The organism is Aestuariibaculum sp. YM273 (assembly GCF_030908365.1).
Lineage (GTDB): Bacteria > Bacteroidota > Bacteroidia > Flavobacteriales > Flavobacteriaceae > Aestuariibaculum > Aestuariibaculum marinum.
Genome location: NZ_CP133090.1, coordinates 1913015 through 1970685, shown reverse-complemented (window position 1 = coordinate 1970685; position 57671 = coordinate 1913015). Strand labels below are relative to the sequence as shown.

At 34.0% G+C, this 57671-nt stretch carries 51 protein-coding genes and 1 tRNA gene (1 of these 52 cut by a window edge); 22 read left to right on the top strand and 30 right to left on the bottom strand.

Annotation, left to right across the window (positions count from 1 at the left end; genetic code table 11):
* The first annotated feature begins 232 nt into the window (after positions 1–232).
* Entirely contained in the window at positions 233–865 is a 633-nt protein-coding gene (locus RBH94_RS08425) for a ribonuclease H family protein (RefSeq protein WP_307880504.1), read from the top strand.
* A gap of 60 nt (positions 866–925) precedes the next feature.
* Here the strand turns inward: RBH94_RS08425 and RBH94_RS08420 are convergent, their stop codons facing one another.
* The 6 genes from RBH94_RS08420 to RBH94_RS08395 form a co-directional block, all read right to left on the bottom strand.
* Positions 926–5746 (bottom strand): RecQ family ATP-dependent DNA helicase, encoded by a 4821-nt coding sequence (locus tag RBH94_RS08420; protein ID WP_307880503.1) that lies wholly within the window; start codon positions 5744–5746, stop codon positions 926–928.
* A gap of 215 nt (positions 5747–5961) precedes the next feature.
* Positions 5962–6789, bottom strand: coding sequence for a hypothetical protein (locus tag RBH94_RS08415; RefSeq protein WP_307880502.1), 828 nt, complete (start codon positions 6787–6789; stop codon positions 5962–5964).
* Complete coding sequence (locus RBH94_RS08410; protein WP_307880501.1) at positions 6789–7124, bottom strand: hypothetical protein; 336 nt, start codon at positions 7122–7124, stop codon at positions 6789–6791. The genes RBH94_RS08415 and RBH94_RS08410 overlap by 1 nt, the downstream gene beginning before the upstream one ends.
* A 24-nt stretch (positions 7125–7148) precedes the next feature.
* On the bottom strand, positions 7149–11114 hold the full coding sequence (locus tag RBH94_RS08405; RefSeq protein WP_307880500.1) for an N-6 DNA methylase: 3966 nt from the start codon (positions 11112–11114) through the stop codon (positions 7149–7151).
* Positions 11115–11119: 5 nt separating this feature from the next.
* Positions 11120–11416: a helix-turn-helix domain-containing protein gene (locus RBH94_RS08400; RefSeq protein ID WP_307880499.1), complete on the bottom strand. Its 297-nt coding sequence runs from the start codon at positions 11414–11416 to the stop codon at positions 11120–11122.
* Positions 11417–11635: 219 nt separating this feature from the next.
* Positions 11636–11791 carry a hypothetical protein gene (locus tag RBH94_RS08395; protein ID WP_307880498.1) on the bottom strand — a complete coding sequence of 52 codons (156 nt, stop codon included), beginning with the start codon at positions 11789–11791 and terminating at the stop codon, positions 11636–11638.
* 141 nt (positions 11792–11932) lie between these two features.
* Between RBH94_RS08395 and RBH94_RS08390 the strand changes: the two genes are divergently transcribed.
* Positions 11933–13531, top strand: a complete 1599-nt coding sequence (locus RBH94_RS08390) for a reverse transcriptase domain-containing protein (RefSeq protein ID WP_307880497.1) — start codon at positions 11933–11935, stop codon at positions 13529–13531.
* 283 nt (positions 13532–13814) lie between these two features.
* Here RBH94_RS08390 and RBH94_RS08385 read toward each other — a convergent pair whose 3' ends face one another.
* From RBH94_RS08385 to RBH94_RS08340, 10 genes are all read right to left on the bottom strand, one after another.
* Positions 13815–14687, bottom strand: a complete 873-nt coding sequence (locus tag RBH94_RS08385; protein WP_307880496.1) for a DUF6371 domain-containing protein — start codon at positions 14685–14687, stop codon at positions 13815–13817.
* 67 nt (positions 14688–14754) lie between these two features.
* Entirely contained in the window at positions 14755–14952 is a 198-nt protein-coding gene (locus RBH94_RS08380; RefSeq protein ID WP_307880495.1) for a hypothetical protein, read from the bottom strand.
* A gap of 2 nt (positions 14953–14954) precedes the next feature.
* On the bottom strand, positions 14955–15995 hold the full coding sequence (locus RBH94_RS08375; protein ID WP_307880494.1) for an AAA family ATPase: 1041 nt from the start codon (positions 15993–15995) through the stop codon (positions 14955–14957).
* Positions 15996–16000: 5 nt separating this feature from the next.
* Complete coding sequence (locus RBH94_RS08370; protein ID WP_307880493.1) at positions 16001–16501, bottom strand: hypothetical protein; 501 nt, start codon at positions 16499–16501, stop codon at positions 16001–16003.
* A 430-nt stretch (positions 16502–16931) separates the two neighbouring features.
* Positions 16932–17894, bottom strand: a complete 963-nt coding sequence (locus tag RBH94_RS08365; RefSeq protein WP_307880492.1) for a hypothetical protein — start codon at positions 17892–17894, stop codon at positions 16932–16934.
* Positions 17895–19181 (bottom strand): site-specific integrase, encoded by a 1287-nt coding sequence (locus tag RBH94_RS08360; RefSeq protein ID WP_307880491.1) that lies wholly within the window; start codon positions 19179–19181, stop codon positions 17895–17897.
* Between the two features lie 111 nt (positions 19182–19292).
* A tRNA-Met gene (locus RBH94_RS08355) sits at positions 19293–19365 on the bottom strand.
* Positions 19366–19430: 65 nt separating this feature from the next.
* A complete protein-coding gene (locus tag RBH94_RS08350; protein WP_374047738.1) occupies positions 19431–19559 on the bottom strand; it encodes a CPXCG motif-containing cysteine-rich protein in 129 nt (42 codons plus the stop codon).
* 122 nt (positions 19560–19681) lie between these two features.
* Positions 19682–20506 carry a Two component regulator three Y domain protein gene (locus tag RBH94_RS08345; RefSeq protein WP_307880489.1) on the bottom strand — a complete coding sequence of 275 codons (825 nt, stop codon included), beginning with the start codon at positions 20504–20506 and terminating at the stop codon, positions 19682–19684.
* 99 nt (positions 20507–20605) lie between these two features.
* Positions 20606–22513: an ABC-F family ATP-binding cassette domain-containing protein gene (locus RBH94_RS08340; RefSeq protein ID WP_307880488.1), complete on the bottom strand. Its 1908-nt coding sequence runs from the start codon at positions 22511–22513 to the stop codon at positions 20606–20608.
* 88 nt (positions 22514–22601) lie between these two features.
* Here RBH94_RS08340 and RBH94_RS08335 point away from each other — a divergent pair, with 88 nt between their 5' ends.
* Positions 22602–22991, top strand: coding sequence for a DUF983 domain-containing protein (locus RBH94_RS08335; protein WP_307880487.1), 390 nt, complete (start codon positions 22602–22604; stop codon positions 22989–22991).
* On the opposite strand, the gene RBH94_RS08330 is transcribed toward RBH94_RS08335, so the two are convergent.
* The 8 genes from RBH94_RS08330 to RBH94_RS08295 form a co-directional block, all read right to left on the bottom strand.
* Positions 22992–24035: an FAD-binding oxidoreductase gene (locus RBH94_RS08330; protein ID WP_307880486.1), complete on the bottom strand. Its 1044-nt coding sequence runs from the start codon at positions 24033–24035 to the stop codon at positions 22992–22994.
* A gap of 70 nt (positions 24036–24105) precedes the next feature.
* Positions 24106–24996, bottom strand: a complete 891-nt coding sequence (gene gldN, locus RBH94_RS08325) for a gliding motility protein GldN (RefSeq protein WP_307880485.1) — start codon at positions 24994–24996, stop codon at positions 24106–24108.
* Positions 24997–25100: 104 nt separating this feature from the next.
* A complete protein-coding gene (gldM, locus tag RBH94_RS08320) occupies positions 25101–26663 on the bottom strand; it encodes a gliding motility protein GldM (protein WP_307880484.1) in 1563 nt (520 codons plus the stop codon).
* Positions 26664–26701: 38 nt separating this feature from the next.
* Positions 26702–27343 (bottom strand): gliding motility protein GldL, encoded by a 642-nt coding sequence (gldL, locus tag RBH94_RS08315; protein WP_188224013.1) that lies wholly within the window; start codon positions 27341–27343, stop codon positions 26702–26704.
* Between the two features lie 104 nt (positions 27344–27447).
* Positions 27448–28800: a gliding motility lipoprotein GldK gene (gldK, locus tag RBH94_RS08310; protein ID WP_188224012.1), complete on the bottom strand. Its 1353-nt coding sequence runs from the start codon at positions 28798–28800 to the stop codon at positions 27448–27450.
* Between the two features lie 162 nt (positions 28801–28962).
* Entirely contained in the window at positions 28963–30129 is a 1167-nt protein-coding gene (locus RBH94_RS08305) for a formimidoylglutamase (protein WP_307880483.1), read from the bottom strand.
* Between the two features lie 162 nt (positions 30130–30291).
* On the bottom strand, positions 30292–32793 hold the full coding sequence (gene topA, locus RBH94_RS08300; protein WP_307880482.1) for a type I DNA topoisomerase: 2502 nt from the start codon (positions 32791–32793) through the stop codon (positions 30292–30294).
* 137 nt (positions 32794–32930) lie between these two features.
* Entirely contained in the window at positions 32931–33713 is a 783-nt protein-coding gene (locus RBH94_RS08295) for a hypothetical protein (protein WP_307880481.1), read from the bottom strand.
* Between the two features lie 153 nt (positions 33714–33866).
* On the opposite strand from RBH94_RS08295, the gene miaB reads away from it, so the two are divergent.
* The 8 genes from miaB (at position 33867) to RBH94_RS08255 (ending at position 41909) form a co-directional block, all read left to right on the top strand.
* Positions 33867–35315 carry a tRNA (N6-isopentenyl adenosine(37)-C2)-methylthiotransferase MiaB gene (gene miaB, locus RBH94_RS08290; protein ID WP_307880480.1) on the top strand — a complete coding sequence of 483 codons (1449 nt, stop codon included), beginning with the start codon at positions 33867–33869 and terminating at the stop codon, positions 35313–35315.
* 9 nt (positions 35316–35324) lie between these two features.
* Entirely contained in the window at positions 35325–36599 is a 1275-nt protein-coding gene (locus tag RBH94_RS08285) for a sigma-54-dependent Fis family transcriptional regulator (protein WP_307880479.1), read from the top strand.
* A gap of 68 nt (positions 36600–36667) precedes the next feature.
* On the top strand, positions 36668–37177 hold the full coding sequence (locus RBH94_RS08280; protein ID WP_188224006.1) for an LptE family protein: 510 nt from the start codon (positions 36668–36670) through the stop codon (positions 37175–37177).
* Positions 37178–37216: 39 nt separating this feature from the next.
* Positions 37217–38194: a hypothetical protein gene (locus RBH94_RS08275; RefSeq protein WP_307880478.1), complete on the top strand. Its 978-nt coding sequence runs from the start codon at positions 37217–37219 to the stop codon at positions 38192–38194.
* Positions 38194–38547, top strand: coding sequence for a preprotein translocase subunit SecG (gene secG, locus RBH94_RS08270; RefSeq protein ID WP_307880477.1), 354 nt, complete (start codon positions 38194–38196; stop codon positions 38545–38547). The genes RBH94_RS08275 and secG overlap by 1 nt, the downstream gene beginning before the upstream one ends.
* 149 nt (positions 38548–38696) lie before the next feature.
* Positions 38697–38972 (top strand): co-chaperone GroES, encoded by a 276-nt coding sequence (gene groES, locus RBH94_RS08265; RefSeq protein WP_188216614.1) that lies wholly within the window; start codon positions 38697–38699, stop codon positions 38970–38972.
* A gap of 30 nt (positions 38973–39002) precedes the next feature.
* Entirely contained in the window at positions 39003–40631 is a 1629-nt protein-coding gene (gene groL / locus RBH94_RS08260) for a chaperonin GroEL (RefSeq protein WP_307880476.1), read from the top strand.
* 150 nt (positions 40632–40781) lie between these two features.
* Complete coding sequence (locus RBH94_RS08255; RefSeq protein WP_307880475.1) at positions 40782–41909, top strand: hypothetical protein; 1128 nt, start codon at positions 40782–40784, stop codon at positions 41907–41909.
* Positions 41910–41948: 39 nt separating this feature from the next.
* Here RBH94_RS08255 and RBH94_RS08250 read toward each other — a convergent pair whose 3' ends face one another.
* Together RBH94_RS08250 and xrtF are read right to left on the bottom strand one after the other, a co-directional pair.
* Entirely contained in the window at positions 41949–42377 is a 429-nt protein-coding gene (locus tag RBH94_RS08250) for an exosortase F system-associated protein (RefSeq protein WP_307880474.1), read from the bottom strand.
* Entirely contained in the window at positions 42370–42921 is a 552-nt protein-coding gene (xrtF, locus tag RBH94_RS08245) for an exosortase family protein XrtF (RefSeq protein WP_307880473.1), read from the bottom strand. Before xrtF ends, RBH94_RS08250 begins: the two co-directional genes overlap by 8 nt.
* Positions 42922–42998: 77 nt before the next feature.
* Between xrtF and RBH94_RS08240 the strand changes: the two genes are divergently transcribed.
* The 8 genes from RBH94_RS08240 to def all read left to right on the top strand — a co-directional run bounded on the left by RBH94_RS08240 (position 42999) and on the right by def (position 51646).
* On the top strand, positions 42999–43454 hold the full coding sequence (locus RBH94_RS08240) for a GAF domain-containing protein (protein WP_307880472.1): 456 nt from the start codon (positions 42999–43001) through the stop codon (positions 43452–43454).
* A gap of 156 nt (positions 43455–43610) precedes the next feature.
* Positions 43611–45143, top strand: coding sequence for a bifunctional phosphoribosylaminoimidazolecarboxamide formyltransferase/IMP cyclohydrolase (purH, locus tag RBH94_RS08235; protein WP_307880471.1), 1533 nt, complete (start codon positions 43611–43613; stop codon positions 45141–45143).
* 169 nt (positions 45144–45312) lie between these two features.
* Positions 45313–46341 carry a rod shape-determining protein gene (locus tag RBH94_RS08230; RefSeq protein ID WP_188223998.1) on the top strand — a complete coding sequence of 343 codons (1029 nt, stop codon included), beginning with the start codon at positions 45313–45315 and terminating at the stop codon, positions 46339–46341.
* 11 nt (positions 46342–46352) lie between these two features.
* Positions 46353–47177 carry a rod shape-determining protein MreC gene (gene mreC, locus RBH94_RS08225; RefSeq protein WP_307880470.1) on the top strand — a complete coding sequence of 275 codons (825 nt, stop codon included), beginning with the start codon at positions 46353–46355 and terminating at the stop codon, positions 47175–47177.
* A complete protein-coding gene (locus tag RBH94_RS08220) occupies positions 47170–47673 on the top strand; it encodes a rod shape-determining protein MreD (protein ID WP_307880469.1) in 504 nt (167 codons plus the stop codon). The genes mreC and RBH94_RS08220 overlap by 8 nt, the downstream gene beginning before the upstream one ends.
* Positions 47674–49617 carry a penicillin-binding protein 2 gene (gene mrdA, locus RBH94_RS08215; protein ID WP_307880468.1) on the top strand — a complete coding sequence of 648 codons (1944 nt, stop codon included), beginning with the start codon at positions 47674–47676 and terminating at the stop codon, positions 49615–49617.
* Complete coding sequence (gene rodA / locus RBH94_RS08210; RefSeq protein WP_307880467.1) at positions 49610–50887, top strand: rod shape-determining protein RodA; 1278 nt, start codon at positions 49610–49612, stop codon at positions 50885–50887. The genes mrdA and rodA overlap by 8 nt, the downstream gene beginning before the upstream one ends.
* Positions 50888–51016: 129 nt before the next feature.
* Complete coding sequence (def, locus tag RBH94_RS08205; protein ID WP_307880466.1) at positions 51017–51646, top strand: peptide deformylase; 630 nt, start codon at positions 51017–51019, stop codon at positions 51644–51646.
* Positions 51647–51649: 3 nt separating this feature from the next.
* Here def and gldC read toward each other — a convergent pair whose 3' ends face one another.
* Positions 51650–51988, bottom strand: coding sequence for a gliding motility protein GldC (gene gldC / locus RBH94_RS08200; protein ID WP_188223992.1), 339 nt, complete (start codon positions 51986–51988; stop codon positions 51650–51652).
* Positions 51989–52951, bottom strand: a complete 963-nt coding sequence (gene gldB, locus RBH94_RS08195) for a gliding motility lipoprotein GldB (RefSeq protein WP_307880465.1) — start codon at positions 52949–52951, stop codon at positions 51989–51991.
* A 92-nt stretch (positions 52952–53043) separates the two neighbouring features.
* Between gldB and nadE the strand changes: the two genes are divergently transcribed.
* Together nadE and RBH94_RS08185 are read left to right on the top strand one after the other, a co-directional pair.
* The gene (gene nadE / locus RBH94_RS08190; RefSeq protein WP_307880464.1) at positions 53044–53832 is read left to right on the top strand and encodes an NAD(+) synthase; all 789 of its coding nucleotides are present in this window, start codon (positions 53044–53046) and stop codon (positions 53830–53832) included.
* Between the two features lie 97 nt (positions 53833–53929).
* Positions 53930–54562, top strand: a complete 633-nt coding sequence (locus RBH94_RS08185) for a response regulator transcription factor (protein ID WP_307880463.1) — start codon at positions 53930–53932, stop codon at positions 54560–54562.
* Here the strand turns inward: RBH94_RS08185 and dnaG are convergent.
* Positions 54557–56521 carry a DNA primase gene (gene dnaG / locus RBH94_RS08180; protein WP_307880462.1) on the bottom strand — a complete coding sequence of 655 codons (1965 nt, stop codon included), beginning with the start codon at positions 56519–56521 and terminating at the stop codon, positions 54557–54559. The two genes, RBH94_RS08185 and dnaG, sit on opposite strands and share 6 nt — an antisense overlap.
* 207 nt (positions 56522–56728) lie before the next feature.
* Between dnaG and RBH94_RS08175 the strand changes: the two genes are divergently transcribed.
* Positions 56729–57349 carry a DUF4386 domain-containing protein gene (locus tag RBH94_RS08175; protein ID WP_307880461.1) on the top strand — a complete coding sequence of 207 codons (621 nt, stop codon included), beginning with the start codon at positions 56729–56731 and terminating at the stop codon, positions 57347–57349.
* 36 nt (positions 57350–57385) lie between these two features.
* Here RBH94_RS08175 and RBH94_RS08170 read toward each other — a convergent pair whose 3' ends face one another.
* Positions 57386–57671: the final stretch of a hypothetical protein gene (locus RBH94_RS08170; RefSeq protein WP_307880460.1), read on the bottom strand. The gene runs 797 nt beyond the window's last position; the window shows 286 of its 1083 coding nt (coding positions 798–1083); its start codon lies off the right edge, out of view; the stop codon is at positions 57386–57388.

Genomic DNA, 57671 nt, shown 5'->3' with positions numbered 1-57671 from the left:
AGTATTCCTAAATCCACAAAATTATAGATTAATACAACTTTGAGCTATAAAAGACAATTTTATAGCTCAATTTTAATCTATTTCTGGGCTATAAAAACTACTGTTTATTATTAGCTTTATGTTTTAAGAAAATTTAATTCTTACAAAACCACACTCAATTGTAAGATTTTGTTTATGTTTGAAACACAATAACTCAAACAAACCATTAATTTTTTAAGATTGAATAAAACTTATGGCTAAACAAAAATATTATGTTGTCTGGGAAGGAAGAAAAAAGGGAGTTTTAGAAAGTTGGTCAGAATGTACAGAAAGTATTCACGGCTACAAGGGATCCAAATACAAATCATTTAAAACAAAAGAATTAGCTGAAAAAGCATATTCAGAAAGTTATGAAGATTATAAGGGTAAAACCATATTTGAAACAGAATTATCTGATGATGAATTAAAAAAAATTGGAAAACCTAATTTGAATAGTATCTCTGTTGATGCAGCCTGCAATATGCAAAATGGACTAATGGAATATCAAGGGGTTGACACCAAAACTAAAAAATTAATCTTCAAACAAGGACCTCACAAAGGAGCCACTAACAACATAGGCGAATTCCTTGCTCTTGTTCATGCAGTAGCATTAATGAAAAAAAAAGGTGATAAACGACCTATTTATAGTGACAGCACTACTGCAATTGGTTGGGTAAAACATAAAGAATGTGGCACTTACGCAGACAAGACCAAAGACAACAAAGAAGTTTTTGATTTAATAAAGAGAGCTGAAACATGGTTGAATAATAATGAAATAGAAAACAATATTTTAAAATGGGAAACGAAAGCTTGGGGTGAAATCCCAGCTGATTACGGAAGAAAGTAAAGAATCTATATAGTCCAATCCTCCAAAAATTTTAGGACTTAAAATTGGAAAATATTAATATTATCGATTAACAGAAAAGTTATTTTTCTCAAATGTTAATTTCGGCAAAACAATCTTATACTCCTTATTATCATCCTTATTGAACCAATATACAATATATTCTACCGAAGATTTCTTTATCTCGTACCCCTTATAAAGCATTAAATTATATTGCTCTGTAACAAATTTCCTAGAAAACAATAGTAAGTTACCCTGTGAGTTTTTTCTCAAACCTGGTGCCTTGTTATCACCAAAAACCATAACATCATTTTCTAAAGAATCTCCTGTTTTAATTCTTTTCAATATCTCTATGGACCTTGGGTATTTTTGGGAGCTTAAACTTACGTCTCTATGAGATAAAATCATTTCATACTTTAAGGGCTCTTCTAATTTACCCTGATAAGTCGTTTTAGTGACATTTTTCGAGGCTATTTGATCATAGAACGAAATATTTGTATGAATGTGTAGAGTTTTTTTTGCTCTTGTACTAGCAACATATAGTAGCCTTCTTGATTCATCCGAACCATAATCATACTCATCTAACAACATAAATACATGATCATACTCCTTCCCTTTAGCCTTATGCATAGTTGAAACGATAACAATATCAGAATCGGCTTTTACAGCATCTTCCATATTAATCTCTCTACTAAACTCTCTCCAATCCATCAAAAGTTTCTTATCTGGAAAAGTGTAGTCGAATTTCCTAATTAACTCTATACAGGTCTCAAAGTGAATTGAATCTTTATATTTTTGTTTGAACCAAAAAAAAGCCGATTCCCAATTGGCTTCAAGTATAATTCCTGACTCACCTGTTTCTAATCTTAGTTTTTCATCAAACTCTCTAATTTCAAATAAATCACACACACGAAACCCTTCAAAGCCGGCCACCAGGCGTGCTTTATACCCAAATTCTTTTAACATACTACTAATATGCAATGCCTGAATATTAGTTCTAGTTAATACAGCCTTGCTTCCCGTCAACCGAACCTTATTCAAATACTGAACTAATGGTTTTTCTATATATTTCCCTTTATATTTTATTACATCAATACTTCCTTCTCCTCTACTTCTATTAGGAATCAACCTTTGAGTTTTCAGTCTATTTTTCAAATAACTAAGAACGTGATTGTTAAATTCTACTATCGCCGGATAACTTCTATAATTCTTTGGAAGGGTATACAATGTAGCGGAATAATCACTTCTAAATTTACTCATAAAAGCATTTGAAGATCCTCTAAAACTATAAATATTCTGATCATCATCACCAACAGCAATTACCCTAGGTTTCTCTGCTTTCTCAATGATCAACTCTATTAAATCCCATTCTTCTTGATTGATATCTTGAAATTCATCAAACATCAGTATACTTTTGTTCTCCAATGAAGTAATATCAATTTCTCCTGATTTTATTGCTTTAATACAATCTTGAATTACATTTTGGGATTTATTAAGATCTCCCAATTGACCTAGTAACTGAAAACAAAAACCATGGAAAGTAGTTATTTTAATTAAGCCTGAATATTCGGGGATTAAGTTCCGAACCCGTTGTTTAAACTCTAAAGCTGCAGCTTTTGAAAAAGTAAGCATTATAAATTGCTCTGGCTTAATATCTTCAATTAACAGTAGACTTGCTATTTTATGAACCAATACCTTAGTTTTTCCACTACCAGGTCCGGCATAAACCAAAATATTATCAGATTTATTATCCTCAATAACCTTGGTTTGATCAGTATCCAAATCTCCAATAATCTCCATAAAACGCTTTGGGGTAATAGACCTTTGTATTTCTCTTTTCTTTCGAGGAAAATATTGTGCTAAAAAATCCTCATAATCTAGAGTAAAATAATCATTAACATACGCCAAAGCAGATTCATAGTTTTGAACACATTTTTTTGCATACTCTCCTACTATGTGAATTTGTTCAGTTCTATGAAGATAAAACTCTTTTATTTTACTATAATTTTCAACTGTAAAAACCCTTCTACTTTGGTCTACTTCAGAGATATTTAATTTATTGTATGATACCATAAACCCACCTTCCAAAGTTATAGCCTTAATATCATTTAAATACAACAAACAGATTTCATATTTTTTAGTATTTTCTTCTACTATACTCCCCATAAACTGGTTAGATGCTTTCAATTCTAGCAATGAAAAGGAAACAGGCACCTCTTCTTTTCTTCCTTTATACTCCTTTTTATGAATGGCAAGATTTTCAAGAAACTGGAATGTTGACAAAGCTAATTCATGTCGCCATTTAATATCTTCAATGAGTTCCTTCCGTTTAAGAAATTCTATTTCATATATATCCTTTTCTTTATCTATTCTTCGCTTTTTAACAAACCGCCTTTTATCCCAATAGGATAAAAGGCTTCTTATATTAGACACACTTGATTCGACAATCCCAGAATCAAACAACCTCTGATTCAATTCCCTTAAGGGAATTTTAGCCTTATTTAATTTTACTACCTCCAGTATACTTTTTTCAACCTTCAAAAAAGCTTCCAATATCTTTCTTGAGCCATTTTTTGACTGAAGCAAACTCAAAAAAGCGGTTAAATCTTTAGCATCTCCCAAAATTTTATGATCCCTAAGCATCCGAATAACATCCTGAACTCTTCTCGCACTTAATTCCGTAATATCTGCAAGATAATCTACCCTCGTTTCTCCATCTGTGATTATACGTTTTAAAACAATAGCACAATCTTTCTTGTCTTCTTCTGTTATTTTTTTACTGTTCCTAAGGATCTCCTGTCCACTACCAAAACTTTTAACCAATAAACTATCGGCAAAAACCCTAGGCGAATTTAAAGACCTTACTAAAAAACCTTGGTCTTCTAAAGCTGAAATAGCTGTTTTAACTTTTGTTTCTAAGTCCAGCATTTCTGCATCCCAACCAGACTTTTTTGCAATCTCTAAAGCCGACTGACTAATTTTACCCCTAAACTTAGCCTGCCCCTTAATCGCTCTCCAAATATCCTTTATCTCCTTATGATTCAATTTAGTTTGCTGTAGTAAACTAAAATGTTTGTTTAAATCTTCCTCGCTGTATAAAATATAGCACTTGGCATTAATTTTTTCATTCCTCCCAGCCCTACCTGCTTCTTGAACATAATTTTCAAGTGAATCTGAAATATTATAATGAACAACAGTTTTAACATTATCCTTGTCAACCCCCATCCCAAAAGCTGAAGTAGCTACAATGATGTCATTGTCCTCATTCATAAAGGCATCCATGTTAATTTTTTTAGAATCCTTGTCCAATTTTCCATGAAAAAAAGTAGAACTAAATCCAGCTTCATTTATCAAATTGCAAACATTTTCTACCTGCTTAGTTCGGGAGGCATAAACAATTGCAGGCTTTTCACAATCTTCCAGCACACGTAATAAATAGTTCATTTTATGCTCGGATTCTTCAACATTAATCACTTCATAAGATAGGTTAGTTCTTCCTTTATTGGTAATATATTCATCCAATTCTAACCCTAAACGGTCTTCGAAATAAAATTTTATATCCTTAATGACTTGTAGCTTTGCCGTAGCCGTAAAACAAGATACAGGTATCTTCGATATATTCTTCTCGCTTTCTATTTTTTTGATAAAATCCGCAATAAATAAATAATCAACCCTAAAATCCTGCCCCCAACTTGAAAAACAATGAGCTTCATCAATGACTATTCTACCTACTGAACGGGTTAATATCAATCTAAAAATAGAAGGTGACCTTAATGATTCGGGTGATAAATATAATAAGTCTGCTCTTCCATCGGATACCATTTCAAATGCCTCCTGACGTTCAAGAGGTGACAGAAGCCCATTTATAGCCACCGCTTTTGTTATCCCAAAACGATCTCTTAAATTATCAACCTGGTCTTTCATAAGAGAAATTAAAGGTGAAATCACAACGGTTAAATGTCTTGTTGAAGCCCCTCTCATTAATGCCGGTAATTGAAATGTTAATGATTTCCCTCCTCCTGTAGGAAAAACAGCAACAAAAGATTTCCTTTGCAATCCTGCCTTTACAGCTTCTTCCTGCAAACTAATTATTCGATGTTCTTCAAATTTTCTAAAATCGCTATAATTAAAGTATTCGAAAAGTGCTTTTTTAGGATTCAACTTATTAGAACAGTATTTACAATTTACATCATTACAAGTTTCGAAACGTATTTCATTGAGTATTTTCTCCGCTTCTGGATATTCATGTCGAACCCACGAAGGTAATACCGAATCTTCATCTCCTAATTTTAGTAATGTAAAAACGTAAGCTAAACCAACAGGACTTTGCTCAGAATACAAATTCAAATCTACTCCTGAACAAATTGCCTCACCAATTAATTGACAAATGTCCACTTTAACCATTTTGGAAACGTTAAATCTGGCTATTTGAAAAAAGGTATTAAAATTAGGATTATTGTGAAGAAGATAATAATATACACTTTGTTCCTCAATTCTTAGCTCATTAAATCTATTTAGCTCCTTAATTAAATAATCTTGGGTTAATTTACAATCTGAAAGCGGATTATTTACCTCTGATGCATTTACTATACGGTACCCCTTTGTTAGTTTATGGTTTGGCCTTTTTACAAAAAGTATTGGAGACCACAATAGCGTATCTATAAACTTTTTCCCAACGAAAATATTCTCCCCTAACCTTTTCTTTAACTCCTGAATATCATGTTTAATTATATTGTGTCCGCATATGTAATCCGCTTCACTTATCCACTGCTCTAGTCTAGCACTATTTCTTTCATGTAACTCCTGTCCTTTAAAGGTTGCTCCATAATCAACGCTTTTCGTAGTAGGATTGATTTCAATATCTAAAAATAGGATGTTGTGCATTTTTATATGCTTCTGATGTGGCTAAGTCTCAAAAAAGTTAATTAATGTTAGGAAATTTAATAATTTTTTAAAGAAAATATACATAACCACAAAATTAAAATTCTAACTTTTACTTATGAAATAGACTTAAAGCTTTACTTGTTCCTTAAATAAAGGCGAAAGCTCTAAAAGGACACACTTGACATAATTGTATCTGGTAAAGTCTTTTTAAATAATTACCTAACAATAGAACTAATAGTTTCTATACGATCTAATAGGGTGTTTACAAATTCTTCTTTGCTTACAAAGTAGTCTTTGTATTTACCTGTGGTTTTACCGCCTGCCATTGATACCGTTATACGCCAATTACCATCTGCTATTTTTACGCCCAAATTTTCTACCTCTTGGGATGGTATCAATAGTATTTTATCACTCATTTTCATTTTGCTTTGATCGAAGATAAATGCTACAATGTAGTATGAATGATGCGGTTTGAAGGTGTTACCGTTAATGGTTAAGATTAAACGGTTACGTTTGTGTACATTAAAGCGTGTTTTTACCTGTAGATAGATTGGTGTATAGAGTTTTTCTTTTAATACGATTAGATCTATTCCTCTATCGTCTATCACAGGTTTGTAAACGTTGAGTAAACCTTGACTGTAGAGTAGAATGATTTCTTTTGCCCAGTCTTCGCCTATATTGCCTTTCATTTGAGAGGATAAGCCCGACATATCGATAAAGTTTTCATCGTCCTCTTCTTCGTCGTTTTCTAATACCGCTTCAATATTGTTTAGCTTGATTTTTATTTGTTCATGAGATACCTCAACTTCTATAATACTACCTGCTGAAAGATTATTATCTCTGTAGAAACTGGTTAAGCCAAAAACACGGTTATAGTCTGAATTATAGCTGTGTTTATTGGTGCTTTGGGCTTTGGGTAATAGTACATTTAACTCTGCGTTTTCATTAGGTAATTCTGGGCGTGCTTCAGCAGGTACATACAAAAAACCTAGTTCCACCTCTTTACCTATTAGTTTACGTTGATATGTTATGGTGTTAGTCATTATAAATTTTCAAAAAAATCCTTTACATCCTTTAAAGGTGTTTTGTTATCAAAAGAGACTATAGTTTTTCCTTGAATAGATTTTTCTCCAATATCTATTTGGAAAGTATCGTGATTATAAACAAAGCATAACCTTTTATCATCGACTAAAAGCCAAAGAACATTTTTCATTTCACCTTCTCTAGATAAAACTTTTATATTGTTTGTTGTTCTCCAGATAATACCTCCTGCAATTGCTAAAGCAATTTCGTTAACATTATGTGCGTGATGATTAGCTCTGTCTAATACGCCTGTTAAATATTCTTTTAATATATGTATGCTATCTATTGTTGCCATACTATTTAATTATGTTTTTAAATTCTACAAATACTTTTTAATTACTTCTTCCTTACGTGCTGCAATAGTTTCTAATACTTTTTTTGCTTTTTGGATTTTAGCTTCGTGTTTTTCTACTTGAACAACGAGTTTGTTTTGAATTGTTAATGATGGTGTAGGTATCATTAAATTTTTATAATAAGAATCAGGAACTCTTCTATGACCACTAGACCCTGTCATATTTTTTTCTGCATCATTACGGATACTTTCTCTATTTAAGAAAGCAAACAAATATTTATTATTTAACTCTTTTTCATTTACTCTAAAAACGTGATACTCAGAACTCCCAAAACCAATTGAATTGGTTAAATTGGTTGCTATAGCGCACTTACCATTCTCCATACAAGGTGTTATTTTAGCAATAATGATGTCTTCTTCAGCAAAGTATCGATAACTTCCTTTCTTTACATCTTTTAATAATCTATCTTCTTTTTTTGCTATGTAGCCTTCTTCACTAAGAGATGCCATTTCAACAAATGAAACCATTGTATTTATATCTAAGTCAGCTATTTCTCTCTTGGATGGATTAACCTCTACAACCGCATCGAGTTTTTGGGTGTCATATCCTTTATTTGTAAAATCGTTAATAGATTTTTCTATTGCCTTTAATTCTTCACTAATAGATTTTTCTGCTATCTCCGCTTCTTTATCAATTTTTAAACACTCATCTACTATTTTTTGTTGAATGTCTTTAGGTGGTAAAGGGATTTTAATACTTTCTATTCTATTTAATGCTAGTTTAGGCACCCCCAATGATTTTGTATATGCTTCTATCTGCAAAATTGACGAAGGCAATTGCAGTGCCTCAATTAAATAATTTTGCAATAAGTATTGTTTATTAACAATTATCTTTGCTGCATTTTCAGTTAAATTAGCTTTATCTAGAGAGTTTGGGACTTTTCCAACTAAACCTATTGTACCTGCAATAGAGATATAAACATCATCTTTTGAAATAGTATAATTTTTTATTTGTTCATAAACTCCTTTATCTATATACTCAAGCCTTGTAGAATTGACTGATTGTTTCTCAAAATCTGTAACTCTGATATATGGATATTTTGTAGGGCTTGATGCAAAACTTTTACCTTTAGGAATACGCTTTCCACCTTTAACTGTAGCAATTTGATTTATTGAATTTACTGGCCATTTTGAACTTATGTCAATTGAAATATTCGGTGAAAGTGTAATTTCCTTTTTAAAATCGATACTCGTGAAATTTATCATTTCTACAAGTCTCGCTTGACTTAAGAATGGTTTTAGCTCTTGAGGAACAGTGATAGGATTGCCTTCGAAGTTTTGGCTTATCCAATAATTTATCTTTTCTTCATTATTAAGGATTAAAGGATCGTATAGAGGTGTATTAATCTGTTGAAAGTTTAACAAGTTGGTTAACACACGTTTGTCTTCACTTTCTAATACTTCTACACCTTCATCTTCATCATCTTCTGGTAGATCTTCTACTGTAGCATTACCTAAGTATTTAATTCCTTCGTTTCCTTTTGCACTGCTCCACTCGTAGCCTAAAAATTCTTTCATTTCACTAGTGCTTGAAGGGCTTTTTACAATGAGTACTTCTTGTGAGTTTTGACTTGCTAATACAAAATAGTATAGCTTATCTTTTTCGTTACGCACTAAGAAGTTCGTAAATCTTTTATCTAGCTCTGTTTTTTTATCTTCTGCAGATAATTGTTTGTAGGCTTGACTTTTCTTGTAATTTTTTATGGTACTCCATTTATCAAATTCTTTTTTATACCGTATAAATATTTCGTGTTCTAAAAGCTTTTTGCTTGGTTCGGTTTTTAATAAGGTTAGATACTCTTTATAGTCAATTTCTAGATGGCTACAGTATTGTTTGATGTATTTTTCATCTTCGAACACTTTATCTTTTTTACGCTTGTTACTGAACCAATCATTTACTCTAATTTCGTAGTGTTTAGCTGGTGCTGGATCTTCTTCTTTGCGACGTATAAATAAGGTTACCGTATTAGTCCCTGTTTTGCCAAATGTTCCTTTTCCAAACTCTGCTATGGCTACAATATCAAAGTACTTTAATAGTATTTCTCTAGTCGCTACATAGATATTTTTATTAGTAGATGTGCTTTTTGAATTTCCTTTACTTAAAATTGATGAAGGCACAATAATAGCAGCTACACCACCAGGTTTAAGCACCTGTTTAGCACGTTCTATAAAAAAGGTTTCGATACTATTATTGTTTGGGTAGCTTTTTTCATCAACTGTATTGATAAGCTCATAACGCTTTCTATCTTTTGCTGGTAGGGTTTCTAAATACCCTTTTACACTATAAGGTGGATTAGCTACTAATACACTATAAGTTTTGTCTTTAACTTTAGGGATTTCTGAAAGCGCATCGGCATAAATGATTTCGATATCATCTTGTCCATACATAAACGACGATACTTTTGCCACCTTCGATAAGCGGTATTCTTTTTCTATACCAGTAATAGCTGCATAATACTGTTCTATTTCTGCTACTTTATTTTCCTTTACTATAGGTTTTATTTGTTTGGCATATTCATTTAAAAAATGACCTGCACCACACGCATAATCTATTACTTTAGGAATTTCTTCACTTTGTGCTACTATTTGTTTTAATGGTAGTGATTTAAGAATGAATTTTACAATCGGCATTGGTGTAAAAAATTGTCCTTCACTTTGTTTAACACCTTGGTCTAAAAAACCTTCGAACATATCACCTAAAAACTGATGATCATCTTCATCCTTATCCTCTGTTTGCTTCAGTCTTATATCTTGTAACATTTGTACCATTTTAAGTAATACGGTAGCATTTTGATAAAACAGTTTTTCGTTATGTACATCTACAAAAGCAAAATCGTTATTAGTAAAGAACTTTAATTGTCTAAAGTATTTTTTAATGGTTTCACGAGTTGCATCTGGATCGTTTTTAAAAAAACGGAACGCATTTTCAATAGCGTCATTATCTATGTAAGTTACCTCTTCACCAAGGAAGCGTTTCATACCTTCTTGATAGAGTTTTTGAAGTCTGTCTTGCAAATCAAAATAGCTATCGTAAGCAATACCTTTCCAATAGAATTTGAGTTCATTAGGATTATTAGTTTCATCAACTATTTTACAAAGGAATAAGTTTACTAATTTATCGAACGCATTTTCGCGACCTGAAACGTTATGCTGTCTTAAAATAGTTGCAAATTGATGGTATTTACCTTGAATATCCTTACCTGAAATACTATCGAGATCATCTAAACTATATTTAGATTTACCGATTAAATAAGGTTCGTTATCCTCAAAGACACCTCTGGTTTCATAGTGTTGATCGTAGGTTTGGGTCCACGCTTCATAAATATCTTCCTTGTCCAGTAATTTTGCTGCTGCAAATGAAAGTGGTTCTTTGTCTGCTAATTCTTCAAGAAGTTTTTCGTTATCTTTTAATGTTATTAGATAATAATCTGCTTTAACTTTACCATCTACAAAGTCTGAAGAATATAATGCTACAAACTGGGTGCTACCAGCCTGTTTTGCATATGATAGAATCTGTCCGCCGTTGATTTTAGTTTTATCCCATTCTTTTTTAAATTCTGCACCAGCGGTTTTACATTCAATAATCATTAAGGATTTTCCCGAATTATCCTTTACCATAATATCTGCCCTACCACCACTAGCACCGTGACCTACTGTCCATTTAGGTTCTAATTCAATATGTTCTGGCTTATAACCTTGTTCAAAGAGGCGATGTACACATTCAAAAACAACGAAGTTTTCTTTCTGTGTAAAAGACGTTGTAAAATCTCCTGCAATGGTAAATCCTTTATCTAAAGGATAAACGAGTTTTTCATTTTTGAAGTCTACTTTTAAAGTACAACCTAAATCTGGAAATTTCTTAGTAAATATATTGGTAGATTTTTCAAACCCTAAAGTCTCAAGTACTTTCTTGAAGTTATCCTTTGTTATCATTATGTTTATTCTAAATCTTTAAAGTTCTTAATTTTTTCTTCAGCAATTTTGAGTATTTCCGTACTATTCTTTTCATCCTTTAGCATTTCAGTTATTTTATCTGCCATCCAGATTTTTAATAATTCTGTTTCATCTTCATTAAGTGTTACCGCTAAAGCTTGCACTTGCTCTTTTCTTGCTATGCGTATGCTGCGTTCAATTTTACTTAGTAAAGCTGTATCAATATTCATTTGCGATGCGACTTCACGCAACAATAATTGCTTTTGCTCTCTTAAATTTCTTACGTGTTCACCAAACGTCATTTTTGGGAAATTTTTGACTTGTCAATATTTGTCTAATGTAAGAAAAAGAAAAAAAAGAGTAAGAAAAAGATATCAACAATTATCAACCCCCTAACACAAAGAAACACAACATATTAAGGACATTGAAAAAGAATTTGTAGAAAAAAGTGGTTTACTAATAACAGTATAAATATATATTTTTGCTGCGGAAGAGTTTAGTTAGCTGAGATGCACGTTTATTTATGACGCTTTTAGCGTGTTCCACTGCGGACGCTCCGCGGTTAGTACAGGAATTCCATATAACCAAATATGTGGGACACTTTCTACTAAAGAAAGAACAGCACATATAGCCGTTAGGAATAAACTGAAGTTGTCTTTATACTTATTATTATACATTGTTATTATATTATTTATCAAAGATACCACTTTAATTCTAAGAATGAGCGGCGCTACCTATGTACATCATAAGTAGCAAGCCGATGTGTTCTCACGACAGTAGTCAAGCATAGCCGCGACTGACTCTTCCTTTTTTTTATTATGACACAAACAGACTGGTTTAAATTAAAGAAATATCCTCATATTGGCTTACCTCTTCAACCTAGTGAAAAGGGAAAGTTAATTGCCTATATAAAAAACAAAAATAATATTGCCAAACACCGATTTACTCCGTTTATCCATAGACAGATAAAGCAACGTAAATATCGTGCTACTTCTAAGGATAATAAGAACGCTTATGGTAAACGTGTTAGAGAGAAACTAGAACCTAAAGACAGACCTATATTTTTTGCTTCGCATTTAGACTCTTTAGTTTATAGTTATTACAGTCATTTAATTACCAAAGCCTACGAACGCTATCTTAAACATAAACCGTATAGATATAGTGCTGTAGCTTACCGAAAAATTCCTAAAGGACACGGAAAAAAAGGCAATAAGTGTAATATTGAATTTGCTAAAGAAGCTTTTGAATTTATTGATGTAAATCGAACAAAAGCAATGACCGTGATTGTTGCAGATGTCACCTCATTTTTTGACAACTTAGACCATAAAATACTTCACCAAAAATGGAAGGAAGTTATAGGTAAGAAAGATGTTAAAGGTGAATTGATTATGACCGATGATCATTATAATGTCTATAAGTCTTTAATCAATAAACGTTACGTCAACGAACACGAATTGCACAATCGTTTTTTTAAACGCTTATGGGTAGAACGTGGCGAGTTAAACAACCCTGATGTAAAAGTTAAGAAACGAAAACAAGTACGAAAGAAACGTAATTACAAACGAGAAAATGTTATTGCCTACTGTACTAAAAAAGAGTTTTTCAATAAGCATTTAGATTTAATCCGCTCTGTAAAAAAATGTAGCCATCAGCATCAAATTTGTAGAGGCTCTTGCACCATGAAAGGCATACCACAAGGTAGTCCCATGAGTGCAACATTAGCTAATGTTTACATGTTGGATTTTGATAAATTAATGTACGAAACCATTACTAAAATTGGCGCTTTCTATCAGCGTTATAGTGATGATCTTATTTTAATTTGTGAACAAAAAGATGAAGCTGCATTAAAACAAATTATGGTTGAAGGCATCACCCAACTTTGTAAGCTAGACATCCAAGAAAAGAAAACCCAAACTTATAGATATAGTTCTGAATATGGTGTTTTTTCTGGTGGAATTGTTGATCCTGATGATACCGTTAATCCTAACAAGCAATTAGAATACCTAGGGTTTGAATACACTGGAAATAATGTATATGTAAAGACCGTAGGGTTTTCAAAATTTTATCGAGGAATGATACGCAGTATCAAACGTGGTAAATTTTATGCTTCAAATGCTCACCATAGTTCAAAAGGACTTTTTAAAGAAAGACTCATTAAACGCTTTACCATATTAGGTGGTAAACGTCGATTGAAACGTGTGCCTGATCCTACTAACCCTGGTAAATACAAAAAAGATCCTTTAAAACGCTATGATTGGGGTAACTACTTTAGCTACCTAATGAAAGCGAATGAAGCCATGAAAAATTTAAACGGTGGCGAAGACACCATTAAAAAACAAAGCAGAAAAATTGAAGGTAATTTTCATCGTGCTTTAAAGCATCCTGATGCTAAACTAAAGCAACGTAGTAAAAGATAAAACAACCGAGGGAGCACCTCTTTTGCTTTTAAGATGTTTTTTCATATTTGCCGTGAGCATCCCTATGTACAAGTCCTGTTTTTACAAAGTTTGTAATGTACCTCTCAGCTTTTATATGAGAACCTTATACCCATTTGTATTATCGAAAATTAAAAATTTAGCTGTATTACAAAAACAAAAAGCGTAACACGAAATCCGTATTACGCCCTGTTTCAAGTTACAAATGCAACGAAAATGGTATTTTTGCACCAATATTAAGCGTATTACACCGCTCCATAATGTGTTACACTACTAGCTTCGTTAGCTTCAAATAGTCAACTAAATCACTCCCTTCTTCAATATTCTGACGTTCTAAAAGAGCACTACAAGACACATTAAAACCTATACTATTTAAATACTGAACCTTTGTATTCCATGTTTCGTACTCTGTTTTATCGGGAAATACTATAACATTATGATTCTTTAATGGTTTTAATAGCGCTTCCTTTAGATTTGACTTAGATCCTGTTGCCAACCACAAATACGCAGGTTGCATAATACTCATTATAACGGCTGTTTTTTCACTTTCAACAATACAAATAGTCCTTTCTGTAGTATAGTCACACAAATTATGTATTCCAAACAAGCATTGCTGCAATACAAAGTCATCTAAACGTAATACTTTGTGCATCCAGTTAATATGCGGGTATGGTTTTTTAATCCTTTTACCAGTAGTTTTATCGTATAGCATCACTTTACCCGCACAAACTTTCATTTGATCATTTACTTGCCAAAAAATAGTTGCACCATTCCAATGATCTGAAGTACCTATAAAGTATTTAAATATAGCTTGTCTTACATCAATAGCTGCAAAATGCTGCAATAAGTATGATATAAAACTATTTTTATTGTGATGTCTTCCATATTGACCTATTACACAATCAGAGTGAAAGTTTTGTAATACAGACTTAATTTTTATGTCAGACGTATTACCCAAAGTTGTATTACCTTTTGGAGAATTGTGATACGCACATTTACTTTCACGATCACAGCGCCCGAGATTTGAATCTAAATACTCGCCTGTTTCTGTTAAAGTATATCTAACAAAAGTCTTTCTATTACAAGCAGGACAAGCAAATTTCCTACTCGACCTATCTAAGGAATATTTATACTTCATAGTTTTTAATTCGTACCATTCGTACCATTCGCACCTCTATAGAAGTACGATTGGTACGAGGTTAAGTTTAAGGGGTTCTAATTTTATTAAAATGATTTGCCAATAAATATCTAATTCCATCTTCTACCGTAAAGTCTGGTAAGGGTCTCTTTTTGGGTTTTAATGGCTTTTTGGGTTTTATGCTAACACCAAGCATATCACAAAGCTTAACAAGTTCCTCTTTGGGAAGAGCTTGAGCTATGTTATATACATCGTTAGCATTCATTATTACAGACCTAAAGCTTTTCTACGTTTTCTGATTGCTCCTTCAGACAAACCAAGTTCTTCAGCTATTTTAACATTAGAAAGGCCTTCGCTTATCAAAGCTTTCATACGATCATCGCGTTCTGAAATGTCGCTAAAAGAAGTTTCTTTAAGGTGATCCTGTTCCGCACCAAACTCTTCAAATTGAAAACTTAAAAAGTTAGACTCTTTTGCCAATCGGCACACAACGATATTTCCAGAATGATATAAATGCTCAGTATTACGCTGTTTAATCTGAATTAAATACCTCAAGGACGGCTCTAATGAACTTGCTCCAATAGCAAACGAACTGTCGCAAAAATTCATTAACATTTTACTTCCTGCTAAATCATTTTTGGTAATTGGATTCGATGAATTACGCTTAGGGGTGTGAGCTAAAACTAAAATTGAAACACCATTGTTTTTGGTTAAATACTTTAGAAACTTCATAAGCTCCAAAGCATCTTTAGCCCTTTCATTATCAGTTTTTAAAAAGGTTAGATTATCTACGACAACAACACTAATCCCATTATCTACAATAGTTTTTTCTAAAGTTTTAGTTAAAAACTCTTCAACATTTTTACAATCTTTAGGCAGATTGAACTCAGTATTCAATTCTGCCCTTAAAAGATTGCTATTAAATTGATAATGATTCGTATAGTTCTGAGAACATCGATTTTCAAATTGCTTATCGGACAATTCAAAGTCTAAATACAAAACCTTTTTAGGCTGCACTTCAAGTTTGAAACCTCGTATAGCAACTCCTCGACTAATACTATCTGCAATTTGTACTGCCAATATAGATTTACCGATATTCGTGTCCGCAAATAAGATACATAACTCGGTTTCATACCAAAATTCACTAAATAGCATATTAGGAATAGGACGGTTTTTAGCTTCGTTTATCCAAGTGTTGGCTGACTTAATAATAAGGCAACCTTGTTGAGCCTTTGATTGTTGCAGTTGTACTTCCTTTGCTCTGATTTCATCAGAAACTTTAGTTAATAAACGACTAGTTCCCATCATCACAATTATTTATTAATAGATTTTATTTCATCTAATAATCTATTATAATCAAAGGAAACACTGCCGTCTAATGAAGCAAATTGAAACTTTTTATCTTCACAATATGGTTCAACTAAAAACCTATTAATCTCATTAAGAACTTTAACAAATTCCAATTTAAGCTCGAGCGAAAAAGAACTACGATCAATTACTTTTTCTACATAGTATTTTAGTGTTCTAACAGTTGCCCTGTCATCAATTTCAGTTGGACACATATATTTGCTAAAAAGCCATGCCACCAAATATGTAAAGTCAAATGTTTTTTCAAATTTCTCAGAAATATCAATTGTAACAGTTCCTAGATGAACAACCTCTTCAGGATATTCCTCGTCACTATAAAATTCATTCACATGATCGGTAAGTAAATCACGTGAATACTCAGATAAGGTTTGGCCGTTTTCAATAGCTAACTCTTCAAGCCGGAATTTTATCTCGTCATCTATTCTTAAGTTAATTTTTGCTTCCATAAAAATTAAATTAAAAACAGATTACAAACATTAGACTTCCTGAACCTAATGTTGTTTCCTAATTTGATTGATTGAAGTTTTCCGGATTTCCGGATTTGGAAAAGTGTAGAGCCACTGCTATCAAGCAGTCCACACATTTCTTTAATAGCATGATAATCGCACGCCTTTTCCTTTTCTTCAATAAGTTTAAAAACAAACTTATCTAATGTTGATACCTTAATAAAAACTCTTATTAAAGTAATAAAAGGACTTTGCCTTTTTGGAAATTTTTGATTTTTCATCGTTAATTATATATTGTTATTGATAGTTGCAATCTAGACACACAACAACTAATAATTAACGAATTAAATAGGGTATTTTTAGGGTATTTTAGGGTATTTTAGGGTATTACCATACAATTTAGGGTATTACAGAATATTAGGGCGCAGATTTATAAAAATCCCTTCCATTTTTCTTCATAATACGCTATTCTTTCTTCATGCTTTTTATTTGACGGATTGGATAATTTTATCTTTGAAAGTTTTAAATCATACACTTGGTTAATTCCAGACCGAAACACCTCTTCTTTTAAATTTAACAACTGTTTTTGATTTAAAAACATCATTAAAGAACAAACAAAAGAAGGAATTTTCTCATCTACCTCTAAAATACTTTGATCAATAAACTTTACCACTTCTTTTGACACATTTCCTTCGTATGCATCAAATAGCAACTCTGCCAAAGACTTTGGGCAAAAAACAGTATCCTTTTCAAACTGAAACTCCTCATTCAAAGCAATTAATATTTTTAATCCTTTTTCAAAATTGCATATTTTCAGAATGACTTCATTTGTCGAATATAACTCTCGATTAAAAAACTGCCGATCTCCTAACAAAAAAGGCAAAATTAATTCCGCCTCACTTCTTAAATTTATAATAATATATTCTTGAGTTCTGTGTAAAGATTTAAACCTATCCAAACCAAATGTTAATCCACTTCCTGAATCGTTTTTTACAAAATAACGATATTCCATCGGACAAATCTCATCAAATATTCGTTCAAATTCTTTTAAAGCAAATACCCTTTTTTCTTTCTGCGATTTTTGAAAAGTTAAATTATCAAATCCTATAGAAAATGATATATAATCCCCATCTATACCCGCTCTGTATATTTCAAGTATAAACTGGTAAAAATCGTTAAGGACATCATCTTTTGGATACATTTCACGTATAAAATTATCTACCTTTTTTAAATCTTTAAACCTTCCTAACTCAACTTCATCTGGTTGTGGATTTAAACCGAAAACACTAAATGCCTCAAACAAATCGTTTTTTATAAGATATTCTTCCTGAATATCACTTTCCCAATCAAGAAACTCCGTTTCATTGATTACACCAAAATACTTTGATTTCATCTATTTTAATAATTCTGAATAGTCAGCTGGAAGTTCAGCATCAATATCTCTTAAATATTGCTCTAATGCCTTCATAGTAGTATGACCAGTTATTAATTGTAGTTTGCTTTTTACTTCAAAAGCAGTAGCGTTTTTAGCCATCTCCTTATAAAGTTTAGTAATAAAAGTGTGCCTAAAACTATATAAACCATAGTCAACACCTAACCCGAAATGATCTTTTACTTTTTTAAAACGCTTCGTATAAAAATCCCGTTTGTTAATTTCTTCTGTTTCCCACTGTCCCCCGATATTGGCTTCAGCAAATAAATAATCTTCTTTACTAAACTGAGACAAATCAGGAAGTTCTTTTATTAATATATCTGGAATAATTTTAATCTTTACTGGCTGGTTCTTAGCTTTTATATATAACTTTTTATCCTCAATATCCAGATCACCAATTCTAAGTCTACACACTTCTATAGGCCTTAAATAATTATAAGATATAAACTGAACATATAAGAAAAGTGTAGGGTCATGTTTTCTTAAATACTTAAAAATTTCTTCCTGTTCCTTTGGCTTGTATGTTTTATTACGAGAAGGCAGAGCTTTTAAAACGTTTATCTTTTTCACAAAATTCTCTGGTATTACGTCATTATCTTCTAAAACTTGATAAAACGACGCTAAGTCAGTTCGCGAATTATTTCGATTTCTTGGGCTAGTCCGCTGTAATACGTCATTTAGATATTGTATTACATGCTTTTTAGTAATACTTGTAATTTTATCGGCATCCTGTAAACCTTCAGATTTAATCCATTTATCAAAGGTATTAATACGACTTTTAAACTTCACATAGGAACTAGGAGACATCATTTTCACCTTTAAATCTAAAGCTAAATTAAAAGCATCTTTAATAGTCATAGAGTTGTCCTCAACAACTTCTACCGAAGCTCGCTTTACTTCTTTCTTTTTAGTTCTAGCTTTCTTTTTATTATCTAACTTATCCAGTAAATATTCGGTTAATGACCTATTATCCTCGTATGGATTAAAGCCTTCGCGTAATACAACTAGGAGGCTTTCTTTCATAATATTCAATAAATGTAATCGTGTACGCCTATCTTTGTGTTTATTAATCCCCCCTTTAATGTTAGTCTGGCGAGTTAACCTACCTGTTTTAGGATTTCTGAAAGTATAATATACATACCATTGCTTCTCTAAAGCTTCTCTCTGTTCTTTTTTTGACAACTTAGACCATTGATTGACATCAACACCTCCTGTGTAAAATTTAGGTTCAGAATAATTGATTTTCATGGGCAAAACGTGTACCGAATTGTGTACGTTTTGTAAAAGTAAGAAAATTGAAGACATAAAAAAACGGACTGTGAGCACACAATCCGTTGGTTTTACTAGCATTTCGCTTCGTAGCGGGAACAGGACTCGAACCTGTGACCTTCGGGTTATGAGCCCGACGAGCTACCTACTGCTCTATCCCGCGATATTGTGGTGCAAATATACAATCCTTTTTAAGTTTTGCAAACTTATATTTGAAAAAATATTTAATTAAATTTTAGTCACCTGAAAGTCAATTAAATCGGCACCAAAAAATTTTAATTTTATATGTATAGGCTGGCAACAAACCTCACAATCTTCAATATATTGCTGACTTGAGACACTATTATCAAGCAACATTGAGATTTGCTCCCAACAATACGGACATGTAAAAAAATGTTCAATCATAATATAAGTTACAAAAAAAAAGTCAGCACAAAGGCTGACTTCTTAAAACTATAATTAATTTAAACAAAAACTTACTATTCTTTTTCAATATCCATTGTTGCTGTTGAATTTTGTAAATCTAAGTACATAAGTCCTGGAGGATTGTTTCCTGAAACCGTAGTATACTCTCTATTTAAATTGTTATCACTAACCATTAACGTTGTTAACTTAGGAAGGTTCATAAACTCTAACGGTAAATCTCCTGTTAATTTGTTAGTTGATAACACTAACTCTTCTAAGTTTCTTAATTGGGCCATTTCAGCTGGAATTTCACCTTCAAGCTTGTTATCCATTAAGCTCAATTTTTCTAATTTGGTTAAAGCTGCTATCTCAGTAGGAATTGTTCCAATAATGTAGTTACTACCCATTAACAACTCTTTTAAGTTTGTTAATCCCATGATTGATTGAGGAATGGTTCCTGAAAACTTATTACTGTATAATTTTAAAGACTCTAACTTTTTTAACTGCCCTAATTCTTCTGGAATCGAACCTTCAAACCCATTCATAAATAACTCTAAAGATGTTAATTCCTGTAAATTTTTTATTGAAGTAGGAAGCGTTCCTGTTAACTTATTGAATCCTAAATTCAATTTTTGTAAGTTAACTAAATTACCTATTTCGGTTGGTAATGTACCTTGAAGATTATTGAACTGTAAATTCACTTCAACAACTTTATCATCTTCTACTTTTACACCATACCACTTTTCAACAGAAGCATCTAAATCCCAAGAGGAATTCCATTGACTACCGTTTGTGGCGTTATAAATAGCTACTAAAGCGTCTTTTTCACTTGGTGAAACCTTTGCAAATGCAAATGCCGATACGAAAAGTGTTAGAACTAAAATGTAATGTTTTTTCATGGTCGAATTGATTTGGGATTAATTCTTACACGAATATACAGATCAAATAGATTAAAAACATATTTATTCGATGAAATACACCAAATTTTAACATTCACCCTACTCAAAGGCCTCAATATCAAAATGAATGGCCTCCCACTGCTCCATTAAACCATCTAAATCAGTCTTTAATTTTTGATAATCATCGAAGAAGTTTGGTTTAGAGGTAACCTCTTCGTAGTTTACTTCCAACTCAGCATCAATCGACTTTATCTTTCGTTCCAAATCGTTAATCTTTGCTTCTACATTACTAAGCTTATTATTTAACGATTTTAATTTTTTCTGATCTTCGTACGATTGTTGCTTTTTCTCCTTAGGAGTTTCTTTAATTACGGTACGCTTTTCTACCTCTCGTAAATTCTCAACATTACGTTGCTCTAAGTAAAAATCAATATCACCTAAATACTCCTTTAACTTATGATCTTTAAACTCATAAACTTTATTCGTTAAACCCTGAAGAAAATCACGATCGTGAGATACAAGAATTAAAGTGCCTTCGAAACGTTTTAAGGCTTCTTTTAATACATTTTTTGATTTAATATCTAAGTGGTTAGTAGGCTCATCCATCACCAAAACGTTAAAAGGCTGTAACATTAATTTTGCCAAAGCCAGACGATTACGTTCTCCTCCAGAAAGCACACGAACATACTTATCGACTTCATCACCTCTGAATAAAAACGACCCTAAAATATCTCGCACTTTACTGCGATTCGTTTCATTGGCTGCATCAATCATAGTATCATGAATGGTTTTATTGCCATCTAGATACTCTGCCTGATTTTGGGCAAAATAACCGATTTGAACATTGTGCCCCAGTTTTAAATCTCCTTCATACTTAATATCTCCAACAATAATTTTGGCTAAAGTCGATTTCCCTTGTCCGTTTTGTCCAACAAAAGCCGTTTTGCTATCGCGCTCAATCATTAAATCTATTTCACGCAACACTTCATTATTACCGTAACTTTTTGAGATTTTATTAGTTTCAACAACCACTTTTCCAGGTGTAACCGATACTGGAAAATTTAAGGTCATCACACTATTATCATCTTCATCTACCTCAATACGCTCAATTTTATCAAGCTTTTTAATAAGTGATTGTGCCATAGTCGCCTTTGAGGCTTTGGCACGGAATTTTTCAATTAGCTTTTCGGTTTGCTCGATTTGTTTTTGTTGATTCTTTTGAGAAGCCAACTGCTGCGTTCTTAATTCCTCACGAAGGACTAAATATTTTGAATATGGTTTCGGATAATCGTAAATGCGTCCTAATGAAATTTCAATGGTACGATTCGTTACATTATCTAAAAACATTTTATCGTGCGACACAATTGCCACAGCTCCAGGATACGATTTTAAAAAGCTTTCTAACCAGATAATAGACTCAATATCCAAGTGGTTAGTAGGCTCATCGAGCAATAAAATATCATTACTCTGCAGTAATAGCTTGGCTAACTCAATTCGCATACGCCATCCCCCCGAAAAGGTATCGGTTAGCTTATTGAAATCTTCACGCTTAAAACCCAAACCTTGAAGAATCTTTTCGGTTTCCCCTTGGTAATTATAACCTCCCAGAATTTCATATTGATGCTGCAAATCATTTATATCAACCATTAATTGGTGATATGCATCGCTCTCATAATCGGTACGTTCTGCTAATTCAGCATTCACCTGTTCCATTTGAGCTTCTAACTCTTTAATTTCGGTGAAAGCCTGATAAGACTCCTCTAAAACTGTTCGACCTAAAATAAAATCGATATCTTGTTTTAAAAATCCTATTTTTAAATCTTTATCAGAAGCTATTTGTCCTGTGTCAGGTTCCAACTCCTTTGCTAAAATTTTAAGCATAGTCGATTTACCAGCTCCATTTTTACCAATAAGTCCTACCCGATCGCCATTAACCAGTTTAAATGTAATATCTTCAAACAGGTACTCTCCTTGAAATGAAATCGATAAATTATGAATGTTTAGCATAGAATTGTAACTTATATCACAGAACTGTAACGTTTAAAAAATTATATTTGTTCTGATAGATTAAGAATGCAAAAGTACATTAAATAATATGTTTTCAAAAGGCTCTAAATTATATAGCATATTCACCGGAACTTGCCCCAAGTGTCATGAAGAATCGATGTTTAAAAATAAAAACCCATATATTCTTTCTGAAGCCTTAGACATGCATGAAACGTGCAGTAATTGTGGCACCAAATACAAAATTGAACCATCGTTTTTCTACGGTTCTATGTACGTTAGTTATGCAGTAGGTATTGCCTTTGCGGTTGCTGCTTTTGTTATTTCTTACTTTGTTTTTAATGCAGGACTGAACGCAATGTTTATCTCTATTGTAGCTACTTTAGTGGTGTTTATGCCTATTATTTTAAGGCTTTCTAGGAATATCTGGATAAACTTCTTTATCCATTACGATAAATCGTTTGCTAAATCTAAGAAGTAATTATTGAAATCGTTTGATATCGATTTCTGTTTCCAAAGGAATATTATTCTCTATAAAATTGTAAAGTTGACTCGCAACATAAGGGCCAATCATAACGCCACGTGTCCCTAATCCATTAAGCACGTATATGTTGCTGTATTCTGAATGACGCCCAACCAGCGGTCTTCGATCTTTAACTGTTGGACGCACACCTGCCACCTGATTTACAACAGTAAAAGGGCAGTTTATTATCTTTTTAAGCTTTTCGGAAAGTTCTTCTTTAGCCGTTTCAGACGGTTGATTGGTTAAATCTTTCCATTCATACGTAGCTCCTACGATATAACGATCCTCTCCTAACGGAATAAGAAAAGCTCCAGCCTTAAGTACATAATCAATTTTTAATTGAGGTGCGTGAATAATTAACAATTCCCCTTTTGCTGGGTTCAACGGTAAATGATTAAAAAACGGATTATGTTTAATTCCAAATCCTTCTGCAAACACGATTTGCTTGGCTTTGATGTCCTGATATCGTACCCCACCTTCTTCAATCATTAATTCTTCGTAATTAAATACACTATCAATAAGCTGATTGTTTTCTTGTAACTGACTTTTATAAGCCTCTACTAACGTTTTCACATCAATCCGTCCCGTTTCTAAAACTTCACCAAAACCGAAAGGTGCATCAACAGATGGATTCGTATTTTTAACTATTTCTGTTGAAAGATATTGGGACAATATAGGCTTATCAGACGCCGTAAACCAATCGTTTTGCTCTTCAAGGGAAGCAAATTTTCTATATACAGGAAGTTTATAATCAAGCTTTACGTTTAATTCTCGTTCTAAACGCTCATACATTGGTAAGGCTTGTGCTAATTGCTCCTGACATTTCCAAACGGGTGTAAATCGTTTTAAAACGACCGGATTGTACAAACCTCCAGCTACGGTTGACGATAACTGTGAAGCATTATCGAACACCATAAAAGACTTATTATTGGCTTTTAACTCCTCACAAAAGCTAATACCTGCCAACCCAATTCCTACTACGATATAATCTACTTGAATCATACTGCGAAGATAAAAATAAAGAAGCCCGCTTTTTTAAGCAGGCTTCTTTATTTTTTTATGAAAATCAGAATTAGTATGTCCACATATCTAATTCAAAATCTCGTATTTTTTCTTTAATTCTTTCAGATTCTAACAACTGCATCAAGGCATTATCGGTAACATATTCGTTAATCGCCCTATCCTGCTGTACGTTTTCCTCTTTATAAATTATAGAATTGAAACGTCTTGAGTTTAACACGTGATCGAAAGAGAACGGCATAGAACTATTCTCGTTATTAAAGGATTTTGCTTCGTGTAATACCTCACGCGCATCTGGAAAGAATATCCAAAATAATTCTACTAAATCAGGCGTTTCTGAATCGATAAAGTTAACATCCGGAGCTACAGGCGCTATACCTAATAAACGGTATTTTAATTCTGCCTGACGCTTATCGAAATACCAAAGACCTTTAATACGATACTCTACAATATCTGCAGCAGTAAGGTCACGTCTATCAATATATTCAGCAGATAACTGCTCTCCAGCATTTAATTGCTCGATACCTAACTCGGTAGTATCAACTTTTGCTAAAGCGGCCTGAATATCATCAAGTGTACGCTTCGTTTTAAAGTATGAATCGTCGTAGATGTTTTTTATCTTCCCATTTTTAATGTTCTTCATAAGCACATCGTACAATGAACGTCTGTCGCTACCAATATTATTGGTGTCGATAGGATAATATAACGGAAAGTTTACACGCTCGTCTAAAACGATTTTCTCCCAAACCATTTTTGAATATAGAATATCTCTATCGTCTACATAACCATATTCTAACGGCTTGTCATTATCAATAGCTTTTTGAGCTTCTGTTCTAACACCAATCTCCTCCGGGCTTTTAGCATTAAGTATATTTGCTTGAGCAAACACACCTGATACTGTAAAAACAGTTGTAACGGTTAATAAAAAACTTTTTAAATTCATGTGCTTTGGTTTTATTTTTCTATAGTTGAACTTCAACTAGGCTCTCTATAATTTATACCATATCCATATCAACACAATATGGATATGATATTATATTTTAACTATTAGTTAGTAAGCTCGATAATAACTGGCGATACCTTTTTAAGGATTACGCTAACACCACTAGCTTTAGCTTCGATGTTAAATATTTGAACATCTGTACCACGTTTTGCTTTTCTTAAAGCTGCCTTAGCGCGGCTATCTAGTTTATTTCCGCTTACGTTAATTGTTGGTTGCCCAGGAACTTTAAACATAAATCCTGTTACACGTAAAGGTAATTCGAAATCGAAATCGTCGAATTTCGCACCAACAGTAGAAATTTCTAAAGACTGACGTTGCATCTTAACAGAACCGTCTTCACCTCTAATAGTACCCGTTGGTTTTGGTAAATCCTTAATTCTGAAAGTAGCTCTATCACTTACACCTCCACCATCTGGTAAAGTACCTGAAACGTTAATAGTTACTTCTCTACCTTGAATACGTGTTGCATCCATAACATATTTGCTTCCACTCACACGGCTTAAACCTTGAGCTCTAGCATTTACTTTGTTATCTGGAATACCTGCAAACGAAATTGTCATTGGGTTTTTAACACCACGGTAAACAACATTCATTTTATCTGCAGAAATTGTTGCTGCATTTGGTTTAGAAACCGTAGCGAACGATTGTGATACCGGAACTTCGATATCCTCACCATCCTGAGCGAAAATTAATTTACCTTCAATTTTGTGCTCACCTGGTCTACCTGTACCAACTTTTAACTTCACACGTCCATCTTCGATAGCGTATTGATCTTCAGTTAATTTCACACCATCTAAAGTTAATTCTACTTTATTTGGTTTTGTAGTAGCATCTTTACGCCCCAATACAATAGCTCCATCAAATGTCTCACCGTTAAAGTAAGCTGATTTTGAGGTCTCCATTAAAGTGGTATAGTTTGTCATAGACACCTCTGCAGATAAGGTTCCTTGCATCATTTTTCCTAAAATCTCAGAACCTACAGTTTTTACATCAGACTGCAACTGTGTCATTTTAGTTAATGATGCTACTAAAGGAAACCCTTTATAGTGGTAATCTAACCAATCTATTTTCTTTCCGTCACGATTTGTTTCAGGCTCTGTACTGAACTTTTCGTTTACGTCTGCTACAACCGAAGACATACTAGGATCATCTCCTAAAATTTCTACAACACCGCTGCGGAATGTTTCAAGTTTTTCTAAAAACTCTTCGCCTTCTGGTTTTAATTTGTCTCCTTTAAAGAAATTATTATCAAGGTAATCCCCTTTATCCATAATTTCATAATCGGTTGGATCATCAACTGTAGCCGACATCTTAGCTTTTAAATCCTCCAAATACGTATTTAAATCTTTCGATAATACTCGTATTTTTTCAGCCTTATCTAATAAAGGCTCATATTTTTCTGGTTGCTCTTCAGCTTTTAATTCTAATCCAGAGAAAAAAGCTAAATTTCTTTGGTCTGCTGCTTCATTCGATTCTGTTAATCGAACATTCATTAATCCGAAGGCTGAAAGCACTTCTTTCGACATATTTAATGCTAACATCGCAATGAAGATTAAATACATCAGATTAATCATTTTCTGTCTGGGTGATAAGTTTCCTCCTGCCATAACTAATTAGGTTTTTGGTTAATAATTAGATACCCTAATTAGTTTTTGTTCATTGCAGATAACATACCGCCATATACTCCATTTAATGAAGATAAATTTGAAGCTAACGATTGCATTTGCTCTTTTAACTTCACTGCATTTTCTACTTGCTCTTGGTTAATAGTAGCTTGTTTGCTTGCGCTCTCTAATTGTACTTTATATAAGCTGTTTAAAGATTCCATTTGAGCCGCAGCTAAAGACAACTCTTCACTATATTTTTTAGAAGCTTCAATTCCGTTGGCTCCAGATGACATACTCTTAGCAGCACCTTCAAAGTTCTTGATACTTTCTCCTAAGCTTGCCATTAATTCACCATCAATTTTAGCCTCTTTAAGCATATCATCTAATTTTTTAGATAATAAACCTTGATTTGTTTCTTCTTTTTTCTCTCTTTTAGCTGCTTTTCCACCAGCTAATTCTGGGTAAACTAAAGACCAATCTAAATCGCTCTCTACAGGCTCGAATGCTGAAATAGCGAAAATAATTGCTTCGGTAACAAGACCTAATGTCAACATAACATTACCTGTTAGCGGACCAAACTCCATATGAGTAATTTTGAATAGTGCCCCAATAATTACAATTGCTGCTCCTAATCCATAAGCCATATTCATGAACTTTTTACTTGCTTTTGACTGTGCCATAATTCTGATTTTTTAGTTAAGTAATAAATTACTTAAGTAGGTTAATTAATAGGTTGTTGTTTTGTTTATGATTTGTTAATTAAGATTTTCTGTTGATTAGCTTCTTATTTTCCAGTTACCTGTGTCCCCATGTAATCCTGAACGGTTCTGAAACCAATATAACTTCTTGCAGAATCTGCATATTCGAAATCTCTTGAACTTACTTGTAAATAATAGGCAACATCTTTCCAAGACCCACCACGAACAACTTTACGTTGGTTTTCATAATCGTTAACGTTAGGGTTAATTGTGGATGTATACTCGTAAGATGACGGATCGTATGATGCATTTACCCATTCTGCAACGTTACCAGCCATATTGTATAAATTGTAATCGTTCGGCTCGTAAGATTTTGCTTCTACAGTATATAAAGCCTGATCTGCAGCGTAATCTCCACGTACTGGCTTAAAGTTTGCCATAAAACAGCCTCTATCACTCTTAGTGTAAGGACCTCCCCATGGGTAAGTTGCAGCTTGAAGACCGCCACGCGCAGCGTATTCCCACTCTGCCTCAGATGGTAATCTGAAACGGTTTACCATTTGCGCTCCTCTATCTTTTTGGTAGCCATTCTTGTTAATGGTTCTCCACTCACAAAAAGCCTTAGCTTGTTTCCAGGTAACACCAACTACAGGATATTCACTGTAAGCATCATGCCAGAAATAATCGTTATGCATTGGCTCATTATAAGAATATGCAAAGTCTCTAATCCAAACTGTTGTATCTGGATACACTTCTATTTCTTCCTTTTTAATAACATCGCTACGCTTTACACCTCTCGCTTTCGCAGCTTCCTGGATATCCATATAATTGTACTGGAATTTAAATTTCTTTACATCCCATGTACGTTGCCCATTATATGATTCTTCCATTGGAAGATACATAGTATCCATAACCTCAGCGTAAAATTCGTCTGGATATTCGGCTGTATCGTAAATTAATTCCATTTCTTTATTTAATTTACGCCCCTCGTAACCTGTTGGACCTAAGCCTGTGTAGTTTTCGAACATGTATTTTTCGTAAACTGTCATATTCGCAGTATCGGCATCTTTAAATGCATACTCACCAATACCACCATCGCCAGGTACTTTACCAACCTCGTCCGCCAAAATAGCAAGTTTAGTTCTTACTATGGAGTCTCTAACCCAATTTACAAATTGGCGATACTCACTGTTTGTAATTTCAGTAGCGTCCATATAAAAGGCACGTACTGTAACGGTTTTAGCAGGAGCATCTTGCACACCAGCTAAATCATCGTCGGCTTTACCCATAATAAATGATCCACCCGGTATTAATTCCATTCCGTATGGCTTTTCCGGATGCCATTTCTTTCCTTGTACACCCACTAGTTCACCCTTGTCGTTAGAGCCACAACTAGCAAGCAAAGTCATTACTGCGGTTAATAATATAAACTTCTTCATATCCATAGAAAACTCGAGGTTAATTATTTAAGCTTCGTTATTGAGAGCGTAAACATATTTATATATTTTTTAAAAAACAACTTTTTAAAGGAAAAAAATACGTTTCATCGTAAAAAAAAGGCATTTTATCGATAAAACACAACCTTTAAGCGGTAACAAATGTTAAATACTATTCTTTTGGAACGCTTTATACCAGCGCTCAGGCACCTTATTCTGGCAAGCATCTATATAATCTTGATGCATGCAAGGTAATAACGTATGTCTTTTTAATTTATTATTAACATTTGATAAAAAAGGAATCTCAATCCACCATCTTCCGGTCTTTACACTTTTAAAAAACACCAATTCCTGATCTTCTACCAATGCTATAAATTTCTGATACGAATTATCATCTGAAAAATCTTCATCATTAACTCTACAGTTAACCCCCTCAATAAAATACCATAATATCTGTGAAATTAACATTGATGTCATTTCATCATCTTTCGATGCTTTATACTCATATATTCCAAAAGAAGACACTTTATTACTTATACCAGCATAGCGTGACATGGCACAAATTTCTTTACCATCTAAACCGTTTGGAGAAAATTTTTGCTTCAAACTCAATTCAGAACCCCGTACAGACGACAAATCGATGCTGACCATATTAGCATCTCGCATAACAGGTTCAACAATGGTAATATTATTTGATACCTCACCTAACCTATAAGATTCAAAATACAGGTTATCCATCAGGTCCTTTTCCTCTTGCGAATTAAAATAGGTTTGATAACCTATTGTTGCATAATTAAATAAATTATAAGGCTCATCTAAAATAATCTTACCTACAAAACTATTATTCTTGATGGGCTTTGAAGAATCTCCTAAATCGAACCTACAATCTACACTTACCAAATTCACCATTGGCTTAATATTATCATAAGCTCTGTAAGTTGCATATGTTAAATCCTGCGTTCCTCCAATAATTACAGGAATAACATTTTGCTTTATAAGATCACTAACAGTTGTTTTTAAAGCGAAGTAAGTATCTTCAACGGTTTCGCCACGTTCTATATCTCCTAAATCGGCAATAATTGTGTTCCAACTCCCTGGAAACAAACTATAAAATGTTTTTCGGACTTCGTTTAACTGAAATGTTTCTCCTATATAATTGACGTCATTTCTATTTTCGAGAACGCCAAATACAGCAATATTTACACCTTTTAAATCGGGGAATCCTTTTTTCGCAGAATGAATTTTAATCTTTTTTCCTAAGGCTTGCGGAGAAAGCAACTCGTTATGAGCTAAAACCAAATCTGAAACAGGCGTGAAAAAATTAAAGTTCATGCGGGGTTAGTAATTTATTGGTTAGCTTACTTTTGATTAGTTTACTTACAAATATCATTAGAATAAATGAGTTTTTATACTTTGTAAACATAAAAATAAACTAGCAATAATTATAATTTCTTAATTTAAGAAATCGATAATTACTAATCCTTCAACTGAAAATTACTTCTTTTTAGCTGTTGTTTTCTTTTTTGTTGTCTTTTTAGCCGTTTTCTTTTTAGGTGCATTAGCTTCTATTATAGCTTTAGCTTCATCTAAGGTCATTTCAGATACATCTACTGTTTTGGCTAATTCCACTTTAACTTTACCCTTAATAACATTATGTCTACCCCAACGTGCTTTTTCAACTTTAATACCTTCGTCTTCCCAGTTATGCACAACTTTATCGATTTCTTTTTGAATTTTAGTTTCGATAAGCTCTACAATATCTTCATCAGACAAGTTATCCCAGTCGTATTTTTTATTCACGTTAATAAACATATTGTTCCACTTGATGAAAGGCCCAAAGCGTCCTTTCCCTTTTTGAACAGGTAATTCTTTGTAATAATATATAGGAGCATCAGCTTCCTGCTTTTCTTTAATTAGTACAATAGCATCATCCAGTTCAACACTTAATGGATCCTGTCCTTTAGGCAATGACACATAAGCTGAACCAAATTTCACGTAAGGACCAAAACGCCCGTTGTTGACCTCAACGCTTTCTCCTTCATAAGTTCCTAAAGTTTTTGGAAGCTGAAATAAATCCATAGCTTCTTCAAAGGTAATGGTATTTAATTGCTGATCGGGGCTTAAACTTGCAAATTGCGGCTTCTCTTCATCATCGGCAGTACCAATTTGAACCATTGGCCCGAACTTACCTAAACGCACACTTACCTGCTTACCACTTTTTGGATCTACACCAAGAATACGCTCTCCAGATTCTCTGTCGGCATTTTCCTGAACATCCTGAACTTGCGGATGAAAATCTTTATAGAAGTCTTTCATCATTTTAGACCAATCTACTTTCCCTTCAGCTATTTCATCGAAATCCTCCTCTACTTTCGCTGTAAAGTTGTAGTCTAATATATATTCGAAATGGTTCACCAAAAAGTCTGTTACAATCATACCAATATCCGTTGGTACTAACTTCCCTTTATCTGAACCTACTTTCTCTGTCAATACTTTTGTCGCTACAGCCCCTTCTTTTAAAGTCAGTTGCGTATAATCGCGCTCTGTTCCGTCAACCATTCCTTTTTCAACATAATTACGATTCTGAATTGTTGAAATTGTTGGCGCATAAGTAGACGGACGACCAATACCCAACTCTTCTAACTTCTTAACTAAAGACGCCTCAGTAAAACGTGCTGGCGGACGCGAGTATCGCTCTGTCGCCGTTATATACTTATTAAGCAATGTTTCGTTTACTTTCATTGCCGGTAACATACCTTCTTGCTCTACATCTTCGTCGTCGGTACCTTCTAAATACACTTTTAAAAACCCATCGAAAGTAATCACCTCCCCATTTGCCGTGAATAATTCCTTGTGTGTAGATGCGCTCACTTTAACATTAGTACGCTCTAACTCTGCCTCACTCATTTGAGAAGCAATAGCACGCTTCCAGATTAAGTCGTACAAACGCGCTTGATCACGATCAAGATCTACAGAATGTGTTGCAAAACTTGTTGGTCTGATGGCCTCGTGAGCTTCTTGAGCTCCTTTAGCTTTTCCAACATAATTTCTTGGTTTACTATATTTAGAACCATATGCTTTCTCGATTTCAGCTTCCGCTCCCTGACGTGCTTCATCAGATAAATTCACACTATCTGTTCTCATATAGGTAATTAACCCCGACTCATACAAGCGTTGCGCTAAGGTCATGGTTTTACTTACCGAAAAATATAACTTACGAGAAGCTTCCTGTTGTAATGTAGAAGTTGTAAATGGCGCTGCCGGCGATTTTTTAGCAGGCTTTTTATCTAATTCAGCAACTTTAAAATCGGCCGTTGCATTAGATTCTAAAAAGGCATAAGCCTCTTCTTTAGTCTCAAAATTCTTAGGTAATTTGGCTTTAAATACTTGTCCGCTTTCATTTGAAAACTCAGCATCGATTCTATATGACGCCTCTGGAGTGAAGTTTTGAATATCACGCTCACGCTCTACAATTAATCGCACCGAAACCGACTGCACACGACCTGCCGACAAGCCACCTTTTACCTTACGCCAAAGCACCGGAGATAATTCGTAACCTACAATACGATCTAAAATACGACGTGCCTGTTGCGCATCAACTAAATCGTAATCAATACCTCTTGGGTTTTCAATCGCTTTTTGAATAGCCGTTTTAGTAATCTCATGAAAAACAATACGCTTTGTTTTTCCTTTATCCAATTTTAAAGTTTCCGCCAAGTGCCATGCAATAGCCTCCCCCTCGCGGTCCTCATCACTTGCTAACCATACCATTTCGGCTTTCTTAGCTAAGTCCTTCAGTTTTTTTACAACCGCTTTCTTATCCTTAGAAACTTCATATTTTGGACTAAAATCACCTTCAACATCCACACCTAACTCCTTTGAAGGAAGGTCTGAAATATGCCCAAAGCTTGACTCTACTTTAAATTCTTTTCCTAAAAATTTTTCAATAGTTTTTGCCTTGGCAGGTGACTCTACAATTACTAAATTCTTCGCCATACTTCGATTTTTTGAGGGTACAAATGTATGTGAAAAAAAGTTTATCTGCCTAATTTCACATAATATCTACCCTAATATATATAAAAAAAGCCCGTTTTCAACATGTAAAAAACGGGCTTTTTAATTCATTTTACAATTTATTCTACCGATGTTCCTATTTCATCGATAACGTGTATTTCATTAAAACCTATAACGTGTTTATATATTAAATAGGTAGGATGATATACAAAAGGAGCTGTGATTAACACCCCTATTCCACAAAGTAAAAACCCTACAATTTGAGCTAATAATGATGCTACTATAATTAAACCAAATGTAATAAGCCATTTCTTATTCCCTAATTTAAAACTCGCCTTCACAATATCTCCAACACTTAACTCTGGGTTAAAGGCAAAAATTAAATTAAAAAACGTTATCGGCACCATAACATATATTAAAGGTAGATAACATAATAATGCCGCAACAATTGAAATTCCAACGGTTGCTAAAAGCAACACAAACAGTTTCGACAAATAATTCATTTTAAAGAAATAAAAGAAATCTGATGTTGTGGTTGCTTCTCCATAATCCAGTTTTTTTATAATTCGGAAAAAAGCAGCATTGATGGCTATGGTTAAAGTTCCTAATAGAACTGCACCAACAGAAACCAGCAACACATAGATAACCGAAATGCCCGCCATAAAATTGTCGATGGCCTGCGTATCGCCATATCCACTATTTTGTTGCGCAATCATCATTGTTATAAACGGAATGTAAAAAACAATAAGAATTGGCATCATTACAATCAAGGTAAATAATTGCATTAAAAAACCCTGAACCCAGGTTTTCTTGAACAATTCAATAGACTCACTAAAGATATTTCCAAAGTCTAAATCTTTAGCCTGAGCTATTTTTTCTAATAACGTCGTAGTTGTATTCATGAAGTATTTTTGATTAGTGTATAGTCAAAGTAACTATTTTCTGTCTTATTTCACAAAATTTATTATTTATTTAAGTTCTGACACTTTGTCAGAAACAATAAATTAATTGTATCTTTGCATGCTTATTGAAAGATACGTGTGATCTAGATAGTTATGGAGAAAATTATAGACGAAAACAAACAAGGAGAAACTTTGGTACTTAACCAAAAAGACGGCAATACGCGTAAACTTTTTATTGAAAGTTATGGTTGCCAAATGAATTTTAGTGATAGTGAGATTGTTGCTTCTATTCTTACCGAGCAAGGTTACAACACGACGCAAAACTTAGAAGATGCCGATTTAGTTCTGGTTAACACCTGTTCCATTCGTGATAAAGCAGAGCAAACCGTTCGTAAACGTTTGGAAAAATATAACGCCGTGAAAAAATCACACAACCCAGGTATGAAGGTTGGAGTTTTAGGATGTATGGCTGAGCGTTTAAAAACAAAATTCTTAGAAGAAGAAAAAATCGTTGACCTTGTTGTAGGTCCTGATGCTTATAAAGATTTACCGAATTTATTATCCGAAGTTGAAGAAGGTAGAGACGCTATTAATGTCATTCTATCTAAAGAAGAAACTTACGGAGATATCGCTCCTGTGCGTTTAAATACTAACGGCGTAACTGCATTTGTTTCTATAACTCGTGGATGTGATAACATGTGTACGTTCTGTGTAGTACCATTTACCCGTGGTCGTGAACGTAGTAGAGATCCACAAAGTATTATGGAGGAAATTCAGGATTTATGGAACAGAGGCTTTAAAGAAGTTACACTTCTTGGGCAAAATGTAGATAGTTTCCTTTGGTATGGCGGCGGACTTAAAAAAGACTTTGAAAAAGCCAGCGATATTCAAAAAGCAACAGCGGTAAACTTCGCGCAGTTGTTAGACATGTGTGCTACGACATTTCCTAAAATGCGTTTCCGTTTTTCGACATCTAATCCTCAGGATATGACTTTAGATGTGATCGAATCTATGGCAAAACACAGAAATATTTGTAAATATATTCACCTTCCGGTACAAAGTGGTAGTAACCGTATTTTACAGGAAATGAACCGCCAGCACACCCGTGAAGAGTATTTCGAATTAATTGATAATATTAAACGTCTTATTCCAGACTGCGCTATTTCTCAGGATATGATTTCTGGTTTCCCAACCGAAACTGAAGCAGATCACCAGGATACACTTAGCCTTATGGAATATGTAAAATACGATTTCGGTTTTATGTTTGCGTATTCTGAAAGACCAGGAACTTTAGCCGAACGTAAAATGGAAGACGATATTCCTGAAGACACTAAAAAACGTCGTTTGCAGGAAATCATTGAATTACAACAAGAACACAGCTTCTACCGTACTAAAGAGCATTTAGGAAAAGTTGAAGAAGTACTTATTGAAAAACCTTCAAAACGTTCTAACGAGCATTGGTCTGGACGTAATAGCCAAAATACAGTGGTTGTTTTCCCGAAAGGCGATTACAAACCTGGAGATTTTGTTAATGTAAAAATCACCGACTGTACTAGCACCACTTTAATTGGTGAAGCTGTAGGCTATTCAGAAAATAACTAATACTAATTTATGGAATCTGTTCAAGCTATAAAACAACGATTTGGCATTATAGGTAATACACCTGCGCTAAATCGCGCCATCGAAAAAGCAATTCAGGTAGCACCAACCGATATTTCGGTTTTGGTTACTGGCGAAAGTGGTGTTGGTAAAGAGAGTATTCCAAAAATCATACACCAACTTTCACACCGCAAACACAATAAATACATCGCAGTTAACTGTGGAGCTATTCCGGAAGGAACTATTGACAGTGAACTTTTTGGTCACGAAAAAGGTGCCTTTACCGGAGCTACACAAACGCGTGAAGGGTATTTTGAAGTGGCCGATGGCGGAACCATTTTTTTAGATGAAGTTGGTGAGTTGCCATTAACCACTCAAGTACGTTTGCTTCGTGTTTTGGAAAATGGAGAATTTTTAAAAGTAGGGTCGAGTAAGGTTCAAAAAACCAACGTACGTATCGTGGCAGCAACAAACGTGAATATGTTTGAAGCTATCGAAAAAGAAAAATTTCGTGAAGATTTATACTACCGTTTAAGTACTGTAGAAATTCATCTGCCGCCTTTACGTGAGCGTCAGGAAGACATTCATTTGTTATTCAGAAAATTTGCCAGCGATTTTGCTTTAAAATACAAAATGCCAACCATCAAATTAACCGATGCCGCTGTGCAAACGCTTAATAAATACCGATGGGGTGGTAATATCAGGCAGTTACGCAACATCGCCGAGCAATTGTCTGTTCTGGAACAAGACAGAACGATTTCGGCTGAAACTTTAACAGGTTACCTTCCTAACAGTTCGTCTAATTTGCCGGCAGTTATAAAAACTTCTAAATCGGAAAGTGATTTTAGTAGCGAACGTGAAATTCTGTATAAAGTCCTTTTCGATATGAAAAGTGACCTGAACGATTTAAAAAAGCTCACGCTGGAATTAATGAAAAGTGGCAACACCAAGGATGTTGAAAAAAGTCACGAAGGGTTAATTCAAAAAATTTACGGTGATAGCGATGAAGACGATGCTATTTTTGAGGAAGATGTAACTCCTTCAAATAATGAGTTACTTTCAATTCCTGAGCACAACATTAACCATGACATTCCAGAAACTATTACCGATAAATATCATTTTGCTGAAGAAATTGAAGAGGAAGAAACGCTATCGCTGCAAGACAAAGAGCTGGAATTAATTAAAAAATCTCTTGAACGTCACGGCGGAAAACGTAAATTAGCTGCAGCCGAATTAGGTATTAGTGAACGCACCTTATACCGAAAAATCAAACAGTACAATTTGTAAAGCAAACAACCGTTGAAAGATAAACCTTTGACTCTCAAACCTAACACATCGAACAACGTTAATAGAATATGAAAAAACACCTTATCTACTTATCATTTTTCGCTTTAAGCATAACATTGTTTAACTGTGGCATTTACTCTTTTACCGGTGCATCGGTACCCGCTAACGTTAAAACATTTCAGGTGAATCGTTTTGAAAACACAGCCCTATTATTTGAGCCTGGTTTAGATTTACAATTCCAAAACGCTTTACAGGATTTAATTCAAAACCAAACCAATTTAAGTTTAGTAACCACTAATGGAGATTTATTATACGAAGGCGAAATTACCGACTACCGTGTATCTCCAACCACAGCCACTTCAGATAATAGAGCGGCTCAAAACCGTTTAACAATTAGTGTAAAGGTTAGATTTTTTAATAAGAAAAAGGAAGAAGACGATTTAGAACAAAGCTTCTCCTTCTTCTACGATTACGATGGTTCAGCAATGCTAACAGGATCACAAAAAACAACAGCTCACGAAGAAATATTTGAGCGTTTAACTCAAGATATCTTTAATGCCACACTTGCTAAGTGGTAATGATTTGATAATAAAAAATTATTAAATTTGGCTAAGCCAATGAACCCAACAGATTTTACATATATTCTTCAGAATCCGCAGTCTATAACTCATGAGCAGACTGAAGCGGTAAAATCTATCATTGACGAATTCCCATATTTTCAACCGGCACGTGCCATCTATCTTAAAGGTTTAAAAGACCAGAGTAGTTTTAAATACAATCAAGAATTAAAAACCACGGCTGCCTACACTACCGATCGTAGCATTCTGTTCGACTTTATAACCTCTGATGTATTTCTTCAAAACGAAATTTCAGAATCTATAAAACAGAACATTTCAAATGTATACGATATTGAGGTTGATTACGAAGATATATCTGTAAATCGACGCGTTGAATTTGACGATAATTTACAACAACAGGTAAAGGATACTACGGGCGTTTTAGACCCTACCCTGTTCGAACCAAAAGAGACACGCCCTTCAAAAAAACAGATAGAGTCAACTTCTGAAACACTTCAGGAAACCTCAAAAGAAAAGACGTCGCCTGAAGAAATATTAAATATTGGTAAACCCTTCGAATTTTCACAAAATGAGACCCACTCGTTTAACGAATGGTTACAGCTTACCCGCTTTAAACCTATAGACCGTAGTGAAGCTCCAGTCAAAGAACCCACACCTCCTATACCAGAGAGTGTTTCTGAATCTAAAACTGAAGCACCCGCAAACGAATCCAACACTACAGACAATTCTGAGCGAGAAAAAAAATTTGAATTAATAGATAAATTCATTCAGGAAAACCCTAAAATTAACCCAACAAAAAGTTCAGCAACTAAAGGGAATTTGGCCAAGGCACAGATGATACAGCCAGAGTCCTTAATGACAGAAACTTTAGCTCGAATTTATGTAGAACAAAAGAACTATAAAAAGGCAATTCAATCTTATAAAATTTTAAGTTTGAAATATCCAGAAAAAAATAGTTTCTTTGCAAACCAAATTAAAGCAGTACAACAATTACAAGAACAAAATAAAATAGAATAATGAGCACGTTTACAATATTTTTAGCATTAATCGTTATAGTAGCGTTTTTACTAATCGTAGTTATTATGGTACAAAATCCTAAAGGAGGCGGATTATCTTCTTCTTTTGGTGGCGGTGGCACACAACAATTAGGTGGTGTTAAAAAGACAACCGACTTTTTAGACAAAAGTACATGGACGTTAGCAACGCTTTTATTAGTATTAATCTTATTATCTAATATGGCAATTAACAGAGGTGGTGAAGCTGCAGATTCTAAAGCTTTAGATGCTGACACAACAACCGCACAACCTTTACCTAATCCGACGCAATCTACTGACGATACTGCGACACCTGCTGACGAGACTGCTGAGTAAAACATGCGACATCAATATAAATAAATGCCAACTTTTCAAGTTGGCATTTTTTGTTGCTGCAAGTTTGTCAGTTATACACTATTGGCACACTTTTAGAATACAACATCCGCAATAAACTTTAATTTTTATAAACTTAAAAATATACACAAATGGCATTGAACATTAAACCATTAGCAGACCGTGTTCTTATTGAACCAGCTGCAGCTGAAACTAAAACCGCTTCAGGAATTATTATTCCAGATAACGCTAAAGAGAAGCCACAAAGAGGAACTGTTATAGCTGCCGGAAAAGGTACCAAAGACGAGCCTATTACTGTACAAGTTGGCGACACTGTTTTATATGGTAAATATGCTGGGACAGAATTAAAATTAGAAGGTAAAGATTATTTAATCATGCGTGAAAGCGACATTTTAGCAATCATTTAATTTCTTAAAAACTCAAAACAATAAATAAAAATGGCAAAAGATATAAAATTTGATATTGAAGCACGCGACGGTTTAAAACGTGGCGTTGACGCATTAGCAAACGCAGTAAAAGTAACTTTAGGTCCTAAAGGACGTAACGTCATCATTGGAAAAAGTTTTGGCGCACCTCACGTTACTAAAGATGGTGTTTCTGTAGCTAAAGAAATTGAATTAGAAGATGCTCTTGAAAACATGGGCGCTCAAATGGTAAAAGAAGTAGCTTCAAAAACTAACGATCTAGCGGGTGACGGTACAACTACTGCTACTGTTTTAGCACAATCTATCGTAAAAGAAGGTTTAAAAAACGTTGCTGCCGGTGCTAACCCAATGGATTTAAAACGTGGTATTGATAAAGCTGTTGAAGCCATTACTAAAGACCTTGAAGCACAGTCTCAAGAGGTAGGTAACTCTTCAGAAAAAATCAAACAAGTTGCTGCAATTTCAGCAAATAACGACGACACTATTGGTGAATTAATTTCACAAGCTTTCTCTAAAGTAGGTAAAGAAGGTGTGATTACTGTTGAAGAAGCTAAAGGTATGGATACTTATGTTGACGTTGTAGAAGGTATGCAATTCGACAGAGGATACTTATCGCCTTACTTCGTAACAGACACCGATAAAATGATTGCCGATTTAGAAAATCCATACATTTTATTATTCGACAAAAAGATTTCTAACTTACAGGAAATCCTTCCAATATTAGAACCAGTTGCACAATCTGGTCGTCCATTAGTTATCGTCGCTGAAGATGTAGACGGACAAGCTTTAGCTACTTTAGTAGTAAACAAATTACGTGGTGGTTTAAAAATCGCTGCTGTTAAAGCGCCTGGATTTGGAGACAGACGTAAAGCTATGTTAGAAGACATTGCTATCCTAACTGGTGGTACAGTGATTTCTGAAGAAAGAGGATTTACTTTAGAAAATGCAGATTTAAGCATGTTAGGTACTGCTGAAACCGTAACCATCGACAAAGACAACACTACAATTGTTAATGGTTCTGGCGATGCTGATAACATTAAAGCACGTGTAAACCAAATTAAAGCACAAATTGAAACAACAACTAGCGATTACGATAAAGAAAAATTACAGGAGCGTTTAGCTAAATTAGCTGGTGGTGTTGCTGTGCTTTACGTTGGTGCTGCTAGTGAAGTTGAAATGAAAGAAAAGAAAGACCGTGTTGATGATGCATTACACGCTACAAGAGCTGCTGTAGAAGAAGGTATCGTTGCCGGTGGTGGTGTTGCTTTAGTAAGAGCAAAAGCTGTTTTAGAATCATTAACTACTGAAAACTTAGACGAAGTTACAGGTATCCAAATCGTTGCTCGTGCAATCGAGGAGCCATTACGAACTATTGTCGAAAATGCAGGTGGTGAAGGTAGCGTAGTTGTAAACAAGGTATTAGAAGGTGAAAAAGACTTTGGTTACGATGCAAAATCTGAAGCTTATGTAGATATGCTTAAGGCTGGTATTATCGATCCTAAGAAAGTAACGCGTGTAGCATTAGAAAATGCAGCATCAGTTTCTGGAATGATTTTAACAACAGAATGTGCCTTAGTTGACATTAAAGAAGATGCTCCGGCTATGCCCCCAATGGGTGGTGGTATGCCAGGCATGATGTAGCAGCGAGTCGCTGCTGACGAGTTATTCACTCGGACGCAAAATATAGATTCAGTAAAAAAACGCTTCAATGTATTTTGAAGCGTTTTTTTGTTTAATTAAAAAATATTTTCTTACAAAGTTCGTTACTAAAGATATGAAACAAAATATCTTATGAAAACTTCTTTCTTAATCTTCTTAACATTATTTCTTTACTCACACAAAAAAATATCAGGTCAAAATAAATTTTCTAAATTAAATGACACGATTGTTATTAAAACAAAAATCCAAAAGGGAGATGGACTATTTCAATTAGGGGCAGCCCCATTAGCTCTTATAAACGCTTCTGAAAAACCTAATAACAACTTCTTTAAATACCCTAATAACATTCAAAACATTAAACACACTGAATCTCTTAGTTCTGATTTTGTTGACATAATGACTGGTACAAACAATGGACGAAATATATTTATAATTGACGAAAATGGAAATAAAGATTTCTCTGACGACAAAATACAGTCCACTAAAAAGATTTTATGGAGCAAAAATGATAAACCTATAAAATACAACCACAAAACAAACACTAAAGGTTATTCTTGGTTTAGAATGGGTTTAGTAAGAGATGATTTTTATTTTGGAAGAAGTGAACATTTAATTGGGGAATTTACTATTGACAATAAAAGTTTCACAATTCATATTGCTGATCCTATGAATGCCTTAGGCTCCTCTTATAATATAGACCCAATTTTAGCTTTAATTAAAAACCAGAATATAGTTAAAGACTCTATATCGAATCGAGACCTGCTTAAGCTAGGAGAATATTTAAACCTAAATGGAGCTTATTATAAATTTAACAACATTTCTAAAAATGGAGAGTTTATCACACTAATAAAAGAGAAAAACTTTAATAATAAAATTGGCACTCAGGTTGGAATGATTGCTCCGTCTTTTGAAGCAGTCTCTACTTCAGGTGACACCATAAACAACAATAAATTAAGCAATAAAATTACTCTAGTAGCTAATTCTTGTGGTTGTGGTGGAGACAAGAAATCTACACAAGCCTATTACGATATTAAAAAAAATTATAAAGACCTTAATGTTATTCATGTTGACTCAAAAATTGATACAGAATTAGATGGAATACATATAGATACCGAGAATAGTTTTAATAAAGATTTCTATGAAAACTACAGAAAACAATATTGCTCAAGAATAGTTTATGTTATTGGAAAAGACAACAGAATTATTGACAAATTTGAGATAACTGATTGGAAACCAATTTTACAAAAAACTCATAAATAATAATGAGGCATTTCAATACATTTTGAAACTTTTTATTTTCTATCTATTCAACTTATAATAATAAAACGCTGGTAATAGAAGTAATAATAAAACAGGTTGGATAAGAAACCTTCTGAAATTAAAAAATAAATAGTAATCTTCTTGTCTCGGATTGATAACAAAATAGAGAAACATTAAAATTAATACAATATAAGCCACGGCATAAAAGAGAACCGAAAACTTAACAACCGACCAATCTTTAAAAAACAAATACAAAATTCCTAACGACACTAAAGTATTCAACCAAAATCGTAAACTGGTATAAAACACAAGCTTTGCCAACTCACGCCTTGGACTATCGATATATAAATAGTCGTTTTTAAAAAAAGTCAAGTACGGATCATAAAACAAATCGCTCTCAAATGCACGAATTAAAATCAGTAATCCGAATAAAACAACAACAAGTATATAGTTTAAAATTTTAGACATTTACACGTTTTATCCTAGAAAACCGATTCACCCAAAATACCCAAAGTAAAAACATCATACCATAAATAATTACAGGAAATACAATTTCATGTAATATCGACTCGTATTCAGGATAATAATACAACCCTAAATTTATAATCACAATTCGTATAAGATTCACCACATAAATTAAAACACTCCCCAGTAACATATAAATCACTGTGGTTTTAAAATCTGAAGCAAAGGCTACAATAAATGATATAAAAAGAATAATCACACTAAACGCATTACAACCTTCTATAATTCTAGATATATAAACTCCATTTAAAATAACTTTAATAGAAGGTTCACTATTGTGAGGAATCATTTCAACCTGATACCCTAAAGTCTGTAACAGATCCTGACATTGAACCGCTACCAAATGCGTTAAATAATCCGGATAGTACAAAGATCCATCAGAAAATTGTAAGTAAAACTTATACCCTAACGACAAAGCCACATACACCAATAAAAAGGTGAGAATAAATTTTATAACGAGTTTGTATTTTACTAGAAGTGCTTTCAAATGATAACGTTAAAATTCCTTTTAACCGAATTCCGAAATTACAGCTTTTTAAATACTTTTGCTAAAACTTTTGAATTATGATTTTTGAAACCCTAAAACCACAGATAGAAACTATAATTGCGAACACCAGCAAAACGGTTGACGAGCGCGTTTTAAATATTTGTGAACTTTTAGAAGCTAATGTTAGTTATTACAACTGGGTTGGGTTTTATTTTAGAAACGGCAACAAAGAAGAATTAAAACTCGGTCCTTATGTTGGTGCACCAACAGATCATACTATTATTCCTTTTGGAAAAGGCATTTGCGGACAAGTTGCTGTAAGTAACCAAAATTTTGTCGTGCCCGATGTTGCTGCTCAAGATAATTACATTGCTTGTAGTATTACCGTAAAGGCTGAAATCGTAATTCCTATTTTTGTTAATGGGGAAAACATTGGACAGATTGATATCGACTCTAACACCCCTGACCCGTTTACCGAAGCCGATGAGCGCTTTTTAGAATTTGTTTGCACTCAGGTAGCCTCAATATTGTAACCCTTTTTAATTCCAAAACGTTTAATTGACCAACCTGTTTTAAGGTATTTTAAACTCAATTTTCTAGCTAAAAATTATCCGTGTTTTTTCGACATTTCTAAGTCTGTTTTTGAGCAAAAAATAACTACTTTTGCACTTTATAACTAGTTTAGAACAATGAGCAACGAAAAAACAGTAAAATCAGCATTAATTTCAGTATTTAGTAAAGACGGTTTAGAGCCAATCGTAAAAAAACTAAACGAACAAGGTGTAACCATCTACTCTACTGGAGGAACTCAAACATTCATTAACGACTTAGGTATCGATGTCGTTCCTGTTGAAGAAATTACATCTTACCCATCTATTCTTGGTGGTCGAGTTAAAACCTTACACCCAAAAGTATTTGGTGGTATTTTAAACAGACAAAATAATGAAAGTGACGTTAAAGAATTGGCGGATTTCGAAATCCCTCAAATCGATGTCGTTATTGTTGATTTATATCCGTTTGAAAAAACAGTTGCTTCAGGCGCTAGCGAACAAGACATTATTGAAAAAATTGATATAGGTGGTATTTCGTTAATTCGTGCTGCTGCTAAAAACTTTGCAGATGTTACCTGTGTAGCTTCTGTTGATGATTATGCGGATTTCTTAGAAATCATTTCTAAAAACAACGGAAGTATTTCATTAGAAGACAGAAAACGTTTTGCTACTAAAGCATTTAACGTATCATCTCACTATGATTCTGCTATTTTCAACTACTTCAACCAAAACCAAGAAGAGGTGGTTTTAAAAATTAGCGAAACCAACGGTAAGGCATTACGTTACGGAGAAAACCCACACCAAAAAGGATCGTTCTTCGGCGATTTCGATGCGATGTTTACCAAACTTAACGGAAAAGAATTAAGCTATAACAACCTTTTAGATGTTGATGCAGCCGTTAACTTAATTAACGAATTTAAAGGTGAAGCGCCTACTTTCGCTATCTTAAAACACAACAACGCTTGTGGTTTTGCACAAAGTGAAACCATTCACCAGGCTTATGTTGATGCCTTAGCTGGAGATCCTGTTTCTGCTTTTGGTGGTGTTTTAATCAGTAACACAACTATCGATAAAGCAACTGCTGAAGAAATTAACAGCTTATTCTGTGAAGTAGTTATCGCTCCAGCCTTCGATGATGAAGCTGTAGAGATTTTAAAAAGCAAAAAGAACAGAATCATTCTTGTGCTTAACGATGTAGAATTACCGCAAACTAATGTTAGAAGTTGTTTAAACGGTATTCTTGTTCAAGATAGAAATAGCGTAACAGATACAATTGAAGGATTGACTTATGTTACAAACAATAAGCCTTCAGAAGCAGAGTTAGAAGATTTAATCTTTGCTTCAAAAATTTGTAAACACACCAAGTCGAACACCATCATCTTAGTTAAAAACAAACAATTATGCGCTGGTGGAACTGGGCAAACAAGTCGTGTTGATGCTTTAGAGCAAGCAATTCACAAAGCAAACTCATTCAACTTCGATTTAAATGGTGCAGTAATGGCAAGTGATGCATTCTTCCCATTCCCTGACTGTGTAGAGATTGCAAACAAAGCAGGTATTAAAGCGGTTATTCAACCAGGAGGTTCTATTAAAGACCAATTAAGCATCGATTACTGTAACGATAACGATGTGGCCATGGTATTTACAGGAACACGTCACTTTAAACACTAAAAAACACATAAATATTAAGGTTTAAATAGTCTAAGGCTTAATAAATCTCGTATAACTAAACTAAGTACGAATTTATTAAAATTTGTAGGCATTTAAACCTTAATATATTTATTAACTTTTACTACATTTACGAGAAACGTTTTAAACCTCAAAAATTATTTAATTGCCCATGGGATTTTTTGACTTCCTAACCGAAGAAATCGCAATAGATTTAGGTACTGCCAACACATTAATTATTCACAACGACAAAGTTGTTGTTGATGCACCTTCTATCGTTGCTCGTGATAGAGTATCTGGAAAAATTATTGCCGTCGGACAGGAAGCCAGTTTAATGCAAGGAAAAACCCATGAGAATATTAAAACCATTCGTCCGTTAAAAGACGGGGTTATTGCAGATTTCGATGCTTCTGAGCAAATGATTAGTATGTTCATTAAAAACATACCGGCATTAAAAAAGAAGTTTTTTACGCCTGCATTACGTATGGTAGTTTGTATTCCTTCAGGTATTACTGAGGTTGAAATGCGTGCGGTAAAAGAAAGTGCCGAACGTGTAAATGGTAAAGAGGTTTACTTAATACACGAGCCAATGGCTGCGGCAATTGGTATTGGTGTAGATATTATGCAACCTAAAGGTAATATGATTGTTGATATAGGTGGTGGTACTACCGAAATCGCTGTAATCGCTTTAGGAGGTATTGTATGTGACAAATCGGTTAAAATTGCAGGAGACGTATTTACAAACGATATTGTTTACTACATGCGTACGCAACACAACTTATATGTTGGTGAACGTACTGCCGAAAAAATTAAAATTCAAATAGGTGCTGCAACCGAAGATTTAGAGTTGCCTCCAGAAGATATGAGCGTTCAAGGTCGCGATTTATTAACAGGAAAACCAAAACAAGTTTCAATCTCGCACCGTGAAATCGCTAAGGCTTTAGACAAATCTATTTTACGAATTGAAGATGCGGTTATGGAAACCTTATCCCAAACCCCTCCAGAATTAGCTGCCGATATTTACAACACAGGTATTTATCTTGCCGGTGGTGGTTCGATGTTAAGAGGTTTAGATAAGCGTTTATCTCAAAAAACAGATTTACCAGTTTATATCGCCGAAGATCCATTAAGAGCCGTAGTTAGAGGTACAGGGATTACACTTAAAAATTTACCTAAATACAAAAGTGTATTGATAAAATAGGCGGATAAAACATGCAACAGATTATTAATTTCATAATAAGAAACAAAAACTTCTTGTTGTTCTTGTTGCTGTTTGGTATTTCTCTTTTTTTTACAATTCAGTCGCATTCGTATCACAAGAGTAAGTTTATAAATTCAGCAAACTTTTTAACAGGTGGTGTTTACAATTCTGTAAGCAACATTAACGGCTATTTCAATTTAAAATCTCAAAATGAGATATTAGCTGAAGAAAACAATCGTCTAAAAAACTTACTTTACAATTCGAATACAAAACAGGACTCTGTATTTTTAGACACCCTTGGCGTTAACCATATTTACAAGTTTAGAACTGCTAATATTATAAAAAACAATTACTCGGCTACCGACAATGTGCTTTTAATAAATAAAGGGTTCAAAGATAGTATTCAAGAAGATTTCGGAGTTATTTCTTCAAAAGGTATTATTGGTGTTATTAATAAAACAAGTCGAAATTACGCCACCGTTATTTCTGTATTAAATAGCACAATTAAAATTAGTGCGCAATTAAAGAAAACGAATCATTACGGTTCCCTAACCTGGAATGGCAAGGATCCGGAATTTGCACAACTTATCGATATTCAAAAAATTGCTCCGGTAGCCAAAGGCGATACGATTGTAACAACTGGCATGTCTTCTATTTTCCCAAAAGGAATTCCTGTTGGCGTTGTTGCTAATTTTAAACTTGACAATGCCGAGAATTTCTATGAAATTAACGTGAAGCTTTTTAACGACATGACCAATCTTGAGCATGTTTATATTATAGAAAATACCAACAAATCTGAAATTAAAAACTTATTAAGCGGAAGAACCAATGAATAATGCCGCTTACTCAAATATCGCCCGCTTTGTTATTTTAGTATTGGTACAGGTACTTATATGTAACCATATTAATTTTTTAGGCTACATTAATCCGTATCCTTACATTTTATTCATCTTACTATTTCCTGTAAAAAACAATCGCATGTTAATCATCTTTTTGAGTTTTTTAATAGGACTTACGGTTGATTTATTTCAGGATTCAGGTGGTATTCATGCAGCGGCCAGTGTGTTTATAGCTTATGCAAGACCATTAATTTTGAAGTTCTCGTTCGGAATGATGTACGAACACCAAACCATTAAATTTGATAATGTAGAATTCGGATCGAAATTCACTTATATTTCCATATTAACTTTAGTACATCATTTTGTATTGTTTTCTTTAGAAATATTTAATGCTTCAAAAATAATTTTAGTGCTTCAGAAAACGTTATTCTCTAGTATATTTACTATTTTATTATGTATTCTGGCAACCATTATTTTTAGTAGAAAAAAATAGATGAGACAATTTTTGCTTTACATTGTTATAGTTCTAGCAGGATTATTGTTTATTTCTAGGCTCTTTTATCTTCAAATCTACAATCCAAATAGTAACAATTTATTTGAAGACAATGCCATTAGAAAAGTTTACGATTATCCGAAGCGCGGTTTTGTTTTCGACCGTAATGGCGAACTATTAGTATCAAACCAGCCATCCTACGATGTGATGGTGATTCCTCGTGAAGTAAAACCACTAGATACCTTAGAGTTTTGTTCGCTTTTAAAAATAGACAAAGAACGCTTTAAAGAAAAATACAAAGAAGCCTATAATTATTCCCCGAGGTTACCATACGTATTCATTCCTCAATTATCAAAGGCCGATTATGCGGTTTTACAGGAAAAGATGCGAAAGTTTGAAGGGTTTTATATCCAAAAACGTTCGTTAAGACATTATCAGACCTCTATTGGAGCTAATGTTTTAGGTAGCATTAGTGAAGTAAGGAATCGTGATATGGAAAATGACCCATATTATAAATCCGGAGATTTAATTGGTAGAGAAGGTGTCGAAGCCTCTTATGAAGAAATTCTGCGTGGTGTAAAAGGCATAAAATTTATTCAGAAAGACCGATTTAATAGAAACATCGGCCCTTACAAAGATGGCATCTACGACACCATTCCTGTACAAGGCAAAGACATTACCATTACCATTGATGCCGAATTACAAGCCTATGGCGAATTATTAATGCGTAATAAACGCGGTGGTATCGTTGCATTAGAACCATCGTCCGGAGAGATTTTGGCTATGATTGCTGCTCCTTCCTTCGATCCGAATTTACTGGTTGGGCGAGAACGTTCTAAAAATTTCACCAAATTATTTAGAGACTCCATTGCCAAGCCCCTTTTTAATCGAAGCTTGCAAGGGGTTTACGAACCTGGTTCTCCTTTTAAATTAATGAATGCCTTAATAGCACTTCAGGAAGGCGTAATGACCCCAAATGAAATTGTAACCTGTAATGGAGGCTATCATTATGGTGGGCGCGTTATGGGATGTCACTGTGCTTATGGCACCAGAAATAACATGGTTGGCGGCATTATGCACTCTTGCAATGCTTACTTTGCAACGGCTTATAGAAAAATATTAGATAAAAACGGAAATGCCTCCGAGGGTATTGATAAATGGAGTTCCCATGCCAAAAGTTTTGGTTTAGGTAACTTTTTGGGGTACGACTTACAAATTGGTCAAAAAGGTAGAATTCCGGATCGTGATTACTACAAATACGTATACCCAAATACCTTTTATTCTACTTATACCATATCGAATGCTATTGGTCAGGGAGAGGTTGCCACAACCCCTATTCAATTAGCAAATATGATAGCAGCTATAGCGAATAGAGGTTATTTTTATACACCACATATCATTAAAGAAATTGAAGGTCAAGACATTCCGGAAAAGTATACAACACCTAAACATACCACAATTGACAAGGAAAATTTTGAACCGGTTATAGAAGGTATGCTACAAGTTTACAAACAAGGTACAGCCTCTGCTTTACAAGTTCCGGATATTGAGATTTGTGGAAAAACAGGTACGGTAGAAAATTTCACAACAATAGATAGCACAAGAACACAACTTACCGACCATTCCATTTTCGTGGCCTTTGCACCTAAAGACAATCCTAAAATTGCTTTGGCCGTTTTTGTTGAAAATGGGTACTGGGGAAGTCGTTTTGCAGGACGAGTAGCCAGTTTACTTATAGAAAAACATCTAAAAGGTGAAATTACCCGTACCGATTTAGAAGACTGGTTGTTACGACATACGTTAGAACACGAATATGAAAAACCTTATTCAGGAGAACCTTTTGGCATTAACCGAAATACCACACTAGAGCAAGTATCTCCAGAAGAATACAAAGAACTTAAAGAAGAATTAGCCAAACTTAACAACCAAAACATTAATGGTTAGAAACACGAACAGACATTTTAAATTTGACTGGATTACTATTATTCTTTTTCTACTATTAGCAGGCTTTGGTTGGATTAATATTATCTCGGCTTCTCATATTGGAGACGAGATTAATTATTTTGATTTCTCACAACCTTATGGCAAGCAACTAATCTTTATTTTCTTAACATTTGCTCTTATCGTTCTGCTCCTTGCTATTGACGCGAAGTTTTATGAACGGTTTTCGAGTGTTATTTATATTATTTCGATGCTCTCCCTCATGGGATTGTTTGTATTTGGTAAAAATGTAAATGGAGCAACCTCCTGGTACGGTATTGGGGGCATGACCATACAACCCAGTGAGTTTGCTAAAACTGCTACAGCCCTGGCTGTTGCTAAATATGTTAGTGACCTAAACACCAATATAAAGACCTTTAAGGATCAGATACAGGTTTTTATAATAATTATTATTCCTGCAGTTCTGGTTTTACTTCAAAACGACACGGGAAGTACCATTGTATACGGTGCCTTTTTCTTCGTCTTATACAGAGAGGGTTTACCTAAATTTTATTTAAACATTGGTATTTCACTCATTATACTTTCTATTTTATCCCTAAAATTTGGCGGTTTAATAACCACGTTTATTTCAGGTATTTTAATCTTTGGATACTATTTCTTTAACAGAAGAAAATCAAACCTATTGGTTTTTATTTTGGCTTTTCTTTTGTCTGCAGGCGTCTCTTTCGGAATAAAATTCTTTTACAATTCGGTACTTCAGCCACACCAAAAAGACCGTATTAGTTTATGGCTACGCTTAGAAAAAGACCCTGAAAAACTAGAGCGAATGAAAAAAACCTTTGCCTACAACCTAAACGAATCTGAAAAAGCTATTGGCTCTGGAGGTTTTACAGGACGAGGGTTTATGGAAGGCACACGAACCACAGGTAAATTTGTTCCCGAACAACACACCGATTATATCTTTAGTACGGTTGGTGAAGAATGGGGCTTCTTAGGAAGTTCATTAGTTGTTATTGTATTTGTTCTATTATTATTACGGATTCTACATTTAGCAGAATTACAAAAATCGCAGTTTAGTCGCGTTTATGGTTACAGTGTAGCGGCTATTATTTTTGTCCACTTCTTTATAAATATTGGTATGGTTATGGGCTTAATCCCAACCATTGGTATTCCTCTACCCTTATTTAGCTACGGAGGTTCAGGGCTTTGGGCATTTACCATTTTAATATTTATCTTTATAAAATTAGATTCAAACAGAATCAATGAGTGGTAGCCGAAAATTGGCTTATATCAATCATAATTTTATGAAAACCCATAATGGGTATTTGGCAAACTAAAGGCTTTATTCGCTGATAACTCGAAATAAAAGTAACAGCAATCTCTTGGCTAAAATTCAAAATAGATGAAAATATATCGTATTCTTTTTTTCGGAATAGTTCTGATGATGTCCTCTTGTCACGGACCAAAAAACCTTTTAAGACACGGGTTTTCTTCTGAACAAATTGATTTAATTATGGCATCGGACTCTTTAGCTCCCATGCGCGTTTTTAAAATTACCGATAAAAAAGACTCTTTATTACTTCGTACCAAAAGTTCAAAAATAAAAGCCAATCCAGACGATGTTGTTTTGCAACATTTCGTAAAACGTTTGTATGCTACGGTTAGAGACAGTATATCTATGGGAGTTGGCATTGCCGCTCCTCAAGTAGGTATATTAAAAAATATTATCTGGGTACAGCGCTTTGATAAAGAAGACTTAGCTTTTGAAGTTTACCTAAATCCTGTTATAAAAGAATACTCTAAAAAGAAACAGGTTTGTAAAGAAGGATGTTTATCAATCCCCGGAAGAAGCGACACCTTAAGCACTAGAGCCTTCAGTATAAAAATTGCTTACGACACGATGGATGCTAAACATAAAACCGAAACTGTTGAAGGCTTTACTTCAGCGATTTTTCAGCATGAAATAGATCATTTAAACGGCATCTTATACCTCGATCATTTACAGAAAGAAATACAAGACACCGCTCAATAAATCTTATTGCTTTTTAATTTCTAATTTTTCAGCAAAATAGTCGCAGAAATCTTTCATCGTAGCTGTCATTTTTTCATCTTGAGTCGCACGATTAAAGGTATCGCTCATGGCCACTAACGTTTGATGAAAAAACACTTTCATTTCATCTACAGGCATATCTTTGGTCCATAGGTCGATGCGTAAGGTTTCCTGTGCATTAGAATCCCAAACCGAAAGCAACATCGCTTTAGCCTCTTCGTTGGTTATTCCACCATCTTGGGCTGTCCAATGTAATTTCTCAGGCACTCTATTTTCATCAAGCTCGACTTGAAGTTCTATTTTTGAAGTATGATTTTTAGACATTTATTTTCTTGGTTTAAACTTTGAATTATTAAAAATTTCATCGGCATTTGTTATCAGCATATCTTTTAAAGACACTTCATTATGCTCCATATATGCTCTAACAATCTGCCATCCTATATATTGTCCCAGTTGCCCAGGTGATTCTGAATCGATACCTTCTAAATAAAATTTAGAAAACGGCGCTTCAGCTATAAATCTTCCTGATAACTTGGAGTCAGTGCTAAACAACATTTCATGCTCTACAAAATGGCGCCAAATTTCACTTTCGTTAACTTGTGCCCATTCTAGCTCTGCTTCTGTATATCCAATTCTTGATGCTTCAGTTTTAAAAGGCACCATAATATCTTTAAAATACAATTGCTTTCCGAAGTAAATCATCTCATCTAAAAACGTTCTATGGCTAACAGGATGGATATATTTCTTGGCGTATTCGCCCGCTAAATCGATAACAATATTTTCCTTTTTAAAGCCTTCACTTAAATACACCGGAATACTTTGATAAAACTCATGATCTGCTCCCAGGTAATTATCTAAAGCCACAATATCAATCGTATCGGTAACAATAACACGATTTCTGTAATCGACATCACTGGTTATTGTAATGATTCTTGGCACATGAAATTCAGGAAAATAATATTTTAAATGATTGAAAAGTGATTCAATTTCTAATTCTGTAGAAGAAAAATTACTGAAGGTTTTATCAACTTCCGCAAACAATTGTTGCTGCAAAGTGTCAGACACTTTAGCTAACCAAAACGAATCGGTAAACTTTTCATTAAACATAAAAGGGTATGCCTTTTTTAAATCGTTTAATTTTGAAACATTCACTCCTGCAAACAAAGTATCGAAACGTTCTATTTTAGCATCAATATTAATCTTTGCAATTTCGTTCTCTAATTTGTTTTCCTTTTGACAGGAAAAAACACTCACTAAAAAAATTAAAAACAATAATCCCTGTTTCATATAAAACTTAAACGCTATAAATTTTTATTAATTGGTCGATTCGTTTATTTTTGTTTACAAAGGTACTATTCTTAGAATTAAATTCATTTAATATGCAAACAGAAAAAGTTGTAGATTACATAGTTGATTGGCTAAAAAGTTACGCCACCAAAGCAGGCGTAAAAGGTTTTGTAATTGGTGTCTCTGGCGGAATTGATTCTGCTGTGACCTCTACCCTTTGTGCCAAAACAGGTTTACCGCTTTTATGTTTAGAAATGCCTATTCATCAGGCTCCAAACCAAGTGAGTCGCGCGTTAAATCATATTGAATGGTTACAAGCAAATTTTAAAGAGGTAACGATGACACAGGTCAACCTAACTCCTGTGTTTGATAGCCTGATTGCTTCCTTACCTCCTGTAGAAAACGAAGAGGAGCGCTTTATGTCTCTTGCGAATACCAGAGCGCGTTTACGTATGACATCGTTGTACTACTTTGCGGCTTTAGATAAATTATTAGTAGCAGGAACCGGAAACAAGGTTGAGGATTTTGGTGTTGGTTTTTACACCAAATACGGAGATGGAGGTGTTGATTTAAGTCCGATTGCCGATTTATATAAAACTCAGGTTTACGAAATTGCCAAATTTTTAGGTGTCAATCAAGAGATTATTGATGCAGCTCCAACCGATGGTCTGTGGGGCGACGACCGTACCGACGAAGACCAAATAGGAGCGTCTTATCCAGAATTGGAATGGGCTATGGAAATGGACGCCGAAGGTAAGACCTACGAGGACTTTTCAGGACGAGAACAAGAGGTATTTAAAATCTACAAACGCCTTAACATGGCTAACAAACATAAGATGATTCCTATACCTGTTTGCGAAATTCCAAACAATTTGCTTTAATTATTGCAAATCACATAAAATTTCCCTACTTTTGTAATAAGCTTATTCTCTCAATTATAATAACCTCTCTAACTAATTATAATAAAGCTTTAAAATTATGGTAAAAGTATTAATAGCAGACAATCACCCTATTACCAGGAAAGGGCTTGAGGTTCTATTTTCTGCATCTTCCAACATTAAAATTGTAGGAAGTGTAGACAACGGCGAAGCCGTGATGGAATTCATCAAAAATAATCCTGTAGACATCCTTTTAACAGAAGCAGATCTTCCAAAATTAAACGGTTTAACAATTTTACGTTATCTTAAAAAAGATTATCCAGACGTAAAAACCCTTATTTTTAGTGGTGAACCAGAAGAAGTATATGCCATTAACGCCATTAAAGCCGGCGCTAACGGGTATTTACACAAATCTGTAAACGTTATTACAATAAACGAAGCCATCCTAAAAGTAGCTGAAGGCGGTATTTATTTAAGCAACGAATTAACACAACAGTTAGCATTTGGAAGCCGAGCAAATAAATCTGGATCTTTCTATAAAAAACTTTCTACAAGAGAAGCCGAAGTTTTAAAACTTCTAACCATCGGTAAAAAGAATAAAGAAATTTCTAAGGAGCTTGACATTAACGAAAAAACCGTTAGTACTTATAAAGCGCGTTTAATGCGTAAATTAAAAGTTACTAATTTGGTTGATCTAGTAAATCAAGCCAAGCTTAAAGAATCGTTGTTATAAAACACGATTTAATTTTCTAGACAATAACATTTTTAAACCAGAATAGTCTTTGACTTCTTCAAGTACATTTCGATTTACATCAGCTTTATTTGACAATGTTTCTTGTTGAAATTCCTTGACTTTTTGGTCGATTAAAAAACAACGGAGGTTAAGTATAGTTTCACTAACTAATTGCGCAACGCTGTGCTGTTTTTCTTTTGGAAAAATATCCATGCGTTGCCAGTTATCTAGTGAGTAGCGTTCATCCTCCATTAAAATATTAGAAATCTCATACCCCATATCCGGGTCTACGGAATTAATGAAACTCCTCAATTCAAAATTTTCATTCTGATTCAAAGCTTCAATGAGCGTATAGTAAATGGTTTTAAACTGCGGATTACCAAACTGCATTTCATCATCCTGTAAGTCTAAATAAATTTTTTCAAATACCCGAGCGGTATGAATAACAGGCTCCAATTCCAATTCGCCCTTATCATTTTCCTTTAAAACCAAATCTTCAAACTCTTCTGATTTACTTCCGTAAAGCAATAAAATTTCTATAATTTTTCGCTCTAATAAATACTGAACATCAACTTTTTTTACTGCTGCCGGCTGCTGTTGATTTTTAATAACATCGAATGCTTTATAATCGCCACCCTGCTTTTTATTATCCTTAACATCTTTATTATTGATTTGAGCCAAGGTACTAAAAAGCACATCTTCACTTATATCCATAATGCGCGCACACTCCTGAATATAAATTTCCTTTTTAATCTGATCTGGAATTTTTGAAATACTGTTTACAATATCGCGTACCGTTTCAGCTTTTTTTATCGGATCGTTTTTTGATTCCTCAAAAAGAATCGAGGCTTTAAACTGAATAAAATCTTTCGAATTTTGGCTTAAATATTCGGTTAACTCTTCCAAAGTATTTTGTCTGGCAAAACTATCAGGATCTTCGCCTTCGGGGAACGAACAAACCTTTACATTCATACCTTGCTCTAAAATTAAATCGATACCGCGAAGTGATGCCCGCATACCCGCTGCATCACCGTCAAAAAGGACGGTTATATTTTTAGTTAAGCGGTTTATTAATCGTATCTGCTCTGAGGTTAAAGCTGTTCCCGATGAAGACACTACATTAGTCACCCCTGTTTGGTAAAACTGAATCACATCGGTATAGCCTTCTACTAAATAACAATTATCTTCTTTTGCTATACTTTGCTTCGCATCGTAAATACCATAAAGCACATTACTTTTATGGTAAATATCACTTTCAGGTGAATTCAGGTACTTTGCTGCCTTTTTATCATTTATTAAAATACGACCACCAAAACCGAGTACGCGACCACTCATACTTTTTATAGGGAACATGACACGCCCTTTAAAACGATCGAATCGCTTCTCGTCTTTTACAATGGTTAATCCGGTTTTTTCAAGATAATCTATATTATATCCCTTTTTTAAAGCTTCGTCTGTAAAGGCCTGCCACTCATCAAGCGAATACCCTAAATCAAATCGTTTAATGGTTTCTTCGGTAAAGCCACGTTCTTTAAAATAACTTAAACCAATGGCTTTTCCCTGATCAGTTTTATGAAGTATGTTTTGAAAATACGAACTGGCAAATTCACTTACCAAGTACAAACTTTCGCGCTCATTAGCCTTTTCCTTTTGCTCGTTACTTTGTTCGGTTTCCTCTATTTCAATATTGTACTTTTTTGCCAAATACTTTATGGCCTCTGGATACGTAAAGTGCTCGTGTTCCATTAGAAACGACACTACGGTACCACCCTTTCCAGTTGAGAAATCTTTCCAGATTTGTTTAACAGGCGAAACCATAAAACTTGGCGAACGCTCGTCACTAAACGGACTTAACCCTTTAAAGTTACTTCCTGCTTTTTTAAGCTGAACAAAATCGCCAATAACCTCCTCTACACGAGCGGTTTCAAAAACTAAATCTATAGAAGCGGGAGAAATCAAATGGTTTGGTTTTTAATTGAAAAAGACTAAATAATAAATTTTAATTCGAGATACAAAAATAAACATGAATAACATACTTAAACTCCAAAATACTAAAAATTCAAACAAAATTAATTTTCTACCGAGACAAATCAACATTATCTTGTAGATGTAACAATTTAACATCATGCTCGTCAACTGATTAAACTTATTACAATACCAAAAGACATGAACCGCAGAAAATTATCTATAATCGCAGGCTTTAGCTATTTTATCATCTTCTTTGCTGCCATCTTTGCAAATTTTTACGTTATAGAAACCATATTAAAAACCCCATTAGAAACTGTTACGAATAACGACTTCATGATTAGATTAGGAATAATAGCCTTTTTAATAACTGTTGTGTTTGATGTTGTTGTAGCATGGGCACTTTACCTTTTATATAAAACTCACTATTTATCAACTTTAAGCACCTATTTTAGAATGATGCATGCTGCAATTATGGGGGTTGCCATTTTTACTTTGCCCCTAACTTTAAAAGCTACAAATGATACTGATGTTCTAAATTACATCAATACATTTAATACCATCTGGCTAATCGGACTTTTCTTTTTTGGAATTCACCTCATCCTTTTAGGACGCATCATTAAGACACCTAAGTTCATTACTCTCTTTCTCATATTAGCTGGTTTAATGTATATGATTGATACTTGCGCTCATTTTTTATTAGCTGATTACGAAAAATACAGTTCGGTTTTCCTTACGTTGGTTGCTACACCGAGTATTGTTGGAGAAATGTCTCTTGCCATCTGGCTTTTATTTAAAGGCTTTAAACATTCAATACAATAAAAAAAGCGACACGTTAAGTGTCGCTTTTTTTATTAATTAATCGACATCGAACCGAAGTCCAACAGAAATATTATTTTGTCTGATATCCTGATCTTTAAACAGCGGAGATAAATCATATTTCACATACAAAGCTACATCGTCGATAGCCAAGTAGCCACTTAATCCGTAAACCAAGTTACTGGTATTAAAACTGCGTTTTTGTTTTTCTTTAGAACGTTCTCCATCGGCTGTATATTTAAGCTTTTGTCGCGTTCCTACGTTAAATCCGCCATAACCCCCAAGACCTATTTTAAACTGATTTTTAGTGGAGTACCTAAAGTAA

Coding starts and splice junctions, on each gene's coding strand:
- RBH94_RS08425 (WP_307880504.1), top strand. CDS start 233: ATGGCTAAACAAAAATATTATGTTGTCTGGGAAGGAAGAAAAAAGGGA.
- RBH94_RS08420 (WP_307880503.1), bottom strand. CDS start 5,746: ATGCACAACATCCTATTTTTAGATATTGAAATCAATCCTACTACGAAA.
- RBH94_RS08415 (WP_307880502.1), bottom strand. CDS start 6,789: ATGACTAACACCATAACATATCAACGTAAACTAATAGGTAAAGAGGTG.
- RBH94_RS08410 (WP_307880501.1), bottom strand. CDS start 7,124: ATGGCAACAATAGATAGCATACATATATTAAAAGAATATTTAACAGGC.
- RBH94_RS08405 (WP_307880500.1), bottom strand. CDS start 11,114: ATGATAACAAAGGATAACTTCAAGAAAGTACTTGAGACTTTAGGGTTT.
- RBH94_RS08400 (WP_307880499.1), bottom strand. CDS start 11,416: ATGACGTTTGGTGAACACGTAAGAAATTTAAGAGAGCAAAAGCAATTA.
- RBH94_RS08395 (WP_307880498.1), bottom strand. CDS start 11,791: ATGTATAATAATAAGTATAAAGACAACTTCAGTTTATTCCTAACGGCT.
- RBH94_RS08390 (WP_307880497.1), top strand. CDS start 11,933: ATGACACAAACAGACTGGTTTAAATTAAAGAAATATCCTCATATTGGC.
- RBH94_RS08385 (WP_307880496.1), bottom strand. CDS start 14,687: ATGAAGTATAAATATTCCTTAGATAGGTCGAGTAGGAAATTTGCTTGT.
- RBH94_RS08380 (WP_307880495.1), bottom strand. CDS start 14,952: ATGAATGCTAACGATGTATATAACATAGCTCAAGCTCTTCCCAAAGAG.
- RBH94_RS08375 (WP_307880494.1), bottom strand. CDS start 15,995: ATGATGGGAACTAGTCGTTTATTAACTAAAGTTTCTGATGAAATCAGA.
- RBH94_RS08370 (WP_307880493.1), bottom strand. CDS start 16,501: ATGGAAGCAAAAATTAACTTAAGAATAGATGACGAGATAAAATTCCGG.
- RBH94_RS08365 (WP_307880492.1), bottom strand. CDS start 17,894: ATGAAATCAAAGTATTTTGGTGTAATCAATGAAACGGAGTTTCTTGAT.
- RBH94_RS08360 (WP_307880491.1), bottom strand. CDS start 19,181: ATGAAAATCAATTATTCTGAACCTAAATTTTACACAGGAGGTGTTGAT.
- RBH94_RS08350 (WP_374047738.1), bottom strand. CDS start 19,559: ATGTTGCTTGATAATAGTGTCTCAAGTCAGCAATATATTGAAGATTGT.
- RBH94_RS08345 (WP_307880489.1), bottom strand. CDS start 20,506: ATGAAAAAACATTACATTTTAGTTCTAACACTTTTCGTATCGGCATTT.
- RBH94_RS08340 (WP_307880488.1), bottom strand. CDS start 22,513: ATGCTAAACATTCATAATTTATCGATTTCATTTCAAGGAGAGTACCTG.
- RBH94_RS08335 (WP_307880487.1), top strand. CDS start 22,602: ATGTTTTCAAAAGGCTCTAAATTATATAGCATATTCACCGGAACTTGC.
- RBH94_RS08330 (WP_307880486.1), bottom strand. CDS start 24,035: ATGATTCAAGTAGATTATATCGTAGTAGGAATTGGGTTGGCAGGTATT.
- gldN (WP_307880485.1), bottom strand. CDS start 24,996: ATGAATTTAAAAAGTTTTTTATTAACCGTTACAACTGTTTTTACAGTA.
- gldM (WP_307880484.1), bottom strand. CDS start 26,663: ATGGCAGGAGGAAACTTATCACCCAGACAGAAAATGATTAATCTGATG.
- gldL (WP_188224013.1), bottom strand. CDS start 27,343: ATGGCACAGTCAAAAGCAAGTAAAAAGTTCATGAATATGGCTTATGGA.
- gldK (WP_188224012.1), bottom strand. CDS start 28,800: ATGAAGAAGTTTATATTATTAACCGCAGTAATGACTTTGCTTGCTAGT.
- RBH94_RS08305 (WP_307880483.1), bottom strand. CDS start 30,129: ATGAACTTTAATTTTTTCACGCCTGTTTCAGATTTGGTTTTAGCTCAT.
- topA (WP_307880482.1), bottom strand. CDS start 32,793: ATGGCGAAGAATTTAGTAATTGTAGAGTCACCTGCCAAGGCAAAAACT.
- RBH94_RS08295 (WP_307880481.1), bottom strand. CDS start 33,713: ATGAATACAACTACGACGTTATTAGAAAAAATAGCTCAGGCTAAAGAT.
- miaB (WP_307880480.1), top strand. CDS start 33,867: ATGGAGAAAATTATAGACGAAAACAAACAAGGAGAAACTTTGGTACTT.
- RBH94_RS08285 (WP_307880479.1), top strand. CDS start 35,325: ATGGAATCTGTTCAAGCTATAAAACAACGATTTGGCATTATAGGTAAT.
- RBH94_RS08280 (WP_188224006.1), top strand. CDS start 36,668: ATGAAAAAACACCTTATCTACTTATCATTTTTCGCTTTAAGCATAACA.
- RBH94_RS08275 (WP_307880478.1), top strand. CDS start 37,217: ATGAACCCAACAGATTTTACATATATTCTTCAGAATCCGCAGTCTATA.
- secG (WP_307880477.1), top strand. CDS start 38,194: ATGAGCACGTTTACAATATTTTTAGCATTAATCGTTATAGTAGCGTTT.
- groES (WP_188216614.1), top strand. CDS start 38,697: ATGGCATTGAACATTAAACCATTAGCAGACCGTGTTCTTATTGAACCA.
- groL (WP_307880476.1), top strand. CDS start 39,003: ATGGCAAAAGATATAAAATTTGATATTGAAGCACGCGACGGTTTAAAA.
- RBH94_RS08255 (WP_307880475.1), top strand. CDS start 40,782: ATGAAAACTTCTTTCTTAATCTTCTTAACATTATTTCTTTACTCACAC.
- RBH94_RS08250 (WP_307880474.1), bottom strand. CDS start 42,377: ATGTCTAAAATTTTAAACTATATACTTGTTGTTGTTTTATTCGGATTA.
- RBH94_RS08240 (WP_307880472.1), top strand. CDS start 42,999: ATGATTTTTGAAACCCTAAAACCACAGATAGAAACTATAATTGCGAAC.
- purH (WP_307880471.1), top strand. CDS start 43,611: ATGAGCAACGAAAAAACAGTAAAATCAGCATTAATTTCAGTATTTAGT.
- RBH94_RS08230 (WP_188223998.1), top strand. CDS start 45,313: ATGGGATTTTTTGACTTCCTAACCGAAGAAATCGCAATAGATTTAGGT.
- mreC (WP_307880470.1), top strand. CDS start 46,353: ATGCAACAGATTATTAATTTCATAATAAGAAACAAAAACTTCTTGTTG.
- RBH94_RS08220 (WP_307880469.1), top strand. CDS start 47,170: ATGAATAATGCCGCTTACTCAAATATCGCCCGCTTTGTTATTTTAGTA.
- mrdA (WP_307880468.1), top strand. CDS start 47,674: ATGAGACAATTTTTGCTTTACATTGTTATAGTTCTAGCAGGATTATTG.
- rodA (WP_307880467.1), top strand. CDS start 49,610: ATGGTTAGAAACACGAACAGACATTTTAAATTTGACTGGATTACTATT.
- def (WP_307880466.1), top strand. CDS start 51,017: ATGAAAATATATCGTATTCTTTTTTTCGGAATAGTTCTGATGATGTCC.
- gldC (WP_188223992.1), bottom strand. CDS start 51,988: ATGTCTAAAAATCATACTTCAAAAATAGAACTTCAAGTCGAGCTTGAT.
- gldB (WP_307880465.1), bottom strand. CDS start 52,951: ATGAAACAGGGATTATTGTTTTTAATTTTTTTAGTGAGTGTTTTTTCC.
- nadE (WP_307880464.1), top strand. CDS start 53,044: ATGCAAACAGAAAAAGTTGTAGATTACATAGTTGATTGGCTAAAAAGT.
- RBH94_RS08185 (WP_307880463.1), top strand. CDS start 53,930: ATGGTAAAAGTATTAATAGCAGACAATCACCCTATTACCAGGAAAGGG.
- RBH94_RS08175 (WP_307880461.1), top strand. CDS start 56,729: ATGAACCGCAGAAAATTATCTATAATCGCAGGCTTTAGCTATTTTATC.